General features: G+C 56.3%; 56 protein-coding genes (2 of these 56 cut by a window edge). 11 read left to right on the top strand and 45 right to left on the bottom strand.

Going from position 1 to position 57671, the window contains the following annotated elements; genetic code table 11:
• The 3 genes from menD to GRPL_RS14105 all read right to left on the bottom strand — a co-directional run.
• Positions 1 to 1556, bottom strand: the 5' portion of a protein-coding gene (menD, locus tag GRPL_RS14095; protein WP_004865079.1) for a 2-succinyl-5-enolpyruvyl-6-hydroxy-3-cyclohexene-1-carboxylic-acid synthase. The gene continues 115 nt to the left of window position 1, outside the view; 1556 of the gene's 1671 nt are visible here — the first part of the coding sequence; it begins with the start codon at positions 1554 to 1556; its stop codon lies beyond the left edge, outside the window.
• Positions 1557 to 1632: 76 nt separating this feature from the next.
• Positions 1633 to 2928 carry an isochorismate synthase MenF gene (gene menF, locus GRPL_RS14100; RefSeq protein WP_032699079.1) on the bottom strand — a complete coding sequence of 432 codons (1296 nt, stop codon included), beginning with the start codon at positions 2926 to 2928 and terminating at the stop codon, positions 1633 to 1635.
• Positions 2929 to 3089: 161 nt separating this feature from the next.
• A complete protein-coding gene (locus GRPL_RS14105) occupies positions 3090 to 3551 on the bottom strand; it encodes a GNAT family N-acetyltransferase (protein ID WP_004865081.1) in 462 nt (153 codons plus the stop codon).
• Between the two features lie 54 nt (positions 3552 to 3605).
• Between GRPL_RS14105 and rnz the strand changes: the two genes are divergently transcribed.
• Positions 3606 to 4526: a ribonuclease Z gene (gene rnz / locus GRPL_RS14110; RefSeq protein ID WP_032699078.1), complete on the top strand. Its 921-nt coding sequence runs from the start codon at positions 3606 to 3608 to the stop codon at positions 4524 to 4526.
• 109 nt (positions 4527 to 4635) lie between these two features.
• Here rnz and nuoN read toward each other — a convergent pair whose 3' ends face one another.
• The 14 genes from nuoN to GRPL_RS14180 form a co-directional block, all read right to left on the bottom strand.
• Positions 4636 to 6093: an NADH-quinone oxidoreductase subunit NuoN gene (gene nuoN / locus GRPL_RS14115; RefSeq protein WP_004865083.1), complete on the bottom strand. Its 1458-nt coding sequence runs from the start codon at positions 6091 to 6093 to the stop codon at positions 4636 to 4638.
• A gap of 6 nt (positions 6094 to 6099) precedes the next feature.
• Entirely contained in the window at positions 6100 to 7629 is a 1530-nt protein-coding gene (nuoM, locus tag GRPL_RS14120) for an NADH-quinone oxidoreductase subunit M (RefSeq protein WP_004865084.1), read from the bottom strand.
• 151 nt (positions 7630 to 7780) lie between these two features.
• The gene (nuoL, locus tag GRPL_RS14125) at positions 7781 to 9622 is read right to left on the bottom strand and encodes an NADH-quinone oxidoreductase subunit L (protein WP_004865085.1); all 1842 of its coding nucleotides are present in this window, start codon (positions 9620 to 9622) and stop codon (positions 7781 to 7783) included.
• Complete coding sequence (nuoK, locus tag GRPL_RS14130) at positions 9619 to 9921, bottom strand: NADH-quinone oxidoreductase subunit NuoK (RefSeq protein WP_004865088.1); 303 nt, start codon at positions 9919 to 9921, stop codon at positions 9619 to 9621. Before nuoK ends, nuoL begins: the two co-directional genes overlap by 4 nt.
• A complete protein-coding gene (gene nuoJ / locus GRPL_RS14135; RefSeq protein WP_004865089.1) occupies positions 9918 to 10472 on the bottom strand; it encodes an NADH-quinone oxidoreductase subunit J in 555 nt (184 codons plus the stop codon). The genes nuoK and nuoJ overlap by 4 nt, the downstream gene beginning before the upstream one ends.
• A 10-nt stretch (positions 10473 to 10482) precedes the next feature.
• Positions 10483 to 11025: an NADH-quinone oxidoreductase subunit NuoI gene (gene nuoI, locus GRPL_RS14140; protein WP_004865092.1), complete on the bottom strand. Its 543-nt coding sequence runs from the start codon at positions 11023 to 11025 to the stop codon at positions 10483 to 10485.
• Positions 11026 to 11039: 14 nt separating this feature from the next.
• A complete protein-coding gene (gene nuoH / locus GRPL_RS14145) occupies positions 11040 to 12017 on the bottom strand; it encodes an NADH-quinone oxidoreductase subunit NuoH (protein WP_004865093.1) in 978 nt (325 codons plus the stop codon).
• Complete coding sequence (nuoG, locus tag GRPL_RS14150; protein WP_032699077.1) at positions 12014 to 14740, bottom strand: NADH-quinone oxidoreductase subunit NuoG; 2727 nt, start codon at positions 14738 to 14740, stop codon at positions 12014 to 12016. Before nuoG ends, nuoH begins: the two co-directional genes overlap by 4 nt.
• Before the next feature lie 85 nt (positions 14741 to 14825).
• Positions 14826 to 16163, bottom strand: a complete 1338-nt coding sequence (gene nuoF, locus GRPL_RS14155) for an NADH-quinone oxidoreductase subunit NuoF (RefSeq protein WP_004865097.1) — start codon at positions 16161 to 16163, stop codon at positions 14826 to 14828.
• Positions 16160 to 16660: an NADH-quinone oxidoreductase subunit NuoE gene (nuoE, locus tag GRPL_RS14160; protein WP_032699076.1), complete on the bottom strand. Its 501-nt coding sequence runs from the start codon at positions 16658 to 16660 to the stop codon at positions 16160 to 16162. Before nuoE ends, nuoF begins: the two co-directional genes overlap by 4 nt.
• A gap of 2 nt (positions 16661 to 16662) precedes the next feature.
• Positions 16663 to 18471, bottom strand: a complete 1809-nt coding sequence (gene nuoC, locus GRPL_RS14165) for an NADH-quinone oxidoreductase subunit C/D (protein WP_004865102.1) — start codon at positions 18469 to 18471, stop codon at positions 16663 to 16665.
• Between the two features lie 89 nt (positions 18472 to 18560).
• Positions 18561 to 19235, bottom strand: a complete 675-nt coding sequence (nuoB, locus tag GRPL_RS14170; RefSeq protein ID WP_002913178.1) for an NADH-quinone oxidoreductase subunit NuoB — start codon at positions 19233 to 19235, stop codon at positions 18561 to 18563.
• 15 nt (positions 19236 to 19250) lie between these two features.
• Positions 19251 to 19697 (bottom strand): NADH-quinone oxidoreductase subunit NuoA, encoded by a 447-nt coding sequence (gene nuoA / locus GRPL_RS14175; RefSeq protein ID WP_004865103.1) that lies wholly within the window; start codon positions 19695 to 19697, stop codon positions 19251 to 19253.
• Positions 19698 to 20347: 650 nt separating this feature from the next.
• Positions 20348 to 21274, bottom strand: a complete 927-nt coding sequence (locus GRPL_RS14180; protein WP_004865105.1) for a LysR family transcriptional regulator — start codon at positions 21272 to 21274, stop codon at positions 20348 to 20350.
• Between the two features lie 891 nt (positions 21275 to 22165).
• Here GRPL_RS14180 and alaA point away from each other — a divergent pair.
• Complete coding sequence (gene alaA / locus GRPL_RS14185; RefSeq protein ID WP_004865108.1) at positions 22166 to 23386, top strand: alanine transaminase AlaA; 1221 nt, start codon at positions 22166 to 22168, stop codon at positions 23384 to 23386.
• 84 nt (positions 23387 to 23470) lie between these two features.
• Positions 23471 to 24070 (top strand): 5'-deoxynucleotidase, encoded by a 600-nt coding sequence (gene yfbR / locus GRPL_RS14190; RefSeq protein WP_004865109.1) that lies wholly within the window; start codon positions 23471 to 23473, stop codon positions 24068 to 24070.
• 56 nt (positions 24071 to 24126) lie between these two features.
• Here yfbR and GRPL_RS14195 read toward each other — a convergent pair whose 3' ends face one another.
• The 4 genes from GRPL_RS14195 to yfbV form a co-directional block, all read right to left on the bottom strand.
• Complete coding sequence (locus GRPL_RS14195; protein WP_004865111.1) at positions 24127 to 25959, bottom strand: SLC13 family permease; 1833 nt, start codon at positions 25957 to 25959, stop codon at positions 24127 to 24129.
• Between the two features lie 76 nt (positions 25960 to 26035).
• Entirely contained in the window at positions 26036 to 26695 is a 660-nt protein-coding gene (locus GRPL_RS14200; protein ID WP_032699145.1) for a sugar phosphatase, read from the bottom strand.
• An 11-nt stretch (positions 26696 to 26706) separates the two neighbouring features.
• The gene (locus GRPL_RS14205) at positions 26707 to 27201 is read right to left on the bottom strand and encodes a YfbU family protein (RefSeq protein ID WP_004865120.1); all 495 of its coding nucleotides are present in this window, start codon (positions 27199 to 27201) and stop codon (positions 26707 to 26709) included.
• A gap of 86 nt (positions 27202 to 27287) precedes the next feature.
• The gene (gene yfbV / locus GRPL_RS14210) at positions 27288 to 27743 is read right to left on the bottom strand and encodes a terminus macrodomain insulation protein YfbV (RefSeq protein WP_004865125.1); all 456 of its coding nucleotides are present in this window, start codon (positions 27741 to 27743) and stop codon (positions 27288 to 27290) included.
• Between the two features lie 337 nt (positions 27744 to 28080).
• On the opposite strand from yfbV, the gene ackA reads away from it, so the two are divergent.
• The gene (gene ackA, locus GRPL_RS14215; protein WP_004865128.1) at positions 28081 to 29283 is read left to right on the top strand and encodes an acetate kinase; all 1203 of its coding nucleotides are present in this window, start codon (positions 28081 to 28083) and stop codon (positions 29281 to 29283) included.
• Positions 29284 to 29483: 200 nt separating this feature from the next.
• Positions 29484 to 31625: a phosphate acetyltransferase gene (gene pta, locus GRPL_RS14220; protein WP_032686765.1), complete on the top strand. Its 2142-nt coding sequence runs from the start codon at positions 29484 to 29486 to the stop codon at positions 31623 to 31625.
• 72 nt (positions 31626 to 31697) lie between these two features.
• Here pta and GRPL_RS14225 read toward each other — a convergent pair whose 3' ends face one another.
• The 5 genes from GRPL_RS14225 to GRPL_RS14245 form a co-directional block, all read right to left on the bottom strand.
• Positions 31698 to 32651 (bottom strand): transketolase family protein, encoded by a 954-nt coding sequence (locus GRPL_RS14225; protein ID WP_004865134.1) that lies wholly within the window; start codon positions 32649 to 32651, stop codon positions 31698 to 31700.
• Positions 32644 to 33474 carry a transketolase gene (locus tag GRPL_RS14230; RefSeq protein WP_004865137.1) on the bottom strand — a complete coding sequence of 277 codons (831 nt, stop codon included), beginning with the start codon at positions 33472 to 33474 and terminating at the stop codon, positions 32644 to 32646. The genes GRPL_RS14225 and GRPL_RS14230 overlap by 8 nt, the downstream gene beginning before the upstream one ends.
• Positions 33471 to 34862 (bottom strand): PTS ascorbate transporter subunit IIC, encoded by a 1392-nt coding sequence (locus GRPL_RS14235; protein WP_032686648.1) that lies wholly within the window; start codon positions 34860 to 34862, stop codon positions 33471 to 33473. Before GRPL_RS14235 ends, GRPL_RS14230 begins: the two co-directional genes overlap by 4 nt.
• 22 nt (positions 34863 to 34884) lie before the next feature.
• A complete protein-coding gene (locus tag GRPL_RS14240) occupies positions 34885 to 35157 on the bottom strand; it encodes a PTS sugar transporter subunit IIB (protein ID WP_004865143.1) in 273 nt (90 codons plus the stop codon).
• A gap of 80 nt (positions 35158 to 35237) precedes the next feature.
• Positions 35238 to 35681, bottom strand: coding sequence for a PTS sugar transporter subunit IIA (locus GRPL_RS14245; RefSeq protein ID WP_032686647.1), 444 nt, complete (start codon positions 35679 to 35681; stop codon positions 35238 to 35240).
• A 235-nt stretch (positions 35682 to 35916) separates the two neighbouring features.
• On the opposite strand from GRPL_RS14245, the gene GRPL_RS14250 reads away from it, so the two are divergent.
• Positions 35917 to 36936 (top strand): LacI family DNA-binding transcriptional regulator, encoded by a 1020-nt coding sequence (locus GRPL_RS14250; RefSeq protein WP_004865150.1) that lies wholly within the window; start codon positions 35917 to 35919, stop codon positions 36934 to 36936.
• Positions 36937 to 36939: 3 nt separating this feature from the next.
• On the opposite strand, the gene yfcD is transcribed toward GRPL_RS14250, so the two are convergent.
• The 4 genes from yfcD to GRPL_RS14270 all read right to left on the bottom strand — a co-directional run bounded on the left by yfcD (position 36940) and on the right by GRPL_RS14270 (position 40338).
• Entirely contained in the window at positions 36940 to 37512 is a 573-nt protein-coding gene (gene yfcD, locus GRPL_RS14255) for an NUDIX hydrolase YfcD (protein ID WP_004865153.1), read from the bottom strand.
• A gap of 58 nt (positions 37513 to 37570) precedes the next feature.
• Positions 37571 to 38122 carry a phosphodiesterase gene (gene yfcE / locus GRPL_RS14260; RefSeq protein ID WP_032699075.1) on the bottom strand — a complete coding sequence of 184 codons (552 nt, stop codon included), beginning with the start codon at positions 38120 to 38122 and terminating at the stop codon, positions 37571 to 37573.
• 56 nt (positions 38123 to 38178) lie between these two features.
• Positions 38179 to 38823 (bottom strand): glutathione transferase, encoded by a 645-nt coding sequence (gene yfcF, locus GRPL_RS14265; RefSeq protein ID WP_032686644.1) that lies wholly within the window; start codon positions 38821 to 38823, stop codon positions 38179 to 38181.
• Between the two features lie 96 nt (positions 38824 to 38919).
• A complete protein-coding gene (locus tag GRPL_RS14270) occupies positions 38920 to 40338 on the bottom strand; it encodes an aldehyde dehydrogenase family protein (protein ID WP_004865161.1) in 1419 nt (472 codons plus the stop codon).
• A gap of 103 nt (positions 40339 to 40441) precedes the next feature.
• Between GRPL_RS14270 and GRPL_RS14275 the strand changes: the two genes are divergently transcribed.
• The 5 genes from GRPL_RS14275 to GRPL_RS14295 all read left to right on the top strand — a co-directional run bounded on the left by GRPL_RS14275 (position 40442) and on the right by GRPL_RS14295 (position 44232).
• Positions 40442 to 41356: a LysR family transcriptional regulator gene (locus GRPL_RS14275; RefSeq protein WP_032699074.1), complete on the top strand. Its 915-nt coding sequence runs from the start codon at positions 40442 to 40444 to the stop codon at positions 41354 to 41356.
• Between the two features lie 71 nt (positions 41357 to 41427).
• Positions 41428 to 42057 (top strand): GSH-dependent disulfide bond oxidoreductase, encoded by a 630-nt coding sequence (gene yfcG / locus GRPL_RS14280; RefSeq protein WP_015583782.1) that lies wholly within the window; start codon positions 41428 to 41430, stop codon positions 42055 to 42057.
• A 66-nt stretch (positions 42058 to 42123) separates the two neighbouring features.
• A complete protein-coding gene (gene folX, locus GRPL_RS14285; RefSeq protein WP_004865171.1) occupies positions 42124 to 42486 on the top strand; it encodes a dihydroneopterin triphosphate 2'-epimerase in 363 nt (120 codons plus the stop codon).
• Positions 42487 to 42504: 18 nt separating this feature from the next.
• Positions 42505 to 43398 (top strand): TIGR01777 family oxidoreductase, encoded by an 894-nt coding sequence (locus tag GRPL_RS14290; protein ID WP_032686641.1) that lies wholly within the window; start codon positions 42505 to 42507, stop codon positions 43396 to 43398.
• Positions 43399 to 43734: 336 nt separating this feature from the next.
• On the top strand, positions 43735 to 44232 hold the full coding sequence (locus GRPL_RS14295; RefSeq protein WP_004865177.1) for a GNAT family N-acetyltransferase: 498 nt from the start codon (positions 43735 to 43737) through the stop codon (positions 44230 to 44232).
• Between the two features lie 41 nt (positions 44233 to 44273).
• Here the strand turns inward: GRPL_RS14295 and hisP are convergent, their stop codons facing one another.
• The 15 genes from hisP to pdxB all read right to left on the bottom strand — a co-directional run.
• On the bottom strand, positions 44274 to 45047 hold the full coding sequence (gene hisP / locus GRPL_RS14300; protein ID WP_004865181.1) for a histidine ABC transporter ATP-binding protein HisP: 774 nt from the start codon (positions 45045 to 45047) through the stop codon (positions 44274 to 44276).
• Between the two features lie 7 nt (positions 45048 to 45054).
• The gene (hisM, locus tag GRPL_RS14305; RefSeq protein ID WP_004865184.1) at positions 45055 to 45771 is read right to left on the bottom strand and encodes a histidine ABC transporter permease HisM; all 717 of its coding nucleotides are present in this window, start codon (positions 45769 to 45771) and stop codon (positions 45055 to 45057) included.
• Positions 45768 to 46454, bottom strand: a complete 687-nt coding sequence (locus GRPL_RS14310) for a histidine ABC transporter permease HisQ (protein ID WP_004865186.1) — start codon at positions 46452 to 46454, stop codon at positions 45768 to 45770. The genes hisM and GRPL_RS14310 overlap by 4 nt, the downstream gene beginning before the upstream one ends.
• Before the next feature lie 66 nt (positions 46455 to 46520).
• On the bottom strand, positions 46521 to 47303 hold the full coding sequence (gene hisJ, locus GRPL_RS14315) for a histidine ABC transporter substrate-binding protein HisJ (RefSeq protein ID WP_004865189.1): 783 nt from the start codon (positions 47301 to 47303) through the stop codon (positions 46521 to 46523).
• Positions 47304 to 47570: 267 nt separating this feature from the next.
• On the bottom strand, positions 47571 to 48353 hold the full coding sequence (argT, locus tag GRPL_RS14320; protein WP_004865192.1) for a lysine/arginine/ornithine ABC transporter substrate-binding protein ArgT: 783 nt from the start codon (positions 48351 to 48353) through the stop codon (positions 47571 to 47573).
• A 273-nt stretch (positions 48354 to 48626) separates the two neighbouring features.
• Positions 48627 to 49211 (bottom strand): UbiX family flavin prenyltransferase, encoded by a 585-nt coding sequence (locus GRPL_RS14325; protein WP_032699144.1) that lies wholly within the window; start codon positions 49209 to 49211, stop codon positions 48627 to 48629.
• A gap of 134 nt (positions 49212 to 49345) precedes the next feature.
• Positions 49346 to 50863, bottom strand: coding sequence for an amidophosphoribosyltransferase (gene purF / locus GRPL_RS14330; protein WP_032686639.1), 1518 nt, complete (start codon positions 50861 to 50863; stop codon positions 49346 to 49348).
• A gap of 33 nt (positions 50864 to 50896) precedes the next feature.
• A complete protein-coding gene (gene cvpA / locus GRPL_RS14335) occupies positions 50897 to 51385 on the bottom strand; it encodes a colicin V production protein (RefSeq protein WP_004865201.1) in 489 nt (162 codons plus the stop codon).
• A 198-nt stretch (positions 51386 to 51583) separates the two neighbouring features.
• Entirely contained in the window at positions 51584 to 52282 is a 699-nt protein-coding gene (dedD, locus tag GRPL_RS14340) for a cell division protein DedD (RefSeq protein ID WP_004865204.1), read from the bottom strand.
• Positions 52272 to 53540 carry a bifunctional tetrahydrofolate synthase/dihydrofolate synthase gene (gene folC / locus GRPL_RS14345; protein ID WP_032699073.1) on the bottom strand — a complete coding sequence of 423 codons (1269 nt, stop codon included), beginning with the start codon at positions 53538 to 53540 and terminating at the stop codon, positions 52272 to 52274. Before folC ends, dedD begins: the two co-directional genes overlap by 11 nt.
• Positions 53541 to 53729: 189 nt before the next feature.
• A complete protein-coding gene (accD, locus tag GRPL_RS0125640; protein WP_015583770.1) occupies positions 53730 to 54644 on the bottom strand; it encodes an acetyl-CoA carboxylase, carboxyltransferase subunit beta in 915 nt (304 codons plus the stop codon).
• Positions 54645 to 54844: 200 nt separating this feature from the next.
• On the bottom strand, positions 54845 to 55504 hold the full coding sequence (locus GRPL_RS14350; RefSeq protein WP_004865212.1) for a DedA family protein: 660 nt from the start codon (positions 55502 to 55504) through the stop codon (positions 54845 to 54847).
• Between the two features lie 149 nt (positions 55505 to 55653).
• On the bottom strand, positions 55654 to 56466 hold the full coding sequence (gene truA, locus GRPL_RS14355; protein WP_004865214.1) for a tRNA pseudouridine(38-40) synthase TruA: 813 nt from the start codon (positions 56464 to 56466) through the stop codon (positions 55654 to 55656).
• Positions 56466 to 57479 carry an aspartate-semialdehyde dehydrogenase gene (locus tag GRPL_RS14360; protein ID WP_004865217.1) on the bottom strand — a complete coding sequence of 338 codons (1014 nt, stop codon included), beginning with the start codon at positions 57477 to 57479 and terminating at the stop codon, positions 56466 to 56468. The genes truA and GRPL_RS14360 overlap by 1 nt, the downstream gene beginning before the upstream one ends.
• A 62-nt stretch (positions 57480 to 57541) precedes the next feature.
• Positions 57542 to 57671 carry the 3' end of a 4-phosphoerythronate dehydrogenase PdxB gene (gene pdxB, locus GRPL_RS14365; protein ID WP_032695484.1) on the bottom strand. The gene runs 1007 nt beyond the window's last position, so only the last 130 of its 1137 coding nucleotides appear in the window; its start codon lies off the right edge, out of view — the gene reads right to left on this strand; it ends in the stop codon at positions 57542 to 57544.

The following is a 57671-nucleotide window of genomic DNA, read 5'->3' as shown; positions in this document are numbered from 1 at the left end:
GCTTCCAGTGCCTCCCAGTTGCCCGGGCGATGATAATGAAGGCCAAACATCGCCGCCGCATGGCCGAAATTGACATCCTGCGGCATCAGATAAAACTGGCGCCGTTGATCCTGCGGCGTCGGCAGCAAAGAGAAGATCTGCCCGCCGTTGTTGTTTACCACGATCAGCACCAGCGGCGCAGAGGCCTGGCGCAGCAACGCCAGCGAGTTCAGATCGTATAGCGCGGAAAGATCGCCGACGATCGCCAGCGTCGGGCGGGCACTGGCTCGCTGAACCCCTGCCGCCGTCGCCAGCAGGCCATCAATACCGCTGGCGCCACGGTTGCTATAAACCGGATATCCTGCCGGAAGCTGCGCCAGGGCATCAATTAACCGAACCACCAGGCTGTTACCGACAAACAGCTGCCCCTGTTCCGGAAGGTAGCGGTGAATCCGGTGAGCCAGCTGGGCTTCGCCAAATGCCTCACTGCGGTCGGCCGCCGCCTGCCAGGCCTGCCGCGACAGCTCCGGGATCGTCGTCGCCCACGGCTGGCGGCTTTCCGCCGGATGCAGATCCAGCCACTGTTCCACCGGGCAGACCAGCCGACGACCGCGGTGATGAGCCGGGTCGAGGCGACCGGGGAGATTATCCACGACCCAGTATTCTTCCGGTTCACAGGTGGCCTGCCACTGCAGCACGCGTTTACCGGTGAGGCTGCTGCCCAGCTGTACCACGATTTGCGCCTGCTGCAGTTCGCTCACCGCTTTGCCGTTCGCCAGCCACAGGTCGGCGCACGGCAGCGGCTGCCCGGTCTGGGAAAGGACGTCGCCAATCAGCGGCCAGCCGAGCGTTTTTGCCCACCCGGCGACTTTTTTACCTTCAGCGGCGCTCATGCGACCCGCGACGACAACGCCCCGCTTCTGTCGCCAGAAAAACCAGTCGCGCTGCTTTTCGCTTTCCAGATGCAGGGACTGCCGCAGCCAGGGTTTATCGCTTTGCCACCACGCGCCGAGCTGCTGCTGCCACTCCACGCCGGTGTCATCCATCTCGCCGTACAGCGGCTCGGCGAACGGACAGTTGATATGGATACCGCCGGAATGCAGAGCGCCCAGCGCCTGGTCAATCGTCGATACCAGCCAGCGCGCGGGCACATCCTGAGACGGACGCGGCAACGACAGCGTCTGCGAGGGATGAGAAGCAAACATGCCCGGCTGGCGGATAGCCTGGTTCGCACCGCAGTCAATCAGCTCCGGGGGACGATCGGCGGTGAGAAGTATCAGCTTTTCACCGGTCAGTCCCGCCTCAATTAAGGCCGGATAGAGGTTAGCCGTCGCCGTTCCGGACGTGACAATCACCGCCACCGGCTGCCGGCTGGCTTTTGCCAGCCCCAGCGCCAGATGGCCGAGACCGCGCTCATCGAAATGGGTATGAGGAATAAACGCGCGGTTTTCCGCCGCTGCCAGGGTAAGAGGTGTCGAGCGCGAGCCCGGCGCAATGCAAATATGCTGCACGCCGTGGCGAGTTAATGCTTCGAGGATCACCGCCGCCCAGCGTCGGTTAAATGCGCTTACTGACATGAAATTGTCCGGTATCAAATATTGAGGCTAAGTATAGGTAATACAAAGCAATGGAGTATTGATATGCGTCGTTTATCTACGTTTTTGTCAATAACAAGGAACGCAGTCCCGCCGCCTTATTTTCTATCTCCTGCCACTCCTGCTCAGGATCGGAACCGCTGACAATCCCGGCACCGGCATACAGCCTCAGCGTGGCGTTTTCGACTTGCGCCGAACGCAGGGCCACGCAGAATTCGCTTTGCGCCAGCGACAGGTAGCCAGCGGAACCGGCGTACCATTCCCGGGTAAAAGGTTCATGGCGGGTAATAAATGCCAGCGCCGCCCGGCGCGGTAATCCTGCGACCGCGGCGGTCGGCTGCAGCTGATGCAGGCAGCGGGTATCGTCAGGCTGAGAGAGTTCAGCCCAGATGCAGCGGCGCAGATGCTGAACTTTACGCAACCGCACCACCTGCGGCGGCAGGACGTCCAGCGAACGGACCTCATCCTGCATACGCTGGCAGATATCCTCCACCACCAGCATATTCTCGCGCTGATTTTTATCATCTTTCATCAGCCAGTCGGCCAACAATTGCGCCTGGCGATCGTCAGGATGGCTGGCAACGGTCCCGGCCAGCGCTTCGGTGCGCAGCAGCGTCCCGCGCCGGCGCCAAAGCCGCTCCGGCGTTGAACCAAAGAATGTCCGCTGTGCGTTAAAGGCCATCATAAAATGAAAACAGCGGTGGTTACTGCGCCGGCTGGCAGCCACGATCGCCAGCGGATCCGGCGGCGCGGCAAACTGGACATCGGTGGCCCGCGCCAGCACCACTTTATCCATCTCCCCAGCGGCAATCGCCTGAGTTGCCTGTTCAATCAACGCATGCCATTGCGGATAGTCCGGGGAATGGTGTTCGCTGAGCACCGGCGGCAGAGCGGCGGGCTGCGCCTGGTCAGGCGTTAGCGTCTGGAGAAATTCCCGGGCCGCGATGGCATCTTCGCGCAGTGAGGTCTTGCTACTCAACAACAGGCGCAGGGTGGCTCTCCCCCCGACCCGACGCCACTCCAGCCGCGGCAGAAAGAGCCTCCCTTCCTGCGGATTAAATGCATTCAGGCCGCAAATACGTAAATCCGCCAGCCCCTGGCGCTGCAGGAAGCCGTGAGCCCCGGCCAAAGACGGGAAGGTTTTGACCGCGCCGAGCGCGGCAAGCTCTTCATCGCCATTGCGCTGCTGCCAGTAAAACTGCGGCCACTGCGCTTGATGACCGCACCACAGAAGCGGGTCAAAAGCGTCATGAAGAGGGAAAGGAATATCGAAAATTCGCGTACCGGACGACGGCGGAAAATCGTCAGACAGGCAGTCACGTAAGCGTTCCAACGCAGTGGAAACAGACAGCACGCAAACCTCCAGAGAATAAAAACCACAGATTATACGGGGTACTGGGGTGAAATTGCAGTACCCATAATGAGGGAGAGGACTTTCCGCATGCGGCGGCGGCCAGCCAGAGCAGACTGAAGGAAAAAAAGTATAGATTCTTTGCGTAGTTACGCTAACGGCGCTTAACCGGTGACCGCCTCGCGGGCCATACCAATATGCGCAATACCGTCCTCATCGTAAACGTCGGTCACCGGTTGAAAACCGAAGCTGGCGTAAAAACGTTGCAGATGCGCCTGGGCGCCGAGATAGATAGCCTTGTGCGGCCAGTGACGACGACAGCTGGCCAGCGCCTGCTCCATCAGCTGATAACCCAGCTTTTCACCGCGCACCGCCGGGCTGACAATGACGCGTCCAATCACCACCGGCTCAATATCATCGTCGCTTTTCAAAATGCGCGCATAGGCCACCAGTTCATCCCCTCGCCAGCCGAGCAGATGGCGGTTTTCACCGATCAGGTCATCACCGTCAACATCCTGATAGGGGCAGGTTTGTTCGACGACAAATACCGCGCAGCGCAGCTGTAGCAAAGCGTACAGCTGCGGGACGGTCAGCTCTGCGTGGTGAAGATCCTGCCATGTAATCATTGACTGCTCCTGTATACTTGAGTTTTTTCACCCACGCCCTGAGGACACTGGACGATGGAATTGACATTTTTGGGGACATCCGCAGGCGTGCCGACCCGTACACGTAATATGACGTCTATCGTGCTGAATTTGCAACAGCCGACGGCAGCGGAGATGTGGTTGTTCGACTGCGGAGAAGGTACCCAGCATCAGTTTTTACATACCCCGTACCACCCAGGAAAACTGAATAAGATTTTTATTACCCACCTCCACGGCGATCATCTGTTCGGCCTCCCCGGCCTGCTGTGCAGCCGCTCCATGCAGGGCAACTCGCTGCCGCTGACGCTGTACGGCCCGACGGGGCTCAGGGAGTTTGTGGAAACCGCGCTGCGCTTAAGCGGTTCATGGACCGATTATCCGCTCACCATTGTCGAAGTGGGCCCCGGTCTGGTCTTTGATGAAGGAGGCTATCGGGTCAGCGCGTATCCGCTGAATCATCCGGTTGAATGCTACGGCTATCGTATCGAAGAGCACGCCCGCCCTGGCGCCCTTGATGCCGCGCGACTGATTGCCGACGGCGTCCGCCCGGGCCCGCTGTTTCAGCGCCTGAAACAGGGAGAGACGGTGGAGCTGGAAGATGGCCGGACGATCGATGGGAAGCGCTATCTTGGCCCGGCGACGCCCGGCAAAACGCTGGCAATTTTTGGCGATACGGCCCCCTGCGAGGCGGCGCTTGAGCTGGCGCGCGGCGTTGACCTGATGGTTCATGAAACGACGCTGGAGCAGGCCATGGCGGAAAAAGCCAATAGCCGCGGTCATTCGTCGAGCCAGCAGGCAGCGGCGCTGGCCCGCGATGCCGGCGTCAGTATGTTTATCGCTACCCATTTTAGTTCGCGCTATGACGCGGAAGGCTGTCTGCGCCTGCTGGCGGAGTGTCGGGACGTGTTTCCCCGGACGCTGCTGGCCGAAGACTTTATGGCGTACAGCCTGAGTTAGCCGGGCTGGAGGGGATAAAACAGCGGAACGAGGCAAAAAAAATGCCAGCCCGTCTCACAACGGGCTGGCAGGGTTACAGGGCCAGCGGTATCCACCCCGGCCCCGGCGATTACATCAGCGGTGTTGCCAGCTGCACAATGCTAATCAGCGGCTGCGGCCACACGCCAAGCACGAGGACCAGCAGCGCGGAGATCAGCACCACGATACCGCCCGCGCTGTACTGCCAGTTCGACGGCGCATCGCGATTCAGTTTATCCGGCGCGCTCAGGTACAGACTCACCGCCACGCGCAGGTAGTAGTACAGACCAATCGCCGAACCGATCACCACGGCGGCAACCAGCCACCACAGGTGTGCATGTACACCGACGGCCAGCACGTAGAATTTACCGATAAAGCCCAGCGTCATCGGGATACCTGCCAGCGACAGCATCATCACCGTCATGACCGCCGACAGAATCGGACGGTGCCAGAACAGGCCACGATAGGAGTACAGCGAGTCGGCATCCGGACCACGGTATGGGCTGGACATCAGGCTCACTACGCCGAACGCGCCGAGGCTGCTGAACAGATAGCCGGCCAGATAGACACCCACGGCTTCCATCGACATTTCACCGCTCTGCAGGGCAATCAGCGCCACCAGCAGATAGCCAAGATGCGAGATGGAGGAGTAGCCGAGCAGACGTTTGATATTGGTCTGGCTCAGCGCCATCAGGTTACCGAAGATGATCGAGGCAAAGGCAATCAGGCCCAGCACCACGCGTACCGCTTCGCTGTTGCCCACCGGCATGTACAGGAACAGACGCATCACCACGCCGAAGATAGCAATCTTGCTGGCGGTTGCCAGGAAGGTAGATACCGGCGCCGGCGCGCCCTGGTAAACGTCTGGCGTCCACAGGTGAAACGGCACCAGCGACAGCTTAAAGCCGAGGCCGACGATCATCAGGCCCAGACCCGCCAGCAGCAGCGGTTCGTGCAGAGCGTTGTCTGCCAGGCTTTTACCCAGCGCCAGGAAGGACAGGTTGCCCGAGTTGGCATACACCAGCGCCATACCGAACAGCAGGAATGAAGAGGCTGCGGCGGACAGAATGGTGTATTTGATACTCGCTTCCAGCGAACGCTTCTGGCGGAAGGCATAACCGATAAGGCCGAACAGCGGCAGCGAAATCAATTCAATACCGAGGAACAGCGCGGCCAGATGGTTGGCGCCCGCCAGCAGAATGCCACCCAGCGCGGCGATAAGCACCAGCAGGTAGAACTCTTCTTTGTTGTCCTTGTATCCCTCAAGCCACGGGTACGCGAAGGTACAGGTGGCCAGGCTTGCCAGCAGCACCAGCCCGGTATAGAGCATAGCGTAGCCGTCAACGCGAATCAGCGGCGTGACGTCCATCGCACCGTTCTGACCCACGAACCAAAGTGAGATCAGCGCAGCGTTCAGACCAAGAACCGACAGCGTGGCATTAAGGAAATGATTGCGTCGCCACGCAATGGAGAGCATCACAACCACCACCGTCAAGCCGACGATCAGCAGCGGTAGCAGTGCGATCAGTTGTTGTGGAGTTATTGTCATGGCGAATTACGGCCTTGTAGTAGAAACGGAATTAACAAACCACTGCTGAATGTTGCTCATCGCAGCATGTGAGGTGTCCAGAATCGGCTGCGGGAAGAAGCCCAGCAGCACCAGCAGAACCACCAACAGCAGAACAATCGACAGTTCACGCAGCGACATTCCCCGCATCTCCTGCGCCGCGATGTCGCTCTTCGCTTTACCGAAGTACGCGCGATGCAGCATTGAGAGCGAGTAGACGGAAGCGAAGACCAGTCCAAAGGTGGAGATCACGGTAATCACCGGCACCACTTTGTAGCTGCCGAACAGAATCATGAATTCGCCGACGAAGTTACCGGTACCCGGCATCCCCAGCGTTGCCACGGCGAAGAACATCGACAGCGCCGGCAGCCATTTAATTTTGCTCCACAGACCGCCCATCTGACGCATATCGCGGGTATGCAGGCGTTCATACAGCTGGCCGCAGAGAATGAACAGGCCGGCCGCGGACAGACCGTGGGCAATCATCTGAATGACCGCCCCCTGGTACGCCAGCTGGCTGCCGGTGTAGATAGCAATCAGCACGAAGCCCATGTGGGAAACGGAGGTGTAAGCAATCAGGCGTTTGATGTCGTACTGGCAGAAGGCCATCCACGCGCCGTAGAAGATACCGATAACGCCCAGCCACATGGCGATGGGAGCAAACTCGGCGGAGGCATTCGGGAACAGCGGCAGAGCAAAACGCAGCAGACCGTAGGCCGCCGTTTTCAGCAAAATACCGGCGAGGTCAACGGAACCGGCGGTCGGTGCCTGAGAGTGGGCATCCGGCAGCCAGCCGTGCAGCGGAACCACCGGCATTTTCACCGCGAAGGCGATGAAGAAGCCGAGCATCAGCATGTATTCGACGCCATGGGACATCGGGGTTTTCAGCAGATCTTCATAGTTGAAGGTCCAGACGCCGGTCGCGTTAAAGTGCACGAAGGCCAGCGCCAGGATGGCAATCAACATCACCAGGCCGCTCGCCTGGGTATAGATGAAGAACTTGGTTGCCGCCGTGATACGCGTTTTACCGTCGGAAGCCTTATGGCCCCACAGCGCGATCAGGAAGTACATCGGCACCAGCATCATTTCCCAGAAGAAGAAGAACAGGAACAGGTCGATGGCAAGGAACACGCCGATAACGCCGCCCAGGATCCACATCAGGTTGAGGTGGAAGAAGCCCTGGTATTTTTCGATTTCGCGCCACGAACAGAGCACGGCCAGCACGCCGAGCAGACCGGTCAGCACCACCATCAGCAGCGACAGACCGTCGATAGCCAGATGAATGCTAATACCGAAGCGAGGGATCCACGGCATCACGAATTCTGACTGCCACTGCGGAATACCCGCGGATTGAGTCAGCGAATAACCGCCCTGTAGCCACAGCTGCAGGGAGAGCACCAGCGTCAGTCCCATGGTAATCAGCGCAATCCAGCGCGGCATCTTCACGCCAAAGCGTTCAGTCTGCCAGCACAGAAACCCGCCGATAAAGGGGATTAGTATTAACCAGGGTAATAGCATAGCTAAGTATGTCCCTTATATTCTCACTCCCGAACAGGCTATCGCACTCGCCGATGACGCCTGGACTTCAGAAGCAGTTACCTAAAATTCATTCTTGGTTCACAAACCCGGCAGCGGACCGCCGCCGGGGATATTCACTCAACCCACAAACTCAGCGCAGTACCATCAGCAACGCCAGTACGACAACCGCCCCGACGCTCATTGACGCCACATACCAGCGTAGATAACCATTCTCGCTAAGCAGCAGGCCTTTACCTGCAAAGCGGGAGAGGATGGCCGGAATGTTCATCATGGCATTCAGCGGATCGCTCTTCAGCAGCCACGCGATGCCGAGGAATGGTTTCACGAACACTTTGTCGTACAACCAGTCGAAGCCCCATGCGTTGTACCACCAGGTACCCAGCAGACGGCCCGGCGCGCTGTTGGCGATGGAGGTCACCAGCGTACGTTTACCCAGCCACAGCCAGGCGGCAATCAGGATGCCGGCAATCGCGATGATCCCCGAGGCGATTTCCAGCGTCATCACGCGACCATGCTCAAGTTCGGTGGTCTGCGGCAGTACGCCCTGCAGCGGCGGAACGATCAGTGCGCCAACGAAGGTCGACAGAATCAGCAGCACAATCAGCGGCAGATGGTGGGTAATCCCCTTCCCGGCGTGCGCGTGGATCTGTTCTTTACCGTGGAAGACGATGAAGATCATCCGGAAGGTATACAGCGAGGTCATAAACGCCCCGACCAGGCCGGCTACCATCAGGTTGATATGACCGTTAGCCATCGCGCCAGCGAGGATTTCGTCCTTACTGAAGAAGCCTGCGGTAATCAGCGGCAGTGCGGACAGCGCCGCGCCCCCCACCAGGAAGCAGACGTACACCAGCGGAATCGACTTACGCAGGCCGCCCATTTTGAAGATGTTCTGCTCGTGGTGGCAGGCCAGAATGACCGAGCCGGACGAGAGGAACAGCAGCGCTTTAAAGAACGCGTGGGTCATCAGGTGGAAAATCGCCGCATCCCATGCCTGTACGCCCAGCGCCAGGAACATGTAGCCAATCTGGCTCATAGTGGAGTAAGCGAGTACGCGTTTGATGTCGGTCTGAACCAGCGCGGCAAAGCCTGCCAGCACCAGCGTCACCGCCCCGACGATACCGACCAGATGGAGAATTTCCGGGGTCATCAGGAACAGGCCATGGGTACGGGCAATCAGGTAGACGCCCGCGGTCACCATGGTGGCGGCGTGGATCAACGCGGAGACCGGCGTCGGACCGGCCATCGCGTCCGCAAGCCAGGTCTGCAGCGGCAGCTGCGCCGATTTACCGACCGCACCGCCCAACAGCATCAAGGTGGCCCACCACAGCATATTGTTGCCGGCTTCAAAGTGCGCAGGCGCCAGTTCGACCATTTCGCGGAAGTTCAGGGTGCCCAGCTCGTTGTAGAGAATGAACAGCGCAAACGCGAGGAACACGTCACCGACACGGGTCACCACGAAGGCTTTCATTGCGGCGGCGCCATTCTTCGGATCGGTATAGTAGAAACCGATCAGCAGATAGGAGCACAGGCCCACGCCTTCCCAACCGAGATACATCAGCAGCAGGTTATCGGCCAGCACCAGCACCACCATGCTCGCGATAAACAGGTTGGTGTAGGCGAAGAAGCGGGAGTAGCCCTCTTCACCGCGCATATACCAGGAGGCGAACATGTGGATCAGGAAGCCAACGCCGGTGACCACGGAGAGCATGGTCAGCGAAAGGCCATCCAGCACCAGGTTAAAACCGATGTTGAAATCACCCACCGACATCCAGGTCCACAGCGGTACGCTGACCGCCTGTTTGCCGTTCGCAAAGAAGTCGACGCCGACAAACGCGGTCACCAGCGCCGCCAGGCCGACTGACCCCATTCCCACGGTGGCGGAGAGGTTTTCCGACCAGCGGCCACGGGAGAATGACAGCAGAACAAAGCCAATCAATGGCAGAAGAATGGTTAAGGCAAGCATGTTCATCCACGCAACTCACTTACTGAATCGATGTTCAGGTTCTGGCGGCGACGATGGAGCTGCAGCAACAGCGCCAGGCCGATACTCGCTTCCGCAGCCGCGAGGCTGATGGCGAGGATATACATTATCTGACCGTCGGTCTGACCCCAGTAGCTGCCTGCCACCACGAAAGCCAGCGCCGCGGCGTTGATCATGATTTCCAGGCTAATCAGCATAAACAGCAGATTGCGGCGGATAACCAGACCCGTCAGGCCGAGCACAAACAGGATCGCGGCGAGGATCAGCCCATGTGTTAAGGGAATCATGCGTGTTCCTCCGTTTTTCTTTTGTCGCTATCGCCCTGACGGTTGCTCAGCACTTCACCGGCGCGCTCTTCGCGGCCAATGTGGAAGGCAACAACCAGACCGGCCAGCAGCAGCATGGAGGCCAGCTCCACCGCCAGTACGTACGGCCCAAACAGTGTAATACCGACTTCTTTCGCGCTTATCGCCGCGCCATCAATCCCCTGATCGTTAAGACCGAGGATGGCATACACGATAACCACCAGCAGCACCGCGGACAGGATAGCCGGGCCAATCCAGATCCCCGGCTGCAGCCATTTGCGTTCCTGTTCGATTTCGCTACCGCCCAGGTTGAGCATCATCACCACGAAGACGAACAGCACCATGATGGCCCCGGCGTAAACGATGATTTCCAGCGCCCCGGCGAAGTACGCGCCCAGAGAAAAGAACACGCCGGCAATCGCCAACAGCGAAATAATCAGGTACAGCAGCGCATGCACCGGATTGGTGTGGGTGATCACCCGCAGGGTTGCGAGGATGGCGATGAGGCCACAGATATAAAAAGCGAATTCCATTGCCCTCTCCTTACGGTAACAGGCTCTTGACGTCGATAGGCTTAGCTTCGTTCTCTGCTTCGCCTTTATCTTTGCCGTCGATTGCCATACCCGCCATCCGGTAGAAGTTATATTCCGGGTATTTGCCCGGACCGGAAATCAGCAGATCCTCTTTTTCGTACACCAGATCCTGACGCTTGTATTCACCCAGTTCGAAGTCCGGGGTCAACTGAATCGCCGTGGTCGGGCACGCTTCTTCACACAGACCGCAGAAAATGCAGCGTGAGAAGTTGATACGGAAAAACTCCGGGTACCAGCGGCCATCTTTGGTCTCTGCTTTTTGCAAAGAGATACAGCCTACCGGACACGCTACCGCACACAGGTTACAGGCCACGCAGCGCTCTTCACCGTCCGGGTCGCGCGTCAGCACGATACGGCCACGGTAGCGCGGCGGCAGATATACCGGTTCTTCCGGGTACATCTGGGTCTCACGTTTGGCGAAGGCATGCATCCCGATCATCCAGATACTGCGGACCTGGGTGCCAAACCCCACCAATAATTCTTTTAAGGTCATGGTCAATTCACCCCTTATTGCGCCTGCCAGAGAATGACAGCCGCCGTTACCAACAAGTTGATCAGCGTTAACGGCAGGCATACCTTCCAGCCAAAGGACATTACCTGGTCATAGCGCGGACGCGGTAATGATGCGCGGATCAAAATGAACATCATCATGAAGAACGCGGTTTTCAGCGCGAACCAGATGAACGGAGGTAACCATGGGCCATTCCAGCCGCCGAAGAACAGCGTCACGATCAGCGCTGATACGGTGACAATCCCGATGTACTCACCGACGAAGAACAGACCGAACTTCATGCCGGAATATTCGATGTGGTAACCATCGGCCAGTTCCTGCTCGGCTTCCGGCTGGTCAAACGGGTGACGGTGACAGACCGCCACGCCGGCGATAGCAAAGGTGACAAAGCCGAAGAACTGCGGAATCACGTTCCACAGATGCGCCTGGTTGTTGACGATATCGCTCATGTTGAACGACCCCGCCTGTGCCACCACGCCCATCAGCGACAGACCGAGGAACACTTCGTAGCTCAGGGTCTGCGCGGATGCACGCATCGCCCCCAGCAGCGAGTATTTGTTGTTACTCGACCAGCCGGCGAACAGCACGGCGTAAACCGCCAGACCGGCCATCATCAGGAAGAACAGGATGCCGATGTTCAGGTCGGCGACCACCCACGTCGGGCTGACCGGCACGATAGCAAAGGCCAGCAGCAGCGACGTAAAGGCGATAACCGGCGCCAGAGTAAAGATTACGCGGTCCGTAAAGCGCGGAACCCAGTCCTCTTTAAAGAACATCTTGATCATGTCGGCGACGAGCTGCAGCGAGCCGCCCCAGCCGACACGGTTAGGTCCGTAGCGGTTCTGGAACAGACCCAGCAGACGACGTTCGCCAAAGCTCATGAACGCGCCGCAGGTCACCACCACCAGCAGAATCACCACTGCCTTGAGGATGCTTAACAGAATGTCGATGAGATCCGGTGTTAACCAACTCATGCTTTCGCCTCCTGCAGAGTGTCAATACGTGCTCCGGTCAGTACCGGCGCAATACCCGGCATGCCCATCGGTAAACCCACCTGCCCTGCCGTCAGTCCCGCAGAAATCACCAGCGGGAGGCTAAGCGTCTGGCCTTCAACGCGGAACGAAATCATCGCGCCCTCATTGACGCCAAGCTTCGCGGCATCGGCCGGGTTCAGCTTGATGTACGGCTGCGGCATGCGGCTCTGGAAGACCGGAGAACGCTGCGACAGTTCATCACTGCCGAACAGATGGTAGTACGGCGCGATACGCCATTGACCTTCTTCAGCCTGGAAGCCTGCCGGCACCGCGGTAAAGTACTCCAGACCGCTGGCGGAAGCTTCGATCAGACGCACGCCCGGATCGCCATGGCGCAGTTTACCGCCCACTTCATCCTGGAATTTGTTCCACGCCTGCGGGGAGTTCCAGCCCGGCGCCCAGGCAAACGGAATTTGCGAACGCGGCGCAGACGGCTGGTTGTTCCCTTCCATCGAGAAGGCAAACATGGTGTCTTTATCCTGCGGCTGACGCGGTTCATGCACGCTGATATTGGCGCGCATCGCCGTACGACCGCTATAACGATGCGGTTCACGAGCCAGTTTCTGCCCGCGAATGCGGAAGGTCGCGTCCGGCGCGGCATCTTTAATCCCCGCCAGCTGCGGCAGCTTAGCAATGGCGGCATCAATCACATGATCCAGCTGCGTCCAGTCAACCTGACGGTTGTCGACGGTGCTGTGTAGTGAGTGCAGCCAGCGCCAGCTTTCCAGCATCACGGTATTCGCATCGTAGTAGGACGGGTCGTAGACCTGGAAGAAACGCTGTGCGCGCCCTTCGTTATTGACCACGGTTCCGTCGCTTTCGGCGAAGCTCGCCGCAGAAAGCACCAGGTGCGCTTTGTCCATAATTGCGGTGCGTTGATGGTCAACGACCATCACCAGCGGCGCTTTGGCCAGCGCGGCGTCAACGCGCGCGGCAGAAGCGTGACGATGCAGATCGTTTTCCAGCACCACCACCGCATCGGCAGCGCCGGTTTCCATCTCGCTCAGCGCCTCTTCCAGAGAACCGCCGCCAATCATGCCAAGGCCAACGCTGTTCACTGCCCGGGCCACCATGGTGACGCCGACGTCAATACCGCGGCCTTTCAGCGCTTTGGCTACGTTGGCCGCCGCCTGAATGATTTCAATGCTGCCGGCGTTAGTCCCGGAGACAATCAGCGGCTTCTTCGCTCCGGCCAGCGCCTGAACGATCACGTCAATTTTGCCTTTCAGATCGCTGCTCAGACCGTCCACCGCCGGTGCGGTTTCATCCAGCGCATGAGCAATCGCAAAGCCCAGACGCGCTTGATCTTCAACCGGTGCGCGGTAGGTCCACGCGGCGACATCGTCAAGACGGGTGTCGTCAATGTTGGTAACAAACAGCGGATGCTTCGCGCGTTGACCGATGTTGAGGATTGCGGCTATCTGCCAGTCGGCGACTTTCTGCGCCGCCGCCATTTCACGCGCTTTCCCTTTCACCGCCTGGCGCACGGCCAGGGCAACGCGGGCGCCGGTCTGGGTAATATCTTCCCCGAGTACCAGAACCGCATCGTAGGATTCAATGTCGCGCAGCGTCGGGGTATGAATACCGCCGTCACGCAGCACGGTCAGCATCATCTGCAGACGTTCCTGCTCAGCCTTCGCAATGCCGGTATAGAAGTTCTCTGCCCCGACCAGCTCGCGCAACGCAAAGTTGCTTTCAATGCTGGCGCGCGGCGAGCCGATACCAATCACCTTTTTCGACTGACGCAGAATATCCGCCGCACCCTGCATTGCCTGCTCGGCGTTAAGGGTAATCAGATCGTCGCCACGGCGCTGAACCGGCTGACGCGGACGGTCTTTCAGGTTCACATAGCCATAGCCAAAACGGCCGCGGTCGCAGAGGAAGTAGCGGTTAACGGTACCGTTGTAACGGTTTTCGATACGGCGCAGTTCGCCATAGCGCTCGCCCGGGCTGATGTTGCAGCCGATGGAACACTGCTGGCAGATGCTCGGCGCAAACTGCATATCCCATTTACGGTTATAGCGCTCGGAGTGCGTCTTATCGGTGAATACGCCGGTCGGGCAGACCTCAACCAGGTTGCCGGAAAATTCGCTTTCCAGCACGCCATCTTCCGGACGACCGAAGTAGACGTTGTCATGCGCACCGTAAACGCCCAGGTCGGTACCGTCAGCGTAATCTTTGTAGTAACGCACGCAGCGATAGCAGGCGATGCAGCGGTTCATTTCATGAGAGATGAACGGCCCCAGGTCCTGGTTGCGGTGGGTACGCTTGGTGAAACGGTAGCGGCGGAAGCTGTGACCGGTCATGACGGTCATATCCTGCAGGTGGCAGTTGCCCCCTTCTTCACAGACCGGGCAGTCGTGCGGGTGGTTGGTCATCAGCCACTCAACCACGCTCTCGCGGAACTGCTTCGCTTCACCGTCGTCGATAGAGATAAAGGTGCCGTCGGATGCCGGTGTCATACAGGACATCACCAGGCGACCACGCGTGTCTTCCGCGTTTTGATATTGCTTCACCGCACACTGGCGGCAAGCACCGACGCTGCCAAGCGCCGGGTGCCAGCAAAAGTATGGAATATCAAGACCAAGAGAGAGACAAGCCTCTAACAGGTTGTCCGCTCCGTTGACCTCGTATTCTTTGCCGTCTACATGAATCGTAGCCATTAGCATGCTTCCAAATTAAAAAATCGTTACCACTTCCTCTTCCCGGTTGCCGCCTTCGCGTCGCCTGGAAGAGCCTGTGGAGACATTACCAGCGCGTCTTAAGCAGGTTCGGCTGAATCCCGTTGATAGCATGGGTATTACTGAACTGCTGCTTAATGCCTGCTTCGAATTCGTCGCGGAAATATTTAATGGCGCTCTGCAGCGGTTCTACCGCACCTGGCGCATGCGCACAGAAGGTTTTGCCCGGGCCAAGGAACCGACACAGTTGCTCAAGTGTCTCGATATCTCCCGGCTGACCTTCACCGCGTTCCAGAGCGCGCAGAATTTTCACGCTCCACGGCAGACCGTCACGGCACGGCGTACACCAGCCGCAGGATTCGCGGGCAAAGAACTCTTCCAGATTACGCACCAGCGACACCATGCCAATCTCATGGTCAACGGCCATCGCCAGCGCGGTACCCAGACGGCTCCCCGCTTTGCCAATACTTTCGAATTCCATCGGCAGATCAAGATGCGCTTCGGTCAGGAAGTCAGTCCCCGCGCCGCCCGGCTGCCAGGCCTTGAACTTCAGGCCGTCGCGCATGCCGCCGGCATAATCCTCGAGGATTTCGCGCGCGGTGGTACCAAACGGCAGTTCCCAGACGCCCGGGTTTTTCACCCGGCCAGAGAAGCCCATCAGCTTGGTACCGGCATCTTTGCTGGTTGAAATGTTCTGATACCACTCGACGCCGTTGGCCAGAATCGCCGGGACGTTACACAGGGTTTCAACGTTGTTCACGCAGGTCGGTTTACCCCACACGCCGGAGCTCGCCGGGAACGGCGGCTTGGAACGCGGGTTGGCACGACGGCCTTCAAGGGAGTTAATCAGCGCGGTTTCTTCACCGCAGATGTAACGCCCTGCTCCGGTGTGCACGAACAGTTCGAAATCGAAACCGGTGCCGAGAATGTTTTTGCCCAGCAGACCGGCTTCGGTCGCCTCGGCAATGGCGCGGCGTAAATGCACCGCCGCTTCAATATATTCGCCGCGCAGGAAGATGTAGCCGCGGTACGCTTTCAGCGCAAACGCGGAGATCAGCATGCCTTCCACCAGCAGGTGCGGCAGCTGCTCCATCAACAGACGGTCTTTATAGGTGCCCGGCTCCATCTCATCGGCGTTACACAGCAGGTAACGGATGTTCATGGATTCGTCTTTCGGCATCAGGCTCCACTTCAGACCGGTGGAAAAGCCCGCGCCGCCGCGCCCTTTCAGACCGGCGTCTTTCACCTGATTGACGATCTCATCCGGCGCCAGGCCCAGCAGCGCCTTACGCGCACCGGCATAGCCGTTTTTGCTCTGATACTCTTCCAGCCATACCGGCTGTTTATCATCGCGCAGTCGCCAGGTCAGCGGATGCGTTTCGGGAGTGCGGATCACTGTCTTCATTTATACTGCTCCAACAGGTCAGGAATCACCTCCGGCGTCAGATAACTATGAGTATCCTCATCAATCATCATCGTCGGTCCCTTGTCGCAGTTGCCCAGGCAGCAGGTCGGCAGCAGAGTAAAGCGGCCATCAAAGGTGGTTTGACCCGGTTTGATGTCGAGCTTTTTCTCGATAGCTGACTGAATGCCCTGGAAGCCAGTGATGTGGCAAACCACGCTATCGCAATAGCGGATCACGTGACGGCCAACCGGCTGGCGGAAGATCTGGCTGTAGAAAGTGGCTACCCCTTCCACGTCACTTGCCGGGATCCCCAGTACGTCGGCGATCGCATAGATCGCGCCATCCGGCACCCAGCCGCGCTGTTTCTGAACGATCTTCAGCGCTTCGATGGACGCCGCACGCGGGTCTTCGTAGTGGTGCTTCTCGTGCTCAATGGCCTCACGCTCTGCCGCACTCAGCTCAAAAGCCTCGGTTTGTGGTTGTTGATTCTCGTGCATAATTAGCGGTCCACGTCTGACATAACAAAATCGATACTACCCAGATAAACGATCAGGTCGGATACCAGGCTGCCGCGAATCGCCGACGGGATCTGCTGCAGGTGCGCATAGCTCGGCGTGCGGATACGGGTACGATAGCTCATGGTGCTGCCGTCGCTGGTCAGGTAGTAACTGTTAATACCCTTCGTCGCTTCTATCATCTGGAAGGATTCGTTGGCCGGCATGACCGGGCCCCAGGAAACCTGCAGGAAGTGCGTAATCAGGGTTTCGATATGCTGCAGCGTGCGCTCTTTCGGCGGCGGCGTCGTCAGCGGGTGATCCGCCTTGAACGGGCCTTCCGGCATATTATCGAGACACTGCTGGAGAATGCGCAGGCTCTGGCGCAGCTCTTCGACTTTCAGCATCACGCGGGTATAGCAGTCGGATACACCGCCGCCAACCGGCACTTCGAAGTCAAAGTTCTCATAGCCAGAGTATGGACGCGCTTTACGCACGTCGAAGTCGATCCCGGTGGCGCGCAGACCGGCGCCGGTGGTGCCCCACGCCAGCGCTTCTTTCGCGCCATAAGCGGCGACGCCTTTTGAACGGCCGATCAGAATGCTGTTGCGCAGCGCGGCTTTCTCGTAAGAATCCAGACGCTTGGGCATCCACTCAAGGAACTCACGCAGCAGACGATCCCAGCCGCGCGGCAGATCGTGCGCCACGCCGCCGATGCGGAACCACGCCGGGTGCATACGGAAACCGGTAATCGCTTCCACCAGATCGTAGATCTTCTGACGGTCGGTAAAGGCAAAGAACACCGGCGTCATTGCGCCGACGTCCTGAATAAAGGTCGAGATATACAGCAGGTGACTGTTAATGCGGAACAGCTCAGAGAGCATAACGCGAATCACATTGACGCGATCCGGTACGGTGATCCCCGCCAGCTTTTCGACCGCCAGAACGTACGGCATCTCATTGACGCAGCCGCCGAGGTATTCGATACGGTCGGTATACGGAATGTAGCTGTGCCAGGACTGACGTTCGCCCATCTTCTCAGCGCCACGGTGGTGGTAGCCGATATCCGGTACGCAGTCGACGATCTCTTCGCCATCAAGCTGCAGAACGATACGGAAAGCGCCGTGGGCAGACGGGTGGTTCGGGCCGAGGTTGAGGAACATAAAGTCCTCGTTTTCGGTTCCGCGCTTCATGCCCCACGCTTCCGGTTTGAAAGTCAGCGCTTCCATCTCCAGATCCTGCTTGGCTTTCGTCAGCTCAAACGGATCGAATTCGGTGGCACGCGCCGGGTAGTCTTTACGCAGCGGATGGCCTTCCCAGGTCGGCGGCATCATGATGCGCGTCAGGTGCGGGTGGCCTTCGATATCAATCCCGAACATTTCCCACGTTTCACGCTCATACCAGTTGGCATTCGGGAACAGTTTGGTCAGTGTCGGCACGCGCAGATCGTTTTCAGACAATGCTACCTTGAGCATGACGTCACGATTGCGTTCAATAGAAATCAGGTGATAGAAAACGGAAAAATCCGCGGCGGGCAGCCCGTCACGGTGGGTACGCAGACGTTCGTCCATGCCGTGCAGATCGAACAGCATGACGTAAGGTTTTGGCAATTTCTTCAGGAAATCAACCACCTCCAGCAGCTGCTCGCGCTTGACCCAGACCACCGGAACGCCGGTGCGGGTAGGCTGAACGGTAAAGGCATCCGGCCCAAAACGATTGCGCAGTTCGCCGATCACCGGGTCATCGAGGTGATCGCGGGTTTGCCAGGCTGGTGCGGCGTCATGCGCATGTAAATCGGTCATATTGTTCACCATTGCAAAAGGTCCGTGGTGACTGCCGGGCGAGGCTTCGCGCTGTTGTAGATTGATTTGCGAAGTGTTATTCCGCCGCCCGCAGGCGCAAGTTAAATCTCGTCCGGTGTCCGCAGATTGGTCACTGCAATGCGTTCACCACGTTTACGCTCGCGTTCCGACTGCATGTTGGCGCGGTACACGCCCTGATCGCCAACCACCCATGAGAGCGGGCGACGTTCTTTACCAATGGACTCCTGCAGCAGCATCAGCGCCTGCATATAAGCTTCCGGACGCGGCGGACAGCCCGGGATGTAAACATCAACCGGAATAAACTTGTCCACGCCCTGGACGACAGAATAGATATCGTACATCCCGCCGGAGTTGGCGCAGGCGCCCATGGAGATAACCCACTTAGGCTCCAGCATCTGGTCATACAGACGCTGAATGACCGGCGCCATTTTGGTGAAGCAGGTGCCGGCAACCACCATCAGGTCCGCCTGACGAGGAGAAGCACGCAGTACCTCGGCGCCAAAACGCGCAACGTCATGCACCGCAGTGAATGACGTCACCATTTCAACGTAGCAGCATGACAGGCCGAAGTTGTAGGGCCAGATTGAGTTCTTGCGGCCCCAGTTCACCATGTCATGCAGCGCATGTTCGAGTTTCCCCATATACACGCTTTTATTGACTTCTTGCTCCAGGGGGTCGGTTACGATCTCCTGTTTCTGCAGGGGGTAACGGTCGTTCTCACCGTTAGGATCTATGCGGGTGAGCGTATAATCCATCTTATTGCCTCGCTTTTACTGCATATGACGGTTAGTGGGACTGTCTGTTTCTGAATTAACCAGCGTGCGACGGGAACGCGCAGGCGTCCAGTCCAGTGCGCCGATACGAACGAGGTAAACCAGACCTGCCAGTAGCACTAAAATGAAAATTGCGGCTTCCACAAAGCCGACCCAGCCGCTTTCGCGAATAGAAGTCGACCATGCGTAGAGATACAGAGCTTCCACGTCGAAGATAACGAAGAACATGGCAACCAGATAAAACTTCGCAGAAAGACGTAAGCGAGCCGAACCAACGGAGTCGATCCCCGATTCAAACGGCGTGTTCTTGCTACGCGCGCGCGCGCGACCGCCGAGGTACCAGCCCCCGACAAGCATCAGGCAGCACAGGCCGATGGCAATGATGAGAAATATAGCGAATGCCCAATGATGAGCGATGACTTCAGTGGATGTTGACATACGCATTGCTTAACCAAAAAAGTGTAGCGCTAAACCCTCTGCTCTTGCTGGCAGATGAACGCCACAGCGTTTCACGGGGAGGAATAAAAAAATAACCTTGCAAAAAAGCGTCCCTACTTAGCGTAGAAGGCTGTATGCGGTGGCTTTTTACCCCTTTCTTTAACCTTTTGTCAACTTCAACAAAAGTTTTAACAACATTAATTTACATTAGATTTTTTTCATTAACATTAAATGCCCTTTTATGCGGAATAACCTTGCATACAAACCGGATTTAGTGTTGTTGAATCGTGTCCGTTTCTGGTGTAAATCAAAATTACCCGTCTATTTTGACAGGATTTAGCCTCGATTCCTCCCCCTAAGGAGGGGTATTTTTTTGATCTGTGACACGGTTTTGTTAATTAAACCTATAAAACAGCAACAATCCAGCCGGTTTTTTAACATTAGCATGAAGTATTGAAAGTGCAGGGAAAAGTCGGGGAGTGAGCGCCACATTGAATGTAACCAACTGATAAACATACAAATAAAACAATAAAATATTAAAAATCCCTGTAAAATAAGAAAAAAAAGAACCGCAAGGCATAATTCAGACCTTAGCGGCTCATTTTTACACTTACAATTTGTTACCAGCTTTTTGTGATCTGTGTTACTAATTCCACTCAGGAAATGAGGGAATTATCTCCCCCTTCCGGGGTAAGCGCAGGCTCAGATGACCAGGGGGTATAATCCTGGGTCAGCGACTGGAAAATAGCCTGCGCCGACTCGCTTATCCTGTGCGCGTTACAGCTCAGCACATATTGCGTATCCGGCAGAACAGGAAGCCCCTCATTCTTGCCGACAACCCGTAGCTCGGGGCTCATCATTTCTACCGGACGGGCGGTCACACCCAGCCCTGCTTTTACCGCCGCTTTGACGCCCGCAAGGGTCGAGGCGGAATGGGCCAGATGCCACGGCGCACTGGCGGCATTCAGCGCGGCAATGATGTCCTCACGGAACGGGCCTGGCTCTTCCAGCAGGATCAGCGGGATCGACTCCTCACGCGGCAACACATAATCAGCAGCGCAGTACCATAGCGTTGGCGAAGTGCGTAGGATCAGCGTATCGAAATCCGTGGTCTGGTGAGTCGTCAGCGCGAGATCAATCGCCCCGCTCGCCAGCCTGTCCACCGCTTCAGCATGATTAAGAACCTTAATTTCCAGCGTCAGTTTCGGGTAGAAACTGCCGATCCGGTTCAACAAAAACGGCAAAATAGTCTCGGCCGTTTCATCAGATGCGCCAATGGTTAAGATCCCTTGCAGGCCGCTGAACATCAGCGACATACAGGCTTCATCATTAAAACGCAGGATTTTGCGTGCGTAGCCCAGCAGTTGAATACCCTGCTCAGTCAGCAATTTATTGCGCCCATGGCGGGCAAAGAGCTCTTTTCCGACCAGCTGTTCCAGACGTTGCATCTGTTGACTTACCGCAGACTGAGTTCGGCATACCGCTGCTGCGGCAGCGGCAAACGTATTCAGATCGGCGACGGCAACGAATGTTCTCAGCAGATCGAGGTCGAGATTCAGTATCGGACGATTTGCATTTATCATATTTCTTCACTTACAGGTGGCGAATGCGGACCTGCCTTATTGACGCTGTGCTCCAGGTTTCCGGCTAATCCTTGAGCCTTGTGCCATTCACAAACGGAATGTGCAGCTGGATGAACGTTATTGCATGTGAAAGTACTCGCCCGCGACAAGTGCGCGAAACGTCTGAGTCATATATTGTTCGTAGTTCTACGCTTTCTATTACACCGTTTTGATTTCTGTGACGGCCTTCAAAAAAAGGCGTCTACGGCAAGTGATGTTGCCATCAGCATCCCGGCACATCCATTGTAAAAAGCGAAAAAATCAAACAAAAAAAAGCCTGCAATAACAATATATTAATAACTTAACCTGCCAAAAAACAGGTTCTTAATCGATATTAACGCCGGTATCCTAACCGAAAACGGAATTCTTTATAAGGTCTAATCATTATTATTAAAGCCAATTTTAAATTTTTTTCATGACTTTAATTTAATTAACAAAAAGAAAATTCCAGATTGCGAAAAAATAAAAGCTTTTTAATTAATTAAATATTCTTATTAAGCATATTTAACATTACCGTTACAGCCACCACGTTCTACCCGCTATACGCCTTTTCATACCCACCTGCGTGCCATGCGCAAAAAATAACCTCCGGCACCACGCTCAGGACATCAAACCATATAAATGTTCACAAAACAGCGAATACAACACAATTATTGACCATTAAAATACCACTTAAAGGCATATTCTATAAAAGACACAGGTAATCAACAGACAAATCAATTAAACCAAAAAAATCACATAAGCAAAATCTTCTCCTGCTAACCCTTCAAAACCTCGGGGATGAAGAGTACATTGTTCCGTGCTGACTTCCACGGCAGGGAGTGGCGATAACAGCTAAAAGGTCAAAGATTCATGTCCCCTATCGAAAAATCCAGCAAGTTAGATAACGTCTGTTACGACATCCGTGGCCCGGTTCTGAAAGAGGCAAAACGCCTTGAAGAAGAAGGCAATAAAGTCCTGAAACTGAACATCGGCAACCCGGCGCCGTTTGGCTTTGACGCCCCCGACGAGATCCTTGTTGATGTTATTCGCAATCTGCCTACCGCCCAGGGTTATTGTGACTCTAAAGGCCTTTACTCGGCGCGTAAGGCTATCATGCAACACTATCAGGCGCGCGGTATGCGCGATGTGACGGTCGAAGATATTTATATCGGTAACGGCGTCTCAGAACTGATTGTTCAGGCCATGCAGGCGCTGCTGAACAGCGGCGATGAAATGCTGGTTCCGGCACCGGATTATCCGCTGTGGACAGCCGCCGTCTCGCTCTCCAGCGGCAAAGCGGTGCACTATCTGTGCGATGAATCTGCCGACTGGTTCCCGGACCTCGACGACATCCGCGCTAAAATCACCCCGCGCACCCGCGGCATCGTGATTATTAACCCGAACAACCCGACCGGGGCGGTGTACTCGAAAGAGCTGCTGATGGAGATCGTTGAGATTGCCCGCCAGCACAACCTGATCATCTTCGCCGATGAGATCTACGACAAGATCCTCTACGACGAAGCCCAACACCATTCGATCGCCGCACTGGCTCCCGACCTGCTGACGGTGACCTTTAACGGCCTGTCCAAAACCTACCGCGTTGCCGGTTTTCGCCAGGGCTGGATGGTACTGAACGGACCGAAGAAACACGCAAAAGGTTATATCGAAGGTCTGGAGATGCTGGCCTCTATGCGACTGTGCGCTAACGTACCGGCGCAGCACGCGATTCAAACCGCATTAGGCGGCTATCAAAGCATCAGCGAGTTTATCGTTCCCGGCGGCAGACTGTACGAACAGCGCAACCGCGCCTGGGAGTTGATCAACGAGATCCCCGGCGTTTCCTGCGTGAAGCCGAAAGGCGCGCTGTACATGTTCCCGAAGATCGACGCGAAACGCTTTAATATTCACGATGACCAGAAAATGGTGCTCGACTTCCTGCTGCAGGAGAAAGTCCTGCTGGTTCAGGGAAGCGCCTTTAACTGGCCGTGGCCGGATCATGTGCGAATTGTCACCCTCCCGCGTGAGGACGATCTGGAAATGGCGATTTCTCGCTTTGGTCGCTTCCTCTCCGGCTATCACCAGCTCGGATAAACATTGCCCGGCCGCCGGTATTTGCATCCGGCGGCAATCCCTGCGCACAATAGGACCCGATGTTGTCACTGATTAAGGGTTGCTATGAGTCAGAGTCATTTCTTTGCCCACCTCTCTCGCCTGAAGTTAATTAACCGCTGGCCGCTGATGCGTAATGTACGCACCGAAAACGTCTCCGAACACAGTCTGCAGGTGGCGATGGTTGCCCACGCGCTGGCGGCGATCAAAAACCGGATGTTTGGTGGCAAGGTTAACGCCGAACGAATCGCCCTGTTGGCGATGTACCACGATGCATCGGAAGTGTTAACCGGCGATCTGCCGACTCCAGTCAAATATTTCAACTCGCAGATTGCGCAAGAATATAAAGCCATCGAGAAGATTGCCCAGCAGAAGCTTATCGACATGGTTCCTGACGAACTGCGCGATATCTTTGAACCACTGATCGACGAGCATCGCTATAGCGAAGATGAGCAATCGATCGTCAAGCAGGCCGACGCGCTCTGCGCCTACCTGAAATGCCTGGAAGAGCTGTCTGCCGGCAACAACGAGTTTCTGCTGGCCAAGGGCCGGCTTGAGAAAACGCTGGAATCCCGGCGCAGCGAGGAGATGGACTACTTTATGCAGGTCTTCGTCCCGAGCTTCCAGCTGTCGCTGGATGAAATCAGCCAGGATTCCCCGCTGTAAATGTACTGTGCCCCGGCCTGCGCGATGCGTATCAGACCGGGGCTGCGCCGTGGCGGTTAAAACGGAAACAGTATCGGCACGAGCAGCACGCAGACCACCATCACCAACACGGTGAACGGCACGCCAATCTTCACAAAATCGCTGAAGGTATATTTTCCCGGTCCCAGCACCAGCGTATTTACCGGTGAAGAGACCGGCGTCATAAAGGCCGCCGAAGCCGCCATCGCCACCACCATGGCAAAAGGATAAGGCGAGACGTCCATTGATTTCGCCGCCGCCAGGGCTATCGGCGCCATCAGTACCGCCGTGGCGGTGTTGGAAATAAACAGACCGATAGTGGCGCACATCACGAACAAACAGCCCAGCATCACGTAAGGGCCTTTGCTGCCGGCGACATCCATCAATCCTTCCACCACCAAATCGACGCCGCCGGTTTTTTGCAACGCCAGTGCAAAGGGCATCATCCCGACGATTAATATAATGCTTGGCCAGTGAATCGCTTTATAAGCACTCTCAGCATTAATACAGCGGAACTTACCCATCAGCAGGCAGGCGATAATCGCCGCTATCGGGTTGGGGATCTCGTCGGTGAGCATCAGGGCGACCATCAGTACCAGGCAAAAGATGGCGTGCGGCGCCTGGCTGTGCGCGGGAGAAGCGTCATTTACTTCAACCGGCATGTTGAGGACCACAAAATCGCGACCGCGTTTCGCCAGTTGGCCGATGTGCCGCCAGTCCCCCACCACCAGCATAATATCGCCCAGTTGAAGCGACTCATCGACCACTGACCCATCAAGGGCTTTACCATCGCGCTTCAGGCCAACGATATTGAGGCCAAAGCGGGTACGAAAACCGATTTCGCGCACCGTTTTGCCGATCAGCTCTGAGTCGGGAATCAAAGATACCTCCGCCATGCCGACATCCAGCGCCTGGTCAGCGAAATATTCGCCGCGCAGCACCATTGGTTCGAGCATTTGCTCGCCGCAGAACTGGCGTAAATCAACGTCTGACGCCGACATGTCGATCAGCAGCACGTCGCGGGCGCGAAACTCGGACACACCGTTCACGTTGACGATAACCCGGCGAAAACGGCGCCAGCGCTCTACGCCGATCACGTTGGCGCAGTAACGTTCACGCAGCTTGAGGTCATCAAGCCGCTGGCCGATCATGGGAGAACCCGGACGAATGGCCAGACGGCGGGCCCGGCCGGTCAAGTGGTACTCTTTGATTAAATCGCGAAAGGTGCTCCTTTTGCGCCCGTCCCGCGCATGGTCGCTCTCCCCGCCTCTGAGCATAAAGCGCACCGCCAGCATATAGACGACGCCCAGCAGCAGCACCACCAGGCCAATCGGCGTGACGCTAAAGAAGCTGAATCCATGTAGCCCTTCACGTAACAGTTCACTGTTCACCACCAGGTTCGGCGGCGTAGCGACCAGCGTCATCATCCCACTGATGAGCCCGGCAAAGCTAAGCGGCATCATCAGGCGCGATGGCGACGTATTCATCCGCATGGAGACGCTGAGCACAACCGGAATAAAGATAGCGACCACGCCGGTCGAGCTCATAAAGGCGCCCAGTCCGGCGACGGTCAGCATCAGAAAGACCAGCATTTTTGTTTCGCTGTTGCCGGCCACGCTCACCAGCCAGCTGCCGACATTGGTAGCCACCCCGGTACGGACCAGACCATCGCCGATAATAAACAGCGCCGCAATCAGGATCACGTTCGGATCGCTAAAACCCGAGAACGCTTCGCTGAGCGTCAGCGTATCGCTGAGGACAAAGGCGACTATCACCAGCAGCGCAATCGCGTCCATGCGCACTTTCCCGCTGGCAAAGAGCACGACCGCGACGGCAAGAAGAGACAACACCCAAATCAGTTCACCGTTCACAACTTATCCTTGTCTGAAGATGGAGCCGGAATTTTTGCATAAAAAAGCCCCGGCCATGCGGGGCTACATCATGAGATCACGCTTTAAGAGCGACATTCACCCTACCGTCCGCCAGCTTCTCAACCGCCAGGCTTTCAAGGCTGGTCAGCACAAAATCAGCTTCATTGAGACGGGGCGCATCCGCCGGCATATTCACGGCGATGGTATGACACCCGGCGGCCAGACCGGAAAGTAGCCCGGCAGGCGCATCCTCCACCACGACGCACTCCTGCGGCGCCAGTCCCAGCAGTTCCGCTCCCAGCAGGTAGGCATCCGGCGCCGGTTTGCCATGCTTCACGCGCTCCGCGGTGACGAAGACTTTGGCCTCAGGCAGCCCCGCGGCGCGATAGCGGGCGTGAGCAACGGGCACCGAACCAGAGGTGACGATGGCCCACGGGATCCCCGCCTCATCCAGAGTGGTCAGCAGCGCCACCGCCCCCGGCAGCGCCGTGATGCCATCGGTATCCGCCGCTTCCACCGCTTCAAGACAGGTGAACTCCGCCTGAATTTCCTCTTCACTGCGCCCCGCTAAAAAATGGCGTAAAGAGGTTATCGCCTGCTTGCCATGAATGAAGTTCAGCACCTCATCGTGCGGGATGTCGAAACGATCCGCCCATTTGCACCACGAGCGCTCCACTACGGGTAATGAATCGACTAACGTCCCGTCAAGATCAAACAGGAAACCTTTACACTGCACGGAAACCTCCATCAGGCATTAATAATTTGATTAATTTCGTTGCTGCTTAAATGGTACTGACGCGGGCAAGCGTGCCAGGCGTTGAGCATCCGCTGGTATTTATCCCACATCGGCGTCTGTGAGTTAAAGCCATGGGTGCCGGCGTCAAAGTGGCTGTAGCGCCCCTCAACGTTGACGATAAAGCGAACGTAGCCGAGGAAGCGCGCTTCGGTTGCGACATCAAATCCGAGGAAAGTGACCCGGCGTTCGTCGATTTCACTTGCGTCCTTCAGATTCGTCCAGGAGACATGCAGCGCATGATACATTTCCATAATATCAATGATGGTACGGCAGGTTTCTTCCGTTAGCTGGCCAAACTCGCGATCCAGTTCGCGCATTTGCAATCCGTATCCACGCTCAATGATGGTCTGTAGACGGCGGTAACGTTCAGCGTTGTCCGGGTCGAGCATCGTCATCATCTTGTACTGATTAGATAAAATCAGACGCTGCGCATTGGTCATTTCCATTTTTTGACTCCTGTAGCACTTTACGGCGTGAAAAAAGAAGGCGCATTAATCATGCGCCTTCTTTTATATGCGTTTTTCTTAGTGAATTACAAATCATCAAGGAAAGTTTTATCCAGTTGTTTGAAGGCGCGCTTAAGCGTGTCAGCTAATGCCTGATAATCCGGCTTACCGTCGACAGGCGCCAGCGCCTGTCCTGCCTCCTGCAATTTGCCACGCACTTCATAAAACCAGTTCAGTACCGACGGCGGCAGCGGCGTCACCGAACGTTTACCCAGCCACCATAATCCCTGCATCGGCAAACTTAAGGCAAATAGCGCAGTCGCCACCGCCGGACCAAGCTGCCCACCCAGCGCGATTTGCCAGCACAGCGTAAAGACCGCGATCGGCGGCATGATGCGGATAGCGTAACGGGTGGCGCGAATAATGCGGTTTTCAATAAATACCGGGGCGAGGCGTTTGTCCAAAGGCCAGGTCTTTGCGTAGTGCTGCCCGCGGCGGAACAAGCTAAAGAAGCTGACGGGACGATTATCGGGGGTCGACATGGCTTTACCTCAACTTTACATATAAAACTTAAAAAATTCGTGCAAAACACCAACTGTGCATGACAACGTTCAAAACATTTTGGCAATGGCTGCGGCAATCAGGTATCCTGTGCCCGCCTGAAAGGGCGATAGACCCTTTGACCAGGTTAGTCAAATTATCGCACATTCTGCCATTGGCTGAAAATTATCCAAAATGGCATAAAATCAAATGTACTTCTCCCATCGTGCCCGAAAACAGAACAAGGCATGATGTTAATCATAAATGTCGTTGTCATCCTGCGCTACGCTTTGTGACACACTGACGTTTTTTTAGCCACGTATCATAAAAGGTACTTCCATGTCGAGTAAGTTAGTACTGGTTCTGAACTGCGGTAGCTCCTCACTGAAATTTGCTATCCTTGATGCCGTAAACGGTGACGAATATCTGTCTGGTTTGGCCGAATGTTTCCATCTTCCTGAAGCACGTATTAAGTGGAAAATGGACGGCAGCAAACACGAAGCAGATTTAGGCGCTGGCGCCGCTCACAGTGAAGCGCTTAACTTTATCGTTAACACTATTCTGGCACAAAAACCAGAACTGTCTGCTCAGCTGACCGCAATCGGCCACCGTATTGTTCACGGTGGTGAAAAATACACCAGTTCCGTGGTCATTGATGATTCTGTTATCCAGGGCATCAAAGATTCCGCCTCTTTCGCTCCGCTGCACAACCCGGCTCACCTGATCGGTATTGCTGAAGCGCTGAAATCATTCCCGCATCTGAAAGAGAAGAACGTTGCCGTGTTCGACACCGCGTTCCATCAGACAATGCCGGAAGAATCCTATCTGTATGCCCTGCCGTACAGCCTGTACAAAGAGCATGGCGTACGTCGCTATGGCGCACACGGCACCAGCCACTTCTACGTAACTCAGGAAGCGGCTAAGGTCCTGAACAAGCCGGTTGAAGAGCTGAACATCATCACCTGCCATCTGGGCAACGGTGGTTCTGTTTCCGCTATCCGCAACGGTAAATGCGTTGACACCTCTATGGGTCTGACCCCGCTGGAAGGTCTGGTCATGGGTACCCGCTCTGGCGACATCGACCCGGCTATCATCTTCCACCTGCACGACTCCCTGGGCATGAGCGTTGATGCTATCAACAAAATGCTGACCAAAGAGTCTGGCCTGCTGGGTTTGACCGAAGTCACCAGCGACTGCCGTTATGTTGAAGACAACTACACCGATAAAGCCGATGCTAAACGTGCAATGGACGTTTACTGCCATCGTCTGGCCAAGTACATCGGTTCCTACACTGCGCTGATGGACGGTCGTCTGGATGCCGTTATCTTCACCGGTGGTATCGGTGAAAACGCAGCGATGGTTCGTGAACTGTCTCTGGGCAAACTGGGCGTTCTGGGCTTCGAAGTTGATCACGAGCGTAACCTGGCTGCCCGTTTCGGCAAGTCTGGCTTCATCAACAAAGAAGGCACCCGCCCGGCTCTGGTTATCCCGACCAACGAAGAGCTGGTTATCGCGCAAGACGCCAATCGTCTGACTGCCTGATTCCACACCGCCAGCGATAGCCCTGAACCACTCGAGTTGCAGGAAGGCGGCGATGCCGAAAATCCCCAGGAGCGTACAAGTAGTACGTGACTGGGGTAAACCGGGAAAGCCAACGCACATGCTGCTTGAAATATAACGGGAAGCTGGTGGTGCAGTTTTGTATCCCGCCTGATACCGGCGGTAACGAAAGAGGATATATCGTGTCCCGTATAATCATGCTGATCCCGACCGGAACCAGCGTTGGCCTGACCAGCGTCAGCCTCGGTGTTATCCGCGCAATGGAACGCAAAGGCGTTCGTCTGAGCGTCTTTAAACCTATCGCCCAACCGCGTGCTGGCGGCGATGCACCAGATCAGACGACCACCATCGTTCGCGCTAATTCAAGCCTTCCGGCCGCTGAGCCGCTGAAGATGAGCCACGTCGAGTCGCTGCTGTCCGGCAACCAGAAAGACGTGCTGATGGAAGAGATCATCGCCAACTATCACGCCGCGACTCAGGATGCAGAAGTGGTGCTGGTAGAAGGTCTGGTCCCGACCCGTAAACACCAGTTTGCTCAGTCTCTGAACTTCGAAATCGCCAAAACGCTGAATGCGGAAATCGTCTTCGTGATGTCTCAGGGTACCGACACTCAGGAACAGCTGAACGAACGTATCGAGCTGACCCGCAATAGCTTCGGCGGCGCGAAAAACACCAACATTACCGGTGTTATCGTCAACAAGCTGAACGCACCGGTTGACGAACAGGGTCGTACCCGTCCCGATCTGTCGGAAATCTTCGATGACTCTTCCAAAGCGAAAGTCGTGAAGATCGATCCGGCTCAGCTGCAGACTGGCAGCGCTCTGCCGGTTCTGGGCGCGGTGCCGTGGAGCTTCGATCTGATCGCAACGCGGGCGATCGATATGGCCCGCCACCTGAATGCCACCATCGTCAACGAAGGCGACATCAACACCCGCCGCGTGAAGTCTGTCACCTTCTGCGCACGCAGCATCCCGCACATGCTGGAACATTTCCGCGCGGGTTCTCTGCTGGTGACTTCCGCAGACCGTCCTGACGTACTGGTCGCCGCCTGCCTCGCCGCCATGAACGGCGTTGAAATCGGCGCGCTGCTGCTGACCGGTGCTTACGAAATGGACGCGCGCGTCAGCAAGCTGTGCGAACGTGCATTCGCGACCGGCCTGCCGGTCTTTATGGTGAACACCAACACCTGGCAAACCTCCCTAAGCCTGCAGAGCTTCAACCTCGAAGTTCCGGTTGACGATCACGAGCGTATCGAGAAAGTTCAGGAATACGTGGCCAGCTATATCAACGCCGACTGGATCGAGTCTCTGACCGCTACCTCCGAGCGTAGCCGTCGCCTGTCTCCTCCGGCCTTCCGTTACCAGCTGACCGAGCTGGCGCGCAAAGCGGGCAAACGTGTGGTTCTGCCGGAAGGCGATGAGCCGCGTACCGTTAAAGCCGCCGCTATCTGTGCAGAGCGCGGTATCGCGACCTGCGTGCTGCTGGGTAACCCGGATGAGATCAACCGCGTAGCCGCCGCTCAGGGCGTAGAACTGGGCGCAGGCATCGAAATCGTCGATCCGGAAGTGGTTCGCGAAAGCTACGTGGCTCGCCTGGTCGAACTGCGTAAGAGCAAAGGCATGACCGAAGCGGTCGCCCGCGAGCAGCTGGAAGACAACGTGGTTCTCGGCACCCTGATGCTGGAACAAGACGAAGTCGACGGCCTGGTGTCCGGCGCGGTACACACCACCGCCAACACCATCCGTCCGCCGCTGCAGCTGATCAAAACGGCGCCGGGCAGCTCCCTGGTCTCTTCCGTGTTCTTCATGCTGCTGCCTGAACAGGTTTACGTTTACGGCGACTGCGCGATCAACCCGGATCCGACCGCAGAACAGCTGGCCGAAATCGCGATTCAGTCCGCGGACTCCGCGATTGCGTTCGGCATTGAGCCGCGCGTGGCGATGCTCTCCTACTCCACCGGGACTTCCGGTGCCGGTAGCGATGTGGAAAAAGTGCGTGAAGCGACCCGTCTGGCCCAGGAAAAACGTCCTGACCTGATGATCGACGGCCCGCTGCAGTACGATGCTGCGGTGATGGCTGACGTGGCGAAGTCCAAAGCACCGAACTCGCCGGTTGCCGGCCGTGCGACCGTGTTCATCTTCCCGGATCTGAACACCGGTAACACCACTTACAAAGCCGTACAGCGTTCTGCCGACCTGATCTCCATCGGGCCAATGCTGCAGGGTATGCGTAAGCCGGTCAACGACCTGTCTCGTGGCGCGCTGGTAGACGATATCGTCTACACCATCGCTCTGACCGCGATTCAGTCTTCCCAGCAGCAGTAATCTGCTGGATTATCCGCCTGGCGTTTAACGCCGACGGAAAGTAAAAAGGCGACCATCTGGTCGCCTTTTTTATTACAGCAGCTCGCGGGCCGCAGACACAATGTCGTGCGCCGTCAGGCCGTACTCCTTCTGCAGGTAGTCCTGAGTCCCCACCTGGCCATAGCGCTCCTTCACGCCAACCCGGCGCATCGGTACCGGGCAGGTCTCTACCAGCACTTCCGCCACCGCCGATCCCAGTCCGTTGTGGATACTGTGGTTTTCACAGGTCACGATGCGTCCGGTTTTCTCGGCGTAATTTTTTACCAGCATGCGGTCAATGGGCTTCAGGGTAAACATATCGATAACCGCCGCGCTGACCCCCTCCTGCTCAAGCTGACGTGCCGCCTCCAGCGCCTCGGACACCATGATACCGTTCGCAATCAGCGTAATATCATCGCCTTCGCGCAGCACATTTCCCTTGCCGATGGTGAAGGTCGAACCCGGCGCATAGACGCTCGGCGCCTGCTTACGGATGGTTCGTACCCAGTAGAACCCCTCGAGATCGATCAGCTGACGCAGAATATCCTCAAACATCGTCGCATCGGTGACTTCCAGCACCACCGAATGCGCTAATCCGCGGACAATGCCCATATCTTCAAACGACATATGGGTACCGCCGTTATGGCAAGCGGTCACCCCGGCATCCGAGGCGATGACCTTGACGTTATTGCGCTGATAATCCAGGGACATAAACAGCTGATCGAAACAACGACGGCTGGCGAAGGCGGTAAAGGTATGCACAAACGGCTTGCGTCCGGTCAGCGACAGGCCCGCGGCAGTGCCAATCACATTGGCCTCCATGATGCCGCAGTTGATGACATGCTGCGGGTATTTCCGCGCAACGCTGTCCATCGCCATAGAACTCATCAGGTCCGCTTCAAGGGCAATAATCGACGTCCCCTTTTCCACCTGCTGTGAGACGAAACCGGCGTAGATTTTACGCATTTCTACGGCATCTTTTTGTCCTGCGGGTGCAACCTTAATCATGCTCGGCCTCCAGTTGGCGAATCGTCTCGTTGAGCGCTTCTGTCATTTCATCGGTCAGGCGCAGGTGATGGGAGTTGCTGAGCTGCTCCAGATACGGCACGCCCTGCCCTTTAATACTGTCGAGGATCACCACTCGCGGACGGGCATCTGCCGCCGGTCGCGGAGAGACCGTTTCAAGCAGCCGCGGTATGTCGTCCCCTTTTACCGTGACCACATCAAAACCAAAGGCGCGGAACTTACCCTCCAGATCAAAGGCACAGATAATCTCGTCCAGTTCGCCGTCAAGCTGCTGTTTATTCCAGTCGACAAATATCGTCAGGTTAGTTAAACGGTGATGGGCAATAAACTGGAACGCCTCCCAGCACTGGCCTTCATTGAGTTCGCCATCGCCGACGATGCAGAACACCCGGTTAGCGCGCCCCGCCAGCTTATGCGATAACGCCATTCCGCCGGCAATGGAAATCCCCTGTCCCAGCGAACCGGTGGTGGCATCCACGCCGCGGGTCTTCAGCCGATCGGGATGGCTGGGCAAGCGGGTGCCGTTATGATTCAAGGTGCTGAGCTCCTCGATCGGAAAGTAGCCCTTGATAGCTAAGGTGCTGTACAGCGCCGGGCCGGCGTGGCCTTTCGACAGCACAAAGTAATCACGTTCCGGCCAGTCGGGATCCGCCGGGTCAATGTTCATCACCGCGCCATACAGTACGGCGAGCGTCTCCACCACAGACATGCTGCCGCCGTAGTGGCCAAAGCCGAGCTGCGTCAACGTTTTAAGCGTGGCAACGCGGATATCGCGCGCCAGCTGAGTCACTTCATTCACATTCATGGTTTCGCTCCGGTGTTTTCCTGCGTGTTACCACGCGCAGATTTGTTTTTAGCCAGTACGTTGTACGCCACCAGCAGCGCGAACAGCGCCACGACGAGCCCGGTAATGGCAAATGGCGATAAATAGCGCGCGAGATTGCCCAGCACGATGCCGATAGCGCCAAAGTCAGCATCGGAGAAGGTGGTGTTGGCAAAACCGATAGCGCCTAATACCGGCAACAGCAGCACCGGCAGGAAAGTAATCAGCAGGCCATTGGCGAACGCGCCAATCATCGCCCCGCGGCGCCCGCCGGTAGCATTGCCAAACACCCCAGAGGTCGCGCCGGTAAAGAAGTGCGGCACCACGCCGGGGAGGATCAACACCAGCTTCATTTGTCCGAGCAGGAACAACCCCACCAGTCCCCCGAGGAAGCTGAACAGGAAGCCAATCAGTACCGCGTTAGGCGCATAGGGATAGACGACCGGGCAATCCAGCGCCGGACGGGCATTCGGCACCAGTTTTTCCGAGAAGCCGGTAAACGCCGGAACGATCTCCGCCAGAATAAGACGCACGCCCTGCAGAATGATGAACACGCCGGCTGCAAAGGTGATGGCCATAATAATGGCGTACACCAGGTAGTTCTGACCGCCGCTGAAGGTGCTTTCGACATACTCTCGCCCGGCGCTCACCGCCATTATCAGATAGATAATCATCATGGTCAGGGAGATAGAGATTGAGCTGTCGCGCAGGAAGCTTAAATTCTTCGGCAGGTTCATCTCTTCGGTAGAACGCGAGCCTTTGCCGCACAGGCTGCCAATCCAGCCGGCGAGGACATATCCCAGGGTGCCGAAGTGGCCAAACGCAATATCGTCGGTACCGGTAATCCGCTTCATATAGCGCTGCGCCAGTGCCGGGAAGAAGGCCATCACCAGGCCTAAAATCAGCGAGCCGGTGAACACCAGCCCGATGCCATCAAAGCCGGCCACGGTGAGGATCACGCCGATCATGCAGGCCATATAGAAGGTGTGATGCCCGGTCAGGAAGATATATTTCAGGCGCGTAAAACGGGCGACAATAATATTGGCTACCATGCCAAAAGCCATGATTAGCGCCGTCGATGCGCCATATTTCTCCAGCGCAATGGAGACGATGGCTTCATTATTTGGAATAATCCCCTGGATATTAAATGCATGTTCAAACATGCCGCCCAACGGATTTAACGACCCCACCAGCACCGTTGCCCCGCCGCCTAACACAATAAACCCGAGAATGGTTTTAACCGTCCCTTTCACGACGTCGGAAAAAGATTTTTTCTGCGCCACGAGACCAATCAGGGCAATTAATCCCACCAGTACCGATGGGACTTTGAGAATATCAACAACAAAATTCAGCGTCTCAAGGATAAACATATCCGCCTCGCTTAAAATAAGGTTATTGTTTATCGAACCATGCGCGCAGCTGCGCTTCGAGTTCATTAATATCGATGATGTTTTTAATCACCACCAGCTGGCTTTCCGGTACGCTGGCGCTGGCGGCGATATCTTTCGCCATCACGAACAGATCCGCAGCACCGGGGGTCGCCGATGACAGATCGGAATGTTCAACTTCGGCCTCGATAGCGAGTTTTTTCAACACTTTCTTAATATTCATTTCGACCATAAAACTGCTGCCGAGGCCGGAGCCACAAATTGCCATGATTTTCATCATTATCACCTTTTTTAAGTAGAGGGCGTCCGCATTACGCTCGCGCGTAATGTGCGGTGAAATCAGGTTATAAAATTAAATCAGAAACGTGCGATTATTTTTTTAATATCCTCCAGGGTTGTCGCCTGATGTAATTTCCCCATTTCCTCCTCGCTGGAAAATAATTCTGCGAGGGCGGAAATCATCTCAATATGACTATGCTTATCGGGAGCGGCGAGCATCACGATAACATCCACCGGGTCAAACTCTTCAGCGCCAAATGCGACGCCCTCTTCCAGCTTGAGCAGAGACAGCCCTAACCCTTTGGCCCCCTCCTCCGGACGGGCATGCGGCATCGCCAGACCGGGCGCCAGAACATAATACGGCCCCAGCTTTTGATGCTGGTCGACAATGGCGGTGATATATTCAGGGCCGATAACCCCCGCAGCCAGCAGCGGTCTGGCGCAAAGTTCCAGGGCCTGCCGCCAGTCCGCTACGCTTTTCTGCTGCGTAATAGTTGCATCAGAGATCCATTTTTCCAGCATGTTGTCCCCCATCAGTAAGCCCGCGATGAGCAAACTCTATTCAAGCTGACAGCAGTTAACTGCGATTACGGTCACAAAGATAGCGCTACCATCAGCTAACATTCAAAATTGTGATAGCGCTATCAATTCGCGTTTTACCGAGGAAAACACAGCAAAAAAAAGGATTTAAGGCGTATACTCCGTGAAAGGTGAAATAAAGGATGATGGTAAAAGCATCTGCTCTGCAGGAATTCGTATGTCTCTAACCCGAAAACGGCGTAGTACCGGTAAAGTGACTCTCGCCGACGTTGCCCAGCTTGCCGGCGTGGGAACCATGACCGTTTCACGCGCATTGCGCACCCCTGAACAGGTTTCCGATAAACTGCGCGAAAAAATCGAAGCCGCGGTGCAGGAACTGGGATATATGCCCAATCTTGCCGCCAGCGCACTCGCGTCCGCTTCATCGTGGACCATCGCGATGGTGGTACCTAATCTTGCCGAGGCGGGATGTTCGGCCATGTTTGCCGGTCTGCAGCAGGTATTACAGCCCGCGGGATACCAGATCATGCTTGCAGAATCACAGCACCGCCTGGAACAGGAAGAAAAGCTGCTGGAAACCCTGTTAGCTTCCAATATTGCCGCGGCGATTCTGCTGAGCGTCGAGCACAGCGATACCGTGCGCCACTGGTTAAAAAACGCCTCTATTCCGGTCATGGAAATGGGGGCGATGCGCGCCGACCCGATTGATATGAATATCGGTATCGATAATGTGGCCGCCATGTATGAACTGACGGAAATGGTCATTAAGCGCGGCTATCAGAATATCGGCCTGCTGTGCGCTAACCAGGAGCAGTGGATTTTTCAGCAGCACCTGCAGGGGTGGTATAAGGCGCTGCTGCGCCATCATCTGTCGCCCAACAGGGTGATTAACGCCGCCCTGCCACCGAATTTCTCCACCGGTGCCTCCCAGCTGCCGGAATTTTTACTGGCGTGGCCGGAACTGGATGCCCTGGTCTGCGTTTCAGATGAGCTAGCCTGCGGGGTGCTGTATGAATGCCAGCGGCGACGCATCAAAGTGCCTGACGATCTGGCCGTTGTCGGGTTTGGCAACAGCGATGTGAGCCGGGTGTGCCAGCCGCCGTTAACAACCATGACGGTACCGCACCATAAGATTGGCATTGAGGCCGGGCGGGCGCTGCTGGAACGGCTTAACGATGGGGACTGGAGCGACCGGAAGGCGATCGTCTCCAGTTTATGTCTGCGGGATAGCTGCTAAAGGCTATTCGGCTGCTTCTGGTTTTTCTGGTTTTTCCGGTTTTTCCGCTTTTACCTGGTCATTATTGGCGTTGCGGGTCATCCACAGCGCCAGCGCTTTCAACGAATCCGGGGTGAATTCATCGCAGCGAGCGGTGATCTCTTCCGGCGTCAGCCAGCACACTTCGCTTACTTCCTCTTCCTGCAAGGCAAAGGGGCCGTGCGACACGCAGCTAAACAGGCTCCCCCAGACGCGACAATGCTTATCTTCGTAATAGAACTGGCCATGATCGGCGAACGGCACGCCGGCAATCCCCAGCTCTTCTTCCGCTTCCCGGCGAGCCGAATCCAGCAGCTGCTCATCGGCCTGCACCACGCCACCGGCGGTAGCGTCCAGCATGCCCGGCTGGAAATCTTTAGTCTCGGTACGACGTTGCACCAGGATTTTGCCCATCCCATCGTGAACAACAATATAGGTTGCCCGATGACGCAGGCACTGCGCGCGCATTTGCTCGCGGCTGGACTGCGCTATCACCTCATTGTTTTCATTAACAATGTCTACCCATTCTGTGCTTGCCAAATCGTTCTGTTCCGCCATCAGGAAACCTTACTTTTGAAAGCGCTCTCGCGGCGCGTCTTTACGGTTGGGGGGTAAATTACGGGTTAATTGCAACCTCTGCAATAACCTGATGATCATCAAGTGCTAAAACCTGTAGTCGGTCCCCTTCCATGAGGCCATAGCTGGCGGAAAATCCCCCTTTGGGAATACTGACCGAGCCGGGATTGAAGAGAAAAATAGTGCCGCTCTTCTCGGCTACCGGAATATGAGTATGACCATAAACCAGGACATCGCCAGCGGCGAGAGGAGGCATATTTTCGGGGCTGTACAGATGCCCGTGGGTCAGAAACAGGCGAGTGCGTTCGCTCAGCACCTGCTGCCAGGGCGCAGTGACAGGGAAATCCAGCAGCATTTGATCGACTTCGCTGTCGCAGTTGCCGCGAACGGCGATCACGCGTTGCGCGACGCCGTTGAGCTTCACAGCGACGTCCGCCGGCGCATAGCCTTCGGGTAACGCATTACGCGGCCCATGATTGAGCACATCACCGAGAATAATCAGCCACTGCGCCCCACTTTGCGCGAACCGTTCCAGAACGCGTTCAGTAGCGGGCAGGGAACCATGAATATCCGATGCAAACATCAGCTTCATTTCTTCCGTCTCCACGCATTTCGATGCGCCTATGATAGCGGAACCGCTGCCGCGAATCAGCCCGCGCGTTTAGCTGACAGTGCGACAAAACGTTGAACCGACGCCCGCTGCCACTGGAATGTCGCATAGTCCGCCAGCGGCTCCGGGACCGCATCGCCGTTAAGCACCAGCCGGTTGATCATCAGGGCGAGATCGGTATCGGCAATCGACCACTCACCGAACAGATTATTGCCGCCGTGGGCCAGCAGTTCAGCAGCGGTTTCGAATAATTTTTCCGCGCTTTTGCGGCCCGCAGCGCTAAGCTCCGGTTTCTTTTGCCCACCGAACACCACGTCGGTAGAGCGCTCCTCGCGGATGGGCAGCAGATCGCTGCGTAGCCAGGCTTGCACCTGCCGCGCCCGGGCCCGCTTTTGCAGATCGTGGGGATAGAGCCGCTCCCACTCCGGCGGGGCGAAACGTTCATCCAGATACTCGCTAATCGCGGACGATTCGCTAAGCGCGAACGCCTCCACCTCTAACAACGGCACGCGGCGGGTCACGGTGTAACCTTTCCAGCCAGGCTGCTGATTTTCACCGCTATCGAGATCGATGGTTTTGAGAGTAAATGGCAGGCTTTTTTCCTGCAGGGCAACGTAGACAGACATTACGTACGGCGAGAAAAAGCTCGAATCGGACCACAGGGTAATGGCGGGCTGGCTCATGGCATCCTCAATAAATTATGGGGCGATAAGTCAACATATCCTGTCTTTTAAGGGATGTCACTTACCGCACCATGAGGATTTTGCATCCCCTGACGGCTAGCCGATGATCATCGTTTTCGGCTCCAGATAAGCCTGCATCCCCCATTTGCCCATTTCACGCCCCAGACCGGATTGCTTGAAGCCACCGAACGGCGCCTGCGGTTCATGTTCAAGGGTATTGACCAGTACGCGCCCGGACTCTATCGCCAGCGCAACCTCCTGACCACGCTGCCGATCGCCGCTTAATACCAGGGCGCTCAGGCCATAGGTCGTATCATTGGCAATTGCGATGGCTTGCGCCTGATCCTGATAGGGAATCAGTACCAGCACCGGGCCAAAGATCTCTTCTCGCGCAATGCGCATCTGGTTGTGGACATCGCTGAATACGGTCGGTTTCACACACCAGCCTTTTTCCATGCCCTGCGGTCGCCCTTCACCGCCGATGAGCAATCTTGCCCCCTCCTGCTGCCCCAGGCGAATATAATCCTGCACCCGTTGCCACTGCTTCCGACTGACCATCGGACCAATCGTCGTTCGCGCGTCGCGCGGGTCGCCGGAGATATACTCCGCCATTCCCTGCACGATGGCCTGTTCAAACTCCGCCAGACGCCCGGCGGGCACCAGAATTCGCGTCCCGGCGATGCAGGCCTGCCCGCTATTCATAAACCCGGCCGCCAGCGCCAGGGGCACCGCCTGCTGCACATCGGCATCATCAAGAATCAGAGTTGGCGATTTGCCACCGAGCTCCAGCGTGACGCGTTTCAGGGTTTGCGCCCCGCTTTCGATAATATGTTTCCCTACGGCGGTAGAACCGGTGAAAGAAATTTTAGCAATATCGGGGTGATGGTTAATAATATCCCCCACCACTTCGCCCCGTCCGGTCACGATGTTAACGACCCCGGCGGGGATCTGCGCCGCGTGCAGCGCTTCGGTGACGATCTGCGTCTGCCAGGCGCTCATCTCGCTGGGTTTAATCACCGCCGTACAGCCTGCCGCCATCGCCGTCGCCAGCTTGCTACAGATAAAACCGGCATCGCTGTTCCACGGCGTAATCAACCCCGCCACGCCGACCGGCGTCATCACCACCTGCGCACGCCCCGCCGGTTCAACAAATTCGAAGCTCGCCAGCGTCTCCATCGCCTGCTTAATGGTTTGCGCCGGCCATGTCGCCATCCATTGCGAGCGCGAAGCCGGGGCGCCATATTCGGTGACAATCGCCTCGAGTAAATCCGCCTCTCTCGCCCGGACGGCCTGGTACATCCGCTCAAGGACATCCAGACGCTGCTGTTTCGTCGTCCGTGACCAGCAAGGAAAGGCCGCTTTTGCGGCGGCAATCGCTCGCCGGGCATCCTCTTCGTCCGCCAGCCGCGCCTGGCCAATCATCTCTTCCGTCGCCGGGTTGAACAGCGCAAAGGTTTCGCTGCCGTGCGGGGTGACAAATTCACCGTTGATATAAATTTTATCGATGTGCAGCATCTTCGTCTTCCTCATTGGTTTGATGAAGGGAAGTATAGAGTCGACGTATTGCCCCGATAAGAGGGTATAATCAACACAGCCTGTCACGAAAATCGGGATAATCATGCACCGTAGCGGTCTTACTGAACTGGAAGTCCTCCTTGCCGTTGCCCACCGCCAGAGCTTCCGAGCGGCTGCCCGGGAGCTGGGCATGTCGGCCACCGCCATCAGCAACGCCGTCGCCGGACTGGAGGCGCGGCTCAACGTACGTCTGTTTAACCGCACCACCCGCAGCGTCGCGCTGACGGAGGCCGGGCGACGCTACGTCGAGCGCGTGGCGCCTGCGCTGGCAGAAATTCAGCGCGCATCGGAAGAGATTGCCACTCAACCGGAAATGCCGACCGGCACGCTACGCATCAATGCGCCACGCGAGAGCGTTGCCCTGCTGTTCGGACTGTTCGATACCTTCCTCAAGCGCTACCCGGACATGCGTCTCGACATCACCACCGAATCGCGGCTGATCGATATTGTCGCCGAAGGTTACGACGCCGGCATCCGCCTGGTGGAGTCGCTGCCGCAGGATATGATTGCCGTCACGCTGACGCCCGATGTGCGGATGCGTATCGTCGGTGCGCCAGAATATTTTGCCCGCCGCGGCATTCCGCACAGCCCGGAAGATCTGCTGCATCATCAGAGCATCGGGATGCGTATGTCACACGGCGGACTCTATCACTGGGAGCTGGAGCGCCAGCAACACAAGCTGACGGTGAACGTCCCGCCGCGTATTACCCTCAGCGAAATGGGCGCCATCCATTGTGCGGTACTCGCTGGCCTTGGACTGGCCTATATCTCGGACTGGTTTATCAAGGAAGATCTGGCCTGCGGCAAGCTCGTCAGCGTGATGGATGAGTGGTGCCCGTCGTTTGCCGGTCTACGCCTCTATTATCCCGGCCGCCGCCACGTTCCGCCCGGGCTGAAGGCTTTTATCAGCCTGGTGCACGAGTTGCGCGACCATCCCGACCCTGCGGGCAAAATTTAGCCCCCCGCCTCCCGGATGACGGCAGGTCGCCTATACTCGAACACGTGCGACCTACCACGGCGGGAGTCACCATGATCGACCTTTACTACGCACCCACCCCTAACGGCCAGAAAATTATTCTCTTTCTCGAAGAGGCGCAGCTGGCCTACCGCCTGATTCGGGTCGATATCAATAAAGGGGAACAGTTTCGCCCGCAGTTTCTCGCTCTCTCGCCGAATAATAAAATTCCCGCCATCGTCGACCACCTCCCCGTTGACGGTGGAGCGCCGCTCGGCCTGTTTGAGTCCGGGGAAATCCTGCTCTATCTGGCAGAAAAATCAGGAAAACTGCTCAGCGGTGAGCTGCGTGAGCGCCATACCACGCTCCAGTGGCTGTTCTGGCAGGTTAGCGGATTAGGCCCTATGCTGGGGCAGAACCACCATTTCAACCACAGCGCGCCGCAGGCGGTGCCCTATGCCATAGAGCGTTATCAGGTCGAGACCCAGCGGTTGTACAACGTACTGAACCGTCGTCTGGAGGTCAGCCCATGGCTCGGCGGCGAACATTACAGTATTGCCGATATTGCCTGCTGGCCGTGGATTCGCGCCCACCCTCGCCAGCGTATTGATCTCGCGCATTTTCCGGCGATTCATAACTGGTTTGAACGCATTCGTCAGCGTCCGGCCACCGGGCAGGCGCTGATAAAAATACAACACCAATAACCCCCCTGCTCGCATGGCTTGCTTTCATGTATGATTGCGGAAATGACAACACGGAGGAAGCCTGCAATGTCTCAGCCAGACGCCATTATTCGTATAAAGAACCTACGCTTACGTACTTTTATTGGAATCAAAGAAGAAGAAATCGCTAACCGCCAGGATGTGGTGATCAATGTGGCGATTCACTACCCGGCGGAGCGGTCCCGCAACAGTGAAGATATCAACGATGCGCTGAATTACCGCACGATTACCAAGCGTATCATCAGCCATATTGAGAATAACCGCTTCTCGCTGCTGGAAAAATTAACTCAGGATGTGCTCGACATCGCATGCGAACATCACTGGGTCACTTATGCTGAAGTTGAGATCGATAAACTTTATGCACTGCGCTACGCTGACTCCGTCTCAATGACCATGAGCTGGCGACGCTAAGCTTCTTAGGGAGGCGCTATGAGGATTCTGCTTACTGGCGGTACCGGCCTGATTGGCCGGCATCTGATCCCCCGGCTGCTGGAGCTTGGGCATCACGTAACGGTATCAACGCGCAGCCCGGAAAAAGCGCAAACCCGGCTGGATGCCCGCGTCACCTTGTGGCGCGGTTTCGAAGGCCATCATCACCTCAATGATATTGATGCCGTCATCAATCTGGCGGGCGAACCTATCGCCGACAAACGCTGGACGACAGAGCAAAAGCAGCGCCTGTGTCACAGCCGCTGGGATATCACTCAAAAGCTGGTGAATCTGTTCAACGCCAGCGATACGCCACCCTCAGTGCTGATCAGCGGTTCTGCCGTAGGCTTTTACGGCGATCTCGGGGAAGTGGTGGTGACCGAAGATGAGCCGCCGCACAATGAGTTCACCCATAAACTCTGCGTCCGCTGGGAGCAGCTGGCCTGCGAGGCGCAAAGCGACCGCACCCGCGTCTGCCTGCTGCGCACCGGCGTGGTGCTGGCGTCGACCGGCGGGATTCTGGCCAAAATGATGCCGCTTTTCAGGCTTGGTCTCGGCGGCCCTATTGGTAACGGCAGGCAGTATCTGGCCTGGATTCATATCGATGATATGGTCAACGGTATTCTGTGGCTGCTGGATAACGATCTCAGCGGGCCTTTCAATATGGTTTCCCCTTATCCGGTCCGCAATGAACAGTTTGCTCATTCTCTCGGGCATGTGCTGAATCGTCCGGCAATTTTCCGCGTACCGGCAACGGCGATTCGCCTGCTGATGGGAGAGTCGTCGGTACTGGTACTCGGCGGGCAGCGGGCGTTGCCCCGGCGCCTGGAGGATGCCGGTTTTGGCTTCCGCTGGTACGATCTGGAAGAAGCGCTAAGAAATATTGTCGGGTAAACGCAGCCCATTTTCCTCCCGGGAGAGTTACCGCTCTGCCGGGAGGGTCCCCGATGGTCCATCGCCAGTGGTACCCGCCTTCATTATCGCGGTGAAGATTATGCCTACGTCTGCCTGAACCGGCGATTCTATTAGCGATCGATAACCTGAATCTGGCTCTGCAGCTGCGCGCCTCACCGCCTGGCGAAACCGTACTGGGCTAGTTTTACGGGCTCGACGCGCCTTGCCCGACTTCACCTGCTGTCAGGCAATCCACCGCCACGAGCGGTATAAGATCATATTATCCGGTACTTTCTGGTGTTAAGGTGAGCTAACGATCCACCGAACAACCTGCAAATGATGACCTTAACAACCCCCCGACTGCTGCTTTCTCCGTTTACGGAAGCCGACTGGCCGTTTTTCCTCCGCCTGCGTCGCGATCGCGAAGTGATGCGCTTTATGGGCGAAATGCTCGATGAACCCGCGCTGCGCCCCCTGTTTGCTGCGCGCTGCACGGATCCCGGCGTGTTTGTGCTGCGCGATAGAAAGGGTGAGGCCATCGGTGATATCGGCCTGCGCATCAGCAGTAAAAACCCGCATGAAGCCGATGTCGGATATGCCCTCATCCCGGAAGCTCAGGGTCAGGGATATGCCAGTGAAGCGCTGCGGGCGATATGCGATTACGGCTTTAGCCAACTCGGCGTCAATGCCATTAACGCCTGGGTACTGGGTGACAATATCGGGTCGGCGCGTCTGCTGGAAAAGCACGGTTTTGTGCGGATTCAGGTGCTGGAAAAAGCCTATCACCTGAACGGCGTCGATTACGATGACTGGGTATATCGGCTGGAGCGGTAATCTGCTCCCGGCGAGCTGTTTCGCCGGGAGAGACCGCAGGCTTACTTCAAGGAGCCTTTCAGGAACTGCTGCAGGCGGGGGCTTTTCGGATTGCCGAACAGCTCATCCGGATGGCCTTCTTCTTCAATCTTACCCTGGTGCAGGAAAATGACGTGCGACGAGACATGGCGCGCAAAGCCCATTTCATGGGTCACTACCACCATGGTTTTCCCCTCCTCCGCCAGCTTCTGCATGATACGCAGCACTTCCCCTACCAGTTCAGGGTCAAGCGCGGAAGTCGGTTCGTCAAACAGCAGCACATCGGGCTCCATCGCCAGCGCACGCGCAATGGAGACGCGCTGCTGCTGACCGCCGGAGAGATGCACCGGGTATTTGATCTGCTGGCGCTCATCAATGCCCACTTTCGCCAGATATTTCACCGCCCGCTCGCGCGCTTGCTGCTTACTCAGCCCGAGAACCTGAATCGGCGCTTCCATGACGTTTTCCAGCACCGTCATATGGCTCCACAGGTTGAAATGCTGGAACACCATCGTCAGGCGCGTACGCAGCAGACGCAGCTGGTTTTTATCTGCGACCTTCAGCTGACCGTCTTTGTCGCGGACCAGACCAATATTCTGCCCGTTAACCACTATCGTGCCTTCGCTGGGCTTTTCCAGGAAGTTAATGCAGCGCAAAAAGGTACTTTTACCGGAACCCGATGAACCGATAATGCTGATAACGTCCCCGGCTTGCGCCCGTAACGAGACGCCTTTCAGCACCTCATGCTCGCCGTAACGTTTATGGAGATCGATAACATTTAATTTATTGTCGGACATGGCGGTCTCAATGCGTCGAAGAAGGTTTTATATGCTGCAACCAACGCTTTTCCGCCTTGCGGAACAGGCTAATCAGCACATACGAAATAATTAAATAGAGCACCGCGGCAATCCCGAAGGCGGTAAACGGCTGATAGGTCGCCGAGTTAATATCCCTGGCGATTTTCAGCAGATCCGGCACGGTGGCAGTAAAAGCCAGCGCGGTGGAGTGCAGCATCAGAATCACTTCGTTGCTGTACGCTGGCAGCGCGATACGCAGCGCAGACGGCAAAATAATGCAGCGATACATTTTGACCGATGAAAAACCATAGGCCCGCGCCGCTTCAATTTCCCCGGGAGGAACAGAACGGATCGCCCCGGCAAAAATCTCCGTGGTATAGGCGCAGGTATTGAGCGTTAAGGCCAGCACCGTACAGTTGAGGCCGCTGCGGAAAAAGGCGTTCAGCAACTCGGTGCCTTTGACGATTTCCAGCGTATACATCCCGGAGTAAAACACCAGCAGCTGCACATACAGCGGCGTACCGCGGAACACATAGGTAAACAGCCAGATCGGAAACTGAATGTATTTGTTGCTTGAGACGCGCCCGATAGCAAGAAACACCGCCAGAATGCCGCCCATCACCACCGAGGAAATTAACAACCACAGCGTGATGGCCACCCCGGTAAAACGGTAGCCGTCGGTCCACAGCAGCGATTTCCAGTACTCCTGAATAATCTCAATCACAGGTCAGCCCTCTTCACGCCCACGGAGTAACGGCGTTCAAGCAGCAGCAGTACACCATTGGAAACGGTTGTAAACACGAGATAAACCAGGCCGCAGACAATCGCAAAGTAGAACGGCTGCCAGGTGCTTTTCCCTGCCAGCTGGGTGGCTTTGACCACATCCTCCAGCCCCAGCAGAGAGACCAGCGCCGTTGCCTTGAGGATAACCTGCCAGTTGTTGCCAATTCCCGGTAATGCATAGCGCATCATTGCCGGAAAGAGGATCCGCCGGAAGGTCTGGCCGTTGCTGAAGCCAAAGGCCGTCGCCGCTTCGATGTGACCTTTCGGAACCGCCATAAAAGCGCCGCGGAAGGTTTCAGTAAAATAGGCGCCGTAGATAAAGCCCAGCGTAATAATCCCCGCGATCATCGGGTCAATATCAAACTGCGATAGTCCCAGTGCGTCGGTGAGCGTATTCAGCGCAATCTGCAGACCGTAGAAAATCAGTAGCATCAGCACCAGATCGGGCACGCCGCGAATTAACGTGGTGTAGCCTTCAAATACCAGCGCCAGCGGTCGATTGCTCGATAGCTTAGCTCCGGCACCCGCCAGACCAATGAGGACCGCCAGCACAACCGAACTAAGAGCCAGCTCCAGCGTGACCAGAGCGCCCTGTAAAATAACCTGTGAAAACCCGTACAGCATGCTGTCTGCCCTGTCTGTCATCGACCATCGCGCGCCAACATGCGCGCGATGGGGTACGTATGATGCTTAGTCACCGTACACGTTAAAATCGAAATATTTTTTTGCCAGCTTGTCGTAGGTGCCATCTTTGCGCATATCCGCGAAGGCTTTATTTAACGCCTCACGCAGCTCGTTGTCCTCTTTACGCAGGCCCATGCCGGTACCGACGCCAAACAGTTTTTCATCCTTAATCGACGGACCGCCAAACTGGTAATCTTTGCCAACAGGCTGTTTGAGGAAGCCTTCGCTCGCGGCGACTTCATCCTGGAACGCCGCGTCGATACGCCCGGCGGTCAGGTCGGAATAGATATTGTCCTGGCCCTGGTAGGAGACAATTTCAATGCCTTTCGGTGCCCAGTGCTCATTACCGTAGGTCTCCTGGGTGGTCCCCTGAAGCACACCGATCCGCTTGCCTTTCAGTCTGGCGAGATCCGGCGTGATATCACTGCCTTTTTTCACGACCAGACGGGAATCCGCAGCGTAAAGTTTGTCGGTGAAAGCAATTTCCTGCTGACGTTTTTCGGTAATGGACAACGAAGACATAATCGCATCGATTTTCTTCGCTTTTAAAGAAGGGATCAGCGCATCCAGCGGGTTTTCAACGAAGGTACATTGCGTATTGATACGCTTACACAGCTCTTTTGCCAAATCGATGTCAAAACCAATCAACTGACCCTGCGCATTTTTCGATTCGAACGGGGCATAAGTTGGATCGGTACCGATACGTAGTTTTTGCGGAATGGCTGCGAATACCGTGCTAACGCTGGAAAGGGCCAGCGCTAAAGAAAGAGACAACGCCAGTTTTTTCATAACTATCCTCAACAGACTGTCATTCTAACGAGTTTATTAGAAGTACTTACGCCAGTTATCGTGCCATTATTCGCCCCGGTAAGGCAAAGCATTCTGCGCCCGGAAGCCAATTATTTCGCACCATAAACGCTTAACTATGCACTAAGCGCCCGACAAAACCACCTTTTATGCACCAAATCGGAACACCGCAGGTAAATTTGCACCAATTTAGTGCAATCGTGGACATGCGAAATCCCTCAGGCCCGGTTTCCCGGGCCCGCGGCGTGTTTAGTCACCGTAGACGTTGAAGTTGAAGTATTTCTTCGCCATTTTGTCGTAGGTCCCGTCTTTACGCATTTCAGCCAACGCACTGTCGAAAGCGGCTTTCAGCTCGCCATCGGTTTTACGCAGGCCAATACCGGTACCATCACCGAAGAATTTTTTATCTTTGACAGAGGGACCGGCAAAGGCGAAATCTTTACCGGCGGGTTGTTTGAGGAAGCCTTCGCTGGCGGCGACTTCATCCTGCAGCGCAGCGTCAAGTCGGCCGGCAGCAAGGTCGGAATAGATCAGATCCTGGTTCTGGTAGGCAACGACATCCACGCCCTGGCTACGCCAGCGCTCATTGCCGTACGCTTCCTGAGTGGAACCCTGTAGTACCCCGACGTGTTTGCCCTTCAGGGATTCCAGCGTCGGCTGGATTGATGAGCCTTTTGGCGCAATCAGACGGGAGTCAGCGGCATACAGTTTGTCAGAGAAGGCAATCTCCTGCTGCCGTTTTTCAGTAATCGATAAGGAAGAGATAATGGCGTCAATTTTCTTCGCCTTCAGCGAGGGAATCAATGAATCAAAGTCGCTCCCCACCCAGGTACATTTTACTTTGATACGCGAACACAGCTCATTGCCCAAATCGATATCAAAACCCACGAAATCCCCTTTCGCATCTTTCGAGGAGAAAGGCGCGTAGGTGGCATCGGTACCGATACGAATGCTTTGCGGAAGCGCGGCAAAAACGCTGGAAGCGCTGCTGATTCCCATGATTAAAGAGAGGGCCAGGATCGTCTTCTTCATACAATACCCTTAAGTGTCGTGATGTTGTTATATGGTGCGTTGTTTCGTTATGTGTAGCCGACTCATCCTGCAGGTTTTATGCCATCTTCTCAGTGCGTGCTGGAAACAGCGTTAAATTTGTTAATATAAAGTTGCAGGATTGTCTTAAGAGGGAAGATAACAGCATTGACGGACAAACCGCAGTGGCCGAACGCAAAAAAACAAATTAAATGTTGAGGATTTGATCGAGGCGACAAAATTGCACTGCGGAGGCGCAAAAGTTCACGGCACGCACTACTTTAGTGCGTCCGAAGGTCCCTGCCAACGGGTAAACAGATCCTGCGGGAGGGTAATATCGAACTGATCGATAACCCGGTTGACGGTCTGATTAATCACATCATCGAGGGTTTGCGGGCGATGGTAGAAGGCCGGAACCGGCGGCATAATCACCGCTCCCATCTCTGCCGCCTGCACCAGCAGGCGCAGATGCCCGAGATGGAACGGCGTTTCCCGCACGCACAGTACCAGCGGACGACGCTCTTTGAGGACCACGTCCGCCGCGCGGGTCAGCAGACCATCGGTATAGCTGTGAACAATGCCAGAAAGCGTTTTCACCGAGCAAGGCAGGATCACCATTCCGGCCGTCTTGAACGACCCCGACGAGATACTGGCGGCGATATCGCGCGCATCATGGACCACATCCGCCAGCGCCTGCACTTCCCGCAGAGAGTACTCGGTCTCCAGCGCCAGCGTCTGCCGCGCTGCCTGGCTCATGATCAGATGCGTTTCGACATCAGGCACATCGCGTAAAATCTGAAGCAGTCGCACACCGTAAATGGCGCCGCTGGCGCCAGAGATACCAATAATAAGTCGTTTCACGATGATGCCCTCTTCCACATAATGGGGCAGACTTTGCCGGATTATAGCAGCGGACGCAAGCCTTGCGGCCACGCGGTAAGAACACAAAAGCCCGCGGTCGTATGACGGCGGGCTTTTCACAACGCCAGGGTCAATTAGCCTTCGTTATGCATCTCTAAATTTTCCACTTCGTTCAGACGCTGCACCGCTTTCGCATCGTCATTACGTAAGGAATCGAGATAATCGAGGTACTGCTGGTCCACATCCTTAGTGACGTATACGCCGTTAAATACCGAACATTCAAACTGTTGAATATCCGGATTTTCCACACGTACGGCATCAATCAGATCGTTCAGATCCTGGAAGATAAGACCATCAGCGCCAATGATCTGGCGGATTTCGTCCACTTCGCGACCGTGGGCGATAAGCTCGGTAGCCGTAGGCATATCAATGCCGTAAACGTTCGGGAAACGAATCTCTGGCGCCGCGGAAGCCAGATAGACTTTTTTCGCGCCGGCTTCGCGCGCCATCTCGATAATCTGCTCCGAGGTGGTGCCACGCACGATGGAGTCATCCACCAGCAGGACGTTTTTATCCCGGAATTCTGCGCGGTTAGCATTGAGCTTACGGCGTACGGATTTCCGGCGCAGCTGCTGACCTGGCATGATAAAGGTGCGGCCAACGTAGCGGTTTTTCACGAAGCCCTGGCGATAGGGTTTATCGAGGATTCGGGCGATTTCCAGCGCAATATCGCAGGAGGTTTCCGGAATCGGAATGACCACGTCGATGTCCAGATCTTCCCACTCGCGCGCAATCTTCTCACCCAGTTTGGTGCCCATATTGACGCGCGCGCTGTAGACGGAAATTTTGTCGATAAACGAGTCCGGGCGAGCAAAATAGACGTACTCAAAGAGGCACGGGTTGCTGACCGGATTCTCGGCGCACTGACGGGTAAACAGCTGGCCCTTCTCGGTAATATAGACTGCTTCACCCGGCGCCACATCGCGCAGGAATTCGAAGCCCAGGGTATCCAGCGCCACGCTTTCGGAGGCCACCATATACTCGGTACGACCATCGCCAACATCACGTTTCCCCAACACCAGAGGGCGGATGCCGTTCGGATCGCGGAACGCGACCATACCGTGACCGATAATCATCGCCACGCAGGCGTAGGCGCCGCGGATCTGACGGTTGGTGGCGGCAATCGCGGCAAAAATGTTATCCGCTTCCAGTGGGTAATGACGGAAATTATCCAGCTCGCTGGCGAAGATGTTGAGCAGGATTTCAGAATCGGAGGTGGTGTTGATATGGCGGCGTTTTTCTTCAAACAGCTTCTTGCGCAGCTCGTGCGCGTTGGTCAGATTGCCGTTATGCGCCAACGTAATACCATACGGTGAGTTGACATAGAAAGGCTGTGCTTCGGAGGCACTTGAGCTGCCCGCCGTAGGATAGCGAACATGGCCAATCCCCATATTGCCCTGCATACGCTGCATGTGGCGAGCTTCAAAAACGTCGCTCACCAGTCCGTTCGCCTTACGCAAACGGAAACAGTTATTTGCATCAATAGTGATGATGCCTGCGGCATCCTGGCCACGATGCTGAAGCACCGTTAACGCGTCATAAATCGACTGGTTTACCGGCATAACACCGGCGATACCGACAATACCGCACATACGTCTTTTCCTCGTTCAGCCACATCCCAACGCTTATGCTTTGGGCAAGAAACTTGACGAGCTTTGCAGATAGTCAAAAAACCATCTGATAACGAAACTGAACTGCGGGATAAGCTCTGACTTTTGCCAGTCTTCGCTTTTCGCCATACCGGTAAAGCTATCGAGAAAGAACAGAATCGCAGAGACAATCAGCACGCCACGCAGGGCGCCAAAACAGATCCCTAACACCCTGTCGGTACCCGACAGGCCCGTTTTCTCAACCAGTGCGCCAATCACATAGTTAACGATGGCGCCAACGATAAGCGTTGCGATAAACAGTATCGCGATAGCAATCCCATTGCGGACCATTTCGTCTTCAAAGCCCGTGAACCAGACAGCCAGGTAAGTGTAGTAATGACTGGCGACAAAGAAAGCACATCCCCAGGTTACCAGCGATAACGCTTCACGAACAAAGCCGCGGATCAGGCTTACCAGACAGGAAAAACCAATCACCGCTATAATGACGTAATCAATCCAGACCATAAACATCCCACGATTTACGCCCTGTCGTCCGGTTCGGGGCGCATTCTAACAGAAAAAGAAAACGTTTGCGTAGGGATTTCCGTGCCCTACAGAAATAAAAATGGCGCTGAAAAAACATTCAACGCCATGCTGCCTTGCGCCTCCTGAAAGCGCGTCAGACAGGAGCTTCGCCCCTCATCAGCGCGGCAAGGGGCAAGATTAGTTGGGGCTATATCCCATGACCACACCGCTCAGGCCGGAGATCTGTTTCAGGTCGCCAAGCTGCCCTTTCAGTTTATCTTTTGAGGTATCGGGACCGACCAGAATACGGGTAATTTTACCCTGAACCGGCGTCGAAGGCGACGTGTAGACCTTAAACCCGGAGGAACGCAGCTTACCGACGATTTCGTTGACCTTATCCGCATTCTTCAACGCACCGAGCTGTACCACATAGGCTTTGCCGGTCGGAGCAGGTATCTCTGCCGGTTTCGCCGGCGGCGTCTGGGCAACGGTTTGTTGCTGCGGCTGCGGCTTCTCAACCGGCTTCGGCGGCTGAGGCTGCGGTTTAGGCTGAGGCTGCGGTTTGGGCTGCGGCTTCGGCGCGACCACCGGCTCCTGCACATCATCGAAACTGTTGCTGTTAACCGGAATACGCGACGGATCCAATGACGGCGCAGCGGCGTCTCCCGCTCTGACCTCTTCCGCCGCCCCTTCCGGCGGTTGGGCCGGAAGGGCCTGAGTCGCCGCCGGAAGCATATCCGGCTCATCGCGATCGCCCGGTTTTGGCACCAGTGGAATGGCCGCGAACTCGTCCTGATAATGCTTTTTCTGACCGTCAAGCAGTCCCGGGAGGATAATCACCCCCAGCGCTACCAGTACAATCGTCCCGACTAAACGGTTCTGAAACTTACTCGCCACCGATTCTCCCCGCCTCTATTTCTTCCATTACATGCGCCACCGTATGGAATGAACCACACACCAGCACCGTATCTTCCGGTCTGGCATCGGCCATCGCCGCATGCCAGGCCTGAGCCACGTTGGCGTAAGCTTTTCCTGCGTGCAAATGCTCCTGCAGCTGTTGCGCCGTTGCACCGCGCGGCCCCTCCAGAGGCGCACAGTACCAGCTATCCACTTCCGCCGTCAGGTTTGCCAGCGTGCCGGCAATATCCTTATCATGCAGCATACCAACAACCGCCAGCACGCGCCCCGTTTTCGACAGGCTTTTGAGACGTCCGGCGAGCCAGGCTGCCGCATGGGGGTTATGCGCCACATCGAGAATAACGCGCGGCGTTTCGCTGATTATCTGAAAACGCCCCGGCAGCATGGCCTGTTTAATACCGTCGCGAATCGCCCGATCGCTCACCTGAAGTCGGCTGGCTCGCAGCGCCGCCAGCGCCGTTGCGGCATTCGGCAGCGGAATCTGAGGCAACGGTAAATCTGCCAGCGTCCCCTCCCCGTCACTGAATGACCACGTCTGCGCACCGGCGGCATAGCGCCAGTCGACATCGCGACGCAGAAGCGTTGCGCCTTTCCCGGCGGCTACCTCTGCGATGGTATGGGGCATCTCCGGTTCGCCAACGACGGCCGGTTTACCGGCACGGAAAATACCGGCCTTCTCGCGGCCAATGCTTTCCCGATCCGGCCCCAGCCAGTCAGTATGATCCAGGGCGATGCTGGTTACCACCGCCACATCCGCATCAACGATATTGGTGGCATCAAGACGCCCGCCGAGACCAACCTCAAGGATCACCACGTCGAGCTGCGCCTGCTTAAACAACCACAGTGCAGAGAGCGTACCAAACTCGAAATAGCTCAGGGAAATCTCACCGCGCGCGGCTTCAATTTCAGCAAAAGAGGCGGTATGCGCCGCTTCCGGCAGCTCCGCGCCCTGTACTCGCACGCGCTCGGTATAGCGCACCAGATGCGGTGAACTGTAAACCCCAACCTTGTAGCCCGCCGCCATCAGCACAGACTCCAGCGTGCGGCAGGTGGTTCCTTTACCGTTGGTTCCCGCCACCGTAAAGACGAACGGCGCCGGCTTTAACACCGCCATTCGTCCGGCGACTTCGCTCACGCGGGTCAGCCCCAGATCGATGGTTTTACTGTGCAGATGTTCCAGATAGGAAAGCCACGTAGCCAGGGGCGACGTGGCCTGAGGAATAGGTTCTTTTTCCATGATGTCCGCGAGTGTTAACGGTAAATACGCTTCATCCTTCAAACTGCCTCTTGCCGGCAGCGCTCGTCACCCACGCTGTCCATTGGACCGGGCCCTGACGGGGCTTTAGCCTTTCCGCCGCGCCGCAGTTTGAATGATGGCGCATAGAATTAAAAAAGGGCAGCGCCGTCAGGCCTGCCCTCCGAATTATCAGGCCTCTGGTTCCTGATCCGGTGCCGGTGGCACCACCTCACCTTCGTGAGAGACGTCCTGGCTGGGCGCCGGAAGATTCATCAGCTTCGCCAGAATGCTGGCCAGCTTCAGACGCATTTCCGGGCGACGAACGATCATATCGATCGCCCCTTTTTCAATCAGGAACTCACTGCGCTGGAAGCCCGGCGGCAGTTTCTCACGTACGGTCTGCTCGATAACGCGAGGACCCGCGAAGCCGATCAGCGCTTTCGGTTCCGCAATGTTAAGATCGCCCAGCATGGCGAAGCTCGCCGATACGCCGCCCATGGTCGGGTCGGTCAGTACGGAGATATACGGTAAACCACGCTCCTGCATTTTCGCCAGCGCGGCTGACGTTTTCGCCATCTGCATCAGCGACATCAGCGCTTCCTGCATACGCGCGCCGCCGGAAGCGGAGAAGCAAATCAGCGGGCAATTATCTTCCAGCGCCTGTTCTACCGCGCGCACGAAGCGAGCGCCAACAACCGAACCCATCGAGCCGCCCATAAAGGAGAATTCGAATGCTGCTGCGACAACCGGCATCTCGTGCAGAGTGCCCTTCATGACCACCAGCGCATCTTTTTCACCGGTCTCTTTTTGCGCGGACGCCAGACGGTCTTTGTATTTTTTCGAATCGCGGAACTTCAGCACATCTTTCGGCTCGAGCTCGCTTCCCAGCTCCACCAGGGAACCTTCGTCCAACAGGCTATGCAGGCGATTACGCGCCGACATACGCATGTGGTGATCGCACTTAGGGCAAACCTCCAGGTTGCGCTCCAGCTCCGCGCGGTACAGAACCTGCCCGCAGCTGTCACACTTGGTCCATACACCCTCAGGAATGCTTGCCTTGCGGGTGGGAGTGATATTGCTTTTAATTCGTTCAATCCAGCTCATTGATAACCTTTCTGCCTGAACCTGGTCGATGCCAGTTTTGTCGTAAGGGGCGCATAATGCCATTTTTGCCCCTTACAGACCATGAATGTTGCACATTAAATCATAACATCCCGTAACATGGGATAAAAAAGTGGTCGTACCGCTCACACTTCCCTCTTCGGGCAGCACGCTGCTGCCCGAAGCAGATAAAAGCAGGAGGGTTATTTGGTCTGCTTCGCCGCCGCGCGCTTGTGGCGAATAATTTCAATGACCCCAGGCAGCACCGACAGCACAATAATGGCGACAATCAGCAGCTTCAGGTTTTCCTGAACGATCGGCAAATCGCCAAACAGGTAGCCTGCGTAGGTAAACAGCAGAACCCACAGCAGCGCACCAACCACGTTATACGCTGCAAAATGACGATAGGACATATGGCCCATTCCCGCCACAAACGGCGCGAAGGTTCTGACGATCGGCACAAAACGCGCAAGAATAATCGTTTTACCGCCGTGACGCTCATAGAACGAATGGGTTTTATCCAGGTAGCTACGACGGAAAATCTTCGAATCAGGGTTACTGAAGAGCTTTTCGCCAAACAGCCGTCCGATAGTGTAGTTCAGCGCATCGCCGACAATGGCCGCAATGACCATCAATGCCACCATCAGATGCACGTTCAGATCGTTCGTCGGCAGCGCCGACAGCGCGCCGGCCACGAACAGCAGCGAATCGCCGGGCAGGAATGGCGTCACCACCAGACCCGTTTCGCAGAACAGAATCAAAAACAGAATGGCGTATACCCAGACGCCATAGTTGGCCACCAGCTCAGCCAGATGAACATCAATATGCAGGATGAAATCAATTAAAAAGCGAATCAGGTCCATATTGTATGAGTCCTTAATGACACGACACAAAATCGGCCAGGATACCGTGCGACAACAAACCGGTCGTTTCCGGTCGCAGAAAGAATTCCCCGACCGGAACGCTCAGATGCAGCCAGCAAGCAGGCAGCCTGAAGGATAAAGCGTTAATGTTAGTCCGCCAGAAACAGCGGGCCCATCGGCATCACCGGCAGATCGTAGCGGGCCGGATAATCCACCGACACCAGATACAACCCTTCTGCTTTTGCCGTCGCGGCGGCCAGCTTCCTGTCTTTCGCCGCCAGAAGTTCTGCTATCCAGCTCTCTGGCTGGTTCCCGGCCCCCACTTCCATCAGGCTGCCGACAATGTTCCTTACCATATGATGTACAAAGGCATTCGCTTTGATATCTACCACCACATACGCGCCATACCGCGTGACGCTAATATGGTTAATATTCCGCCACGGCGTGCGCGACTGGCACTGCACCGCGCGAAATGAGGTGAAATCATTTTCACCCAGCAAACACTGGGCGGCGCGCTGCATCCGCTCCGCATCCAGAGGCTGATGATAATGGGTGACGCCCTGGCTTAACACCGCCGGACGCAGGCGGTGATTATAGATGACGTAACGGTAGCGACGCGCGGTAGCGCTGAAGCGAGCGTGGAAATCATCCGGTACATGCTTCACCCAACGGACGGCGATGTCTCCAGGCAAATTCGCATTAACCCCCAGCGTCCAGGCCGCGTCTTTGCGCAGCGCATGGGTCTCAAAATGCACAACCTGGCCGGTGCCATGAACACCGGCGTCGGTGCGACCAGCGCAGAACACGGTAATCGGTTCATTCGCCACCTGCGAGAGCGCCTTTTCCAGCTTCTCCTGCACGCTGCGAACTTCGTTTTGCCGCTGCCAGCCGTAATATTTGCTGCCGTCGTACTCGATGCCCAGCGCGATTTTATAGACCGGCTGCTGCTCCATCTCAGACATCAGTACAGATACTCCTGCACCAGTTTCTCGGCGATTTTCACCGCCATCAGCGCGCCGCCGAAGCGCACGTTATCGGCAACGGACCAGAACTGAATCTGTTCCGGCATCCCGTAATCATTGCGTACGCAGCCGACGGAGAGTTGCGCGGTACCTGAAGCATCGCCGACCTGAGTCGGAAATTCGCGCTCGGCGGAGAGCTCAATATCTTCGCCGCGAGCGAAGGCATCACGCGCCTCTTCTGCCGCCAGCGGACGCATTGCTTCGAAGTTCACCATCTGCGCATGACCGTAGAACACCGGCGACTGCACGACGCTGGCGGAAACCATCAATCCTTCATCCTGGAGGATCTTGCGAACTTCATCGACAATACGGCGCTCTTCGCGCACGCTGCCCTCACGATCCGGCAGCAGCGGCAGCATGTTAAACGCCAGCTGACGGCCAAAGAAATCTTCATCATCGATGGGCATACCGTTGAGCAGCTTCGCGCTCTGACCTGCCAGCGCATCAACGGCTTTTTTACCGTATGCGGAAGCGGAGATCAGGCTGGTCACGCTGATACGCGACAGGCCGCCTTCATCGATCAGCGGTTTCAGCGCCGTCAGCAGCTGGCTGGTCAGGCTGTTGGCGACGGCGATGACGTTGCGATTGCGGTAATCGGCCAGTACAAACGGGTTCACTTCCGGCACAACCAGCGGTACGTCCGGCTCCAGCGCAAACAGACCGCTGAGATCGATAACCAGACAACCGGCATTGGTCGCCTCATCAACATAGGCCGCACTCGCTTCAACGCCGGCGGCAAAAAAGGCCAGCTGTACCTGGGTCCAGTCAAATACGGCAGCATCCTGCACGATCACCGACTTACCGCTAAAACGCAGATGCTCTCCCGCGCTCTCATTGCGCGCCAGCGCATAGATATCACCCACCGGGAACTGACGTTCAGCAAGGGTGTCGAGCAGGGCTTCGCCGACGGCGCCCGTTGCGCCCAGTACGGCAATATTCCAGCCTTCAGACATGGTGGTTTACTCCAGAGAAAAGCGACCCTGCCGGAGTATCCAACAGGGTCATTAAGAAGACATTAACGAATGGGGTGATGTACGGCATTAAAACCGAGCTGACGCAGCAGCGTCGCCGCCTGCACATCGCTGCACTGCACGTACAGTGATGACCATTCACGGCGTTCCTGATAATTCTTGCGCAGCTTATCA

The sequence above is a fragment of the Klebsiella planticola ATCC 33531 genome (assembly GCF_000735435.1).
GTDB classification, from domain to species: Bacteria; Pseudomonadota; Gammaproteobacteria; order Enterobacterales; family Enterobacteriaceae; genus Klebsiella; species Klebsiella planticola.
This window is presented reverse-complemented; position numbering and strand designations above follow the sequence as displayed.

Coding starts and splice junctions, on each gene's coding strand:
- GRPL_RS14105 (WP_004865081.1), bottom strand. CDS start 3,551: ATGATTACATGGCAGGATCTTCACCACGCAGAGCTGACCGTCCCGCAG.
- rnz (WP_032699078.1), top strand. CDS start 3,606: ATGGAATTGACATTTTTGGGGACATCCGCAGGCGTGCCGACCCGTACA.
- nuoN (WP_004865083.1), bottom strand. CDS start 6,093: ATGACAATAACTCCACAACAACTGATCGCACTGCTACCGCTGCTGATC.
- nuoM (WP_004865084.1), bottom strand. CDS start 7,629: ATGCTATTACCCTGGTTAATACTAATCCCCTTTATCGGCGGGTTTCTG.
- nuoL (WP_004865085.1), bottom strand. CDS start 9,622: ATGAACATGCTTGCCTTAACCATTCTTCTGCCATTGATTGGCTTTGTT.
- nuoK (WP_004865088.1), bottom strand. CDS start 9,921: ATGATTCCCTTAACACATGGGCTGATCCTCGCCGCGATCCTGTTTGTG.
- nuoJ (WP_004865089.1), bottom strand. CDS start 10,472: ATGGAATTCGCTTTTTATATCTGTGGCCTCATCGCCATCCTCGCAACC.
- nuoI (WP_004865092.1), bottom strand. CDS start 11,025: ATGACCTTAAAAGAATTATTGGTGGGGTTTGGCACCCAGGTCCGCAGT.
- nuoH (WP_004865093.1), bottom strand. CDS start 12,017: ATGAGTTGGTTAACACCGGATCTCATCGACATTCTGTTAAGCATCCTC.
- nuoG (WP_032699077.1), bottom strand. CDS start 14,740: ATGGCTACGATTCATGTAGACGGCAAAGAATACGAGGTCAACGGAGCG.
- nuoF (WP_004865097.1), bottom strand. CDS start 16,163: ATGAAGACAGTGATCCGCACTCCCGAAACGCATCCGCTGACCTGGCGA.
- nuoE (WP_032699076.1), bottom strand. CDS start 16,660: ATGCACGAGAATCAACAACCACAAACCGAGGCTTTTGAGCTGAGTGCG.
- nuoC (WP_004865102.1), bottom strand. CDS start 18,471: ATGGTGAACAATATGACCGATTTACATGCGCATGACGCCGCACCAGCC.
- nuoB (WP_002913178.1), bottom strand. CDS start 19,235: ATGGATTATACGCTCACCCGCATAGATCCTAACGGTGAGAACGACCGT.
- nuoA (WP_004865103.1), bottom strand. CDS start 19,697: ATGCGTATGTCAACATCCACTGAAGTCATCGCTCATCATTGGGCATTC.
- GRPL_RS14180 (WP_004865105.1), bottom strand. CDS start 21,274: ATGATAAATGCAAATCGTCCGATACTGAATCTCGACCTCGATCTGCTG.
- alaA (WP_004865108.1), top strand. CDS start 22,166: ATGTCCCCTATCGAAAAATCCAGCAAGTTAGATAACGTCTGTTACGAC.
- yfbR (WP_004865109.1), top strand. CDS start 23,471: ATGAGTCAGAGTCATTTCTTTGCCCACCTCTCTCGCCTGAAGTTAATT.
- GRPL_RS14205 (WP_004865120.1), bottom strand. CDS start 27,201: ATGGAAATGACCAATGCGCAGCGTCTGATTTTATCTAATCAGTACAAG.
- yfbV (WP_004865125.1), bottom strand. CDS start 27,743: ATGTCGACCCCCGATAATCGTCCCGTCAGCTTCTTTAGCTTGTTCCGC.
- ackA (WP_004865128.1), top strand. CDS start 28,081: ATGTCGAGTAAGTTAGTACTGGTTCTGAACTGCGGTAGCTCCTCACTG.
- GRPL_RS14225 (WP_004865134.1), bottom strand. CDS start 32,651: ATGATTAAGGTTGCACCCGCAGGACAAAAAGATGCCGTAGAAATGCGT.
- GRPL_RS14230 (WP_004865137.1), bottom strand. CDS start 33,474: ATGAATGTGAATGAAGTGACTCAGCTGGCGCGCGATATCCGCGTTGCC.
- GRPL_RS14235 (WP_032686648.1), bottom strand. CDS start 34,862: ATGTTTATCCTTGAGACGCTGAATTTTGTTGTTGATATTCTCAAAGTC.
- GRPL_RS14240 (WP_004865143.1), bottom strand. CDS start 35,157: ATGAAAATCATGGCAATTTGTGGCTCCGGCCTCGGCAGCAGTTTTATG.
- GRPL_RS14245 (WP_032686647.1), bottom strand. CDS start 35,681: ATGCTGGAAAAATGGATCTCTGATGCAACTATTACGCAGCAGAAAAGC.
- GRPL_RS14250 (WP_004865150.1), top strand. CDS start 35,917: ATGTCTCTAACCCGAAAACGGCGTAGTACCGGTAAAGTGACTCTCGCC.
- yfcD (WP_004865153.1), bottom strand. CDS start 37,512: ATGGCGGAACAGAACGATTTGGCAAGCACAGAATGGGTAGACATTGTT.
- yfcE (WP_032699075.1), bottom strand. CDS start 38,122: ATGAAGCTGATGTTTGCATCGGATATTCATGGTTCCCTGCCCGCTACT.
- yfcF (WP_032686644.1), bottom strand. CDS start 38,823: ATGAGCCAGCCCGCCATTACCCTGTGGTCCGATTCGAGCTTTTTCTCG.
- GRPL_RS14270 (WP_004865161.1), bottom strand. CDS start 40,338: ATGCTGCACATCGATAAAATTTATATCAACGGTGAATTTGTCACCCCG.
- GRPL_RS14275 (WP_032699074.1), top strand. CDS start 40,442: ATGCACCGTAGCGGTCTTACTGAACTGGAAGTCCTCCTTGCCGTTGCC.
- yfcG (WP_015583782.1), top strand. CDS start 41,428: ATGATCGACCTTTACTACGCACCCACCCCTAACGGCCAGAAAATTATT.
- folX (WP_004865171.1), top strand. CDS start 42,124: ATGTCTCAGCCAGACGCCATTATTCGTATAAAGAACCTACGCTTACGT.
- GRPL_RS14290 (WP_032686641.1), top strand. CDS start 42,505: ATGAGGATTCTGCTTACTGGCGGTACCGGCCTGATTGGCCGGCATCTG.
- GRPL_RS14295 (WP_004865177.1), top strand. CDS start 43,735: ATGATGACCTTAACAACCCCCCGACTGCTGCTTTCTCCGTTTACGGAA.
- hisP (WP_004865181.1), bottom strand. CDS start 45,047: ATGTCCGACAATAAATTAAATGTTATCGATCTCCATAAACGTTACGGC.
- GRPL_RS14310 (WP_004865186.1), bottom strand. CDS start 46,454: ATGCTGTACGGGTTTTCACAGGTTATTTTACAGGGCGCTCTGGTCACG.
- hisJ (WP_004865189.1), bottom strand. CDS start 47,303: ATGAAAAAACTGGCGTTGTCTCTTTCTTTAGCGCTGGCCCTTTCCAGC.
- argT (WP_004865192.1), bottom strand. CDS start 48,353: ATGAAGAAGACGATCCTGGCCCTCTCTTTAATCATGGGAATCAGCAGC.
- purF (WP_032686639.1), bottom strand. CDS start 50,863: ATGTGCGGTATTGTCGGTATCGCCGGTGTTATGCCGGTAAACCAGTCG.
- cvpA (WP_004865201.1), bottom strand. CDS start 51,385: ATGGTCTGGATTGATTACGTCATTATAGCGGTGATTGGTTTTTCCTGT.
- folC (WP_032699073.1), bottom strand. CDS start 53,540: ATGGAAAAAGAACCTATTCCTCAGGCCACGTCGCCCCTGGCTACGTGG.
- accD (WP_015583770.1), bottom strand. CDS start 54,644: ATGAGCTGGATTGAACGAATTAAAAGCAATATCACTCCCACCCGCAAG.
- GRPL_RS14350 (WP_004865212.1), bottom strand. CDS start 55,504: ATGGACCTGATTCGCTTTTTAATTGATTTCATCCTGCATATTGATGTT.
- truA (WP_004865214.1), bottom strand. CDS start 56,466: ATGTCTGAGATGGAGCAGCAGCCGGTCTATAAAATCGCGCTGGGCATC.
- GRPL_RS14360 (WP_004865217.1), bottom strand. CDS start 57,479: ATGTCTGAAGGCTGGAATATTGCCGTACTGGGCGCAACGGGCGCCGTC.